The organism is Actinokineospora sp. PR83, from assembly GCF_021056305.1.
Classification (GTDB): Bacteria; Actinomycetota; Actinomycetes; order Mycobacteriales; family Pseudonocardiaceae; genus Actinokineospora; species Actinokineospora spheciospongiae.
The window spans coordinates 1-40,633 of record NZ_JAJCXD010000022.1; the positions used below are offsets into that span (position 1 = coordinate 1).

A 40,633-nucleotide genomic window follows, 5' to 3' on the forward strand; every position below is an offset into this window, starting at 1 on the left:
TGCAGGTGGAGGGGGTATTTGAGGGGGATTCGGGGATGGGTGGGGGGCGGAGTGGTCTGTGGGAGTGGGTTTTTGTTGAGTGAGGGGTGGAAGTGATCGGGATTGGGTGGGGGTGGGGGTTGTTGGCGGGGGGAACGGAAATCGGCGGGGGGACTTGTACGCTCCGTCACAACATTTTCTGTCTGGAATGGACGATTGTGCTCAGGGTGGGTGGTGGGGTCGACCTGGGGTGGGGTGGGTGATCAGGTCAAGCGTGCATCACGGGGTTTGCTACGGATTGTGTAGTTGAGGGTGGTTGCAGTTAGTGGGAGCGCTTTCCCTGGGGCTCTTCGTTAACCGTCTGTGTAACGGCGTGGTGCAGGGGAACGAAAGAGGGATCGCGGCCATGTCCGATCCCTTCGGGGGCGGCGGTGGGCCCGAACCACGGAAATCACACCAGGCGGGGGACCGGGGACCTCTCGCCCGCCCTGTCCTGCCCGATCGCCCGAACCGGGGGATGCACAATGCGTGACCAAGTTGGGTACTCGCGCCGCCGAGCGGCACTGCGGCCCACGCCCAGCGGGGGCTGGCGTGCCCGCGGGCCGCGCGTTGGGCTGCCCGCGGGCGAGCCGTCGTTCCCCCCGGTCGCCGGGTGGGAGCCGAAGTACCGCGCGGGCGTCATCGCCGGTGACCTGGTGGCGGTCGTGCTCGGCGTGCTGGGGGTCGGCGGGTACGTGCAGCACCGCGCCTACCCGGACGGCCCGCTGGTGGGCCTGGTCGGGCTGACCACCTTCGCCGTGCTGCTCGCCGCGCTGATGGTCAACCGGGCGTGGAACAGCGCCGCGCTGGGGCAGGGGGCCGAGGAGTTCCGCAGGCTCGGCCGGGCGTTCGTCGCCGCCGCCGTGGTGCTCGCGCTCGGCGGGCTGCTGTTCGACATCGCCCGGCTGCGGCCGTGGGTGTTCGTGGTGGTGCCCGCGACCGCGCTGCTGCTGTTCCCGATCCGCTACGCCCAGCGCCAGCTCCTGCACCGGCGCAGGCGCGAGGGCCGCTGCCTGCTGCCGGTGATGGCCGCGGGCAGCCTCGACACCGTGCAGGACCTGATCTCCCGCACCCGCGGCTCGGCCCACCTGGGCTGGCGCGTGGACGCGGTCTGCACCGCCGACGGCCTCGGCGACGGCCTGCCCGACGTCGACGGCGTCCCGGTCATCGGCCGCCTGAGCGACCTGGCCACGCACGCCCGCCGCGGCGGCTACCGCATCGTCGCCGTCACCCCCGACCAGTACTGGACCCCGCAGCGGTTGCAGCAGCTCGCCTGGCGGCTGGAGGGCAGCGGCGCGGAGATGGTCGTCGCCCCGGTGCTGATGGAGGTCGCCGGGCCGCGGCTGCACGTGGACGCGGTGCTCGGGATGCCGCTGCTGCGGGTCAGCGCGCCCTCGTTCACCGGGGTCCGCCGGGTGGTCAAGGACGCCATGGACAAGGTCGGCTCGGCCGTGCTGCTGGCGCTGCTGGCGCCGGTGATGCTGTTCGTGGCCGCCGCCATCGCGATCGACAGCCGGGGGCCGGTGTTCTACAAGCAGCGCCGGGTCGGCAAGGACGGCCGCGAGTTCACCATCGTCAAGTTCCGCACCATGGTCACCGGCGCGCACCGGATGGTCACCCAGCTCGCCGAGCAGAACGAGGGCAACGGCGTGCTGTTCAAGATGCGCAAGGACCCGAGGGTGACCAGGGTCGGGGCGGTCCTGCGCCGCTACTCCATCGACGAGCTGCCGCAGTTGTTCAACGTGCTCGCCGGTCCGATGTCGCTGGTCGGCCCGCGCCCGCCGCTGCCGGAGGAGACCGCCCGCTACGCCCCCGACGTGCGCCGCAGGCTGCTGGTGAAGCCGGGCCTGACCGGGTTGTGGCAGGTCAGCGGGCGCTCCGACCTCCCGTGGGAGGAGGCGGTCCGGCTCGACCTGCGCTACGTCGAGGACTGGTCGCTCGCCCTCGACGCGGTGATCCTCTGGAAGACCTTCCGGGCCGTGTTCAGCGGCGCCGGTGCCTACTAGCGATTCCTCATCCGAAGTGGAGTGTCACGTGCAGACCATCGGGCTGGCCGTCATCGGCGCCGGGTACTGGGGACCGAACCTGGTGCGCAACGCCCAGGCCACCCCCGGGCTGCGCCTGCGGTACCTGTGCGACCTCGACGCCGACCGGGCCCGCCGGGTGCTCGGCGAGTACTCGACCGTGCGGGTCTCCGACTCCCTCGACGAGGTGCTCGCCGACCCGGAGGTGCACGCGGTCGCCATTGCCACGCCCGCCAAGACGCACCTGCCGGTGGCCATGGCCGCCCTGGAGGCGGGCAAGCACGTCCTGGTGGAGAAGCCGCTCGCGGCCACCCACGCCGAGGGCGCCGCGCTGGTCCGGGCCGCCGAGGAGCGCGGGCTGACCCTGATGCTCGACCACACCTACTGCTACACCCCGGCCGTGGCGCACCTGCGCGAGCTGGTGCACAGCGGCGGGATCGGCTCGGTGCAGTACCTGGACTCGGTGCGGATCAACCTGGGCCTGGTCCAGCCGGACGTGGACGTGCTCTGGGACCTGGCCCCGCACGACCTGTCGATCTTCCTGTCGATCCTGCCCGAGGGGGTGCGACCGCTGGCGGTGGCCGCGCACGGCTCGGACCCGATCGGCGCGGGCCGCGCCTGCGTGGCGCACCTGACCATCGAGCTGACCGGCGGCGCCATGGCGCACGTGCACGTGAACTGGCTGTCGCCGACGAAGATCCGCACCATGGTCGTCGGCGGCTCGCAGCGCACGGTGGTCTGGGACGACCTCAACCCCAGCCAGCGGCTGTCGATCTACGACCGGGGCGTGGACCGCGCCGGGGCAGCCGAACTGGGCGAGGAGAAGCGCGAGCAGACGATCGTGTCCTACCGCACCGGTGACATGGTCGCCCCCGCGCTGCCGGAGAAGGAGGCGCTGCGCGCGGTGATGGCCGAGTTCCACGCCGCCATCACCGAGGGCCGCCCGCCGCTGACCGACGGCCGCTCCGGCCTGCGCGTGCTCGCCATCCTGGAGGCCGCCTCCGCCAGCCTCGCCCAGGGCGGGGTGTTCCTGCCCGTCCTCGGCGCCGACTCCGAGGCCGAGACCCCCGAGGGCGCGCTGCTGTGACCACGGGTGGGGCGGTCGGCACCGGGGGCGCGGGGGACACCCGGGCCCGCCCGGCCACCGCGCCGACCCCGGCGGGCGAACCGACCGTGCGCATCGCCCCGGCGGCCGAGGCGACCGAGCGGTTCGCCCCGATCGTCGTGCAGACCGCGGCGCCCGCGCTCCGGCTGTCGTTCGTGGACGGCGTGCGGGCGTTCGCCGCGGTGTTCGTCGTCGCGCACCACATCTGGCTCACCACCTACCCCGGTTACCCGCGCGACACCGGCCCGGCCTGGGCGTCGTGGCTGGTCTACGGCCACCTCGCGGTGGCGGTGTTCATCGTGGTCAGCGGCTTCTCGCTGGCCATCGCCCCGGCTCGGCGCGACTACCGGCTCGGCGGGGTCGGCCGGTTCCTGCGCAGGCGGGCCTGGCGCATCCTGCCCCCGTACTGGGCGGCGCTGGCGCTGTCGGCGGCGGTGTTCGGCCTGATCACCCCGGCGCTGACCGGCGACCTGGTGTCGGTCAAGGGGATCGTGGTGCACGCGCTGCTCCTGCAGGACGTGGTCGACGCCCCCCGGCCCAACGGCGCGTTCTGGTCGATCGCGATCGAGTGGCAGATCTACTTCCTGTTCCCGCTGGTGCTGCTGGTCCGCAGGCGGCTGCCGGGCTGGGCGCTCGCCGCGCTCGGGCTCGCCGTGGTCGTCGCGGCGCAGGTCGTGTCCGAGCGGGTGCCCGCGCTCGACGGCATCCAGAACCTGACTCCGCAGTTCTTCGCGCTGTTCGTGTTCGGCGTGGTGGCCGCGGAGGTGGTCCGGTCCGGGCTGCGCGCGCGGGCGCTGGTCGGGGCGGCGGCCCTGCTGTGCCTCGCCGGGTTCGTCGTGCTCGCGTTCACCGCGGGCCCGGTCTGGGTGGACGCGCACTACTTCTGGGTCGACCTCGCCGTGGGCGCCGGGACCGCGCTGGCCCTGGCCGTGCTGGCGGGCGGCGGGTGGCGGCCGGTCGCCGCCGCGTTCGCCGGTCGCGTCCCCCGGTTCCTCGGCCACTTCTCCTACAGCGTCTACCTGATCCACCTGCCGCTGCTGTGGCTGGTGTACCACTTCGGGGTGGAACCGGCCGTCGACTCGGCGGACGCCAGGTTCGCCCTGCTGCTGGTGGTCGGCATCCCCGTGGTGCTCGCCGCGTCCTACCTGTTCCACCGCGCCTTCGAGCGCCCGTTCATCGAGCACCGGTCGCTGGCCGAGCTGCGCGGTCGCTCGGCCCGGTAAATCACAGCAGTACCCGAGCAACACCCGAATTCGCACGAGAGGGAACCACCATGGCGGACAACCACGTCCCGTCGGCACACGCCCAACCGATCGCGGGCCAGCGCGTGCTGGTCACCGGCGGCGCCGGGACCATCGGTTCGTCGGTGGTCGACCAGCTCATCGCCGCCGACGCCGCCGAGGTCGTCGTGGTCGACAACCTGGTGCGGGGCCGGATGGCCAACCTGGCCGACGCGCAGGCCGCCGCGGGCGACCGGCTGCGGTTCGTCGAGGGCGACATCAACGACCCGAAGCTGATGGGCGAGCTGAGCACGGGTGTGGACCTGGTGTTCCACCTCGCCGCCATCCGCATCACCCAGTGCGCCGAGGAGCCCCGGCTGGCGCTGGAGGTCCTCGTCGACGGCACCTTCACCGTGCTGGAGGCCGCCGCGGCCGCCGGGGTGAAGAAGGTCATCGCCTCGTCCTCGGCCTCGATCTACGGCCTCGCCGAGCAGTTCCCCACCACCGAGCGCCACCACCCGTACAACAACGACACCTTCTACGGCGCCGCGAAGGCGTTCAACGAGGGGATGCTGCGCAGCTTCAAGGCGATGTACGACCTCGACTACGTGGCGCTGCGCTACTTCAACGTCTACGGCCCGCGCATGGACGTGCACGGCCTCTACACCGAGGTCCTCATCCGCTGGATGGAGCGGATCGTCGACGGCAAGGCCCCGCTGATCTTCGGCGACGGCGCGCAGACCATGGACTTCGTGCACGTGCACGACATCGCCAGGGCGAACATCCTCGCCGCCCGCGCCGACGTCACCGACGCGGTCTACAACATCGCCAGCAACTCCGAGACCAGCCTGCTCGGGCTGGCCAGGGGGCTGCTCGCGGCGATGGACTCCGACCTCGGGGTGGAGCACGGCCCGGAGCGCAAGGTCAACGGCGTCACCCGGCGGCTGGCCGACATCAGCGCCGCCGCGCACGACCTGGGCTGGAAGCCCGAGATCGGCATGGACACCGGCCTGCGCGACCTCGTGGCGTGGTGGCGCGCCGAATCCGGGAAGTGACCGCGCCGCCCTCGACTTTCACCCTGGGTGCCCGTCCGGCCGCCCAGGGTTCCGGCGGAAGGTGACGTACAGCGCGAGATCGTGTTTTGTGCTGTCCCCCTGTAACGAAGGGTTTTCCCAGCTCGATCCCGTCTACACAGGAGTGACGAGGCGATCTTGCGGGGGCTGATCGCAGTGTGCGCACGCCTTCGTGACTTGCTGCCTCACCCACGGTGACAAGTGCGGACAAACTGTGGGATTCGGGACCGCGCGGGAGCGCGGCCCGGTGTTCGGGAGGAGTGGCTGATGCGCGCAGTGCACGCCATCGGCACGGTGGTTCGGCGTTCGGTGTCCAGGGTGACGGTGGTGGCGCTCGCCGCGGGGGTGGCGGCGGTACCCGCGGTGGTGTTCGCGCCACCGGCCGCCGCCGCGGCCTGCACCGCCCCGGTCGTCAACCGGGTCGCCTGCGAGAACACCGAGGTGGGCGACCCGAACTGGCAGGTCGCGGGCATCGACGACTCGATCGCCGGGTTCACCACCGACATCAGCACCAACGTCGGCGGCACCGTCAACTTCAAGGTCAAGACGGACGCGGCCAGTTACAAGATCGACATCTACCGGCTCGGCCACTACGGCGGCGCGGGCGCGCGGAAGATGGGCACGGTCAACCGGCTCAACCCGCAGACCCAGCCCGACTGCAAGGTCGACGCCCCGACCCAGATGGTCGACTGCGGCAACTGGGCGGTCTCGCTGACCTGGACCGTGCCCACCTACGCGGTCTCCGGGCTGTACTACGCGGTGCTGCACCGCGACGACACCAACGGGGAGAACGAGATCCCGTTCGTCGTCCGCGACGACAGCAGCACCGCCAAGATCGCCTTCCAGACCTCGGACGCGACCTGGCACGCCTACAACCGCTACGGCGGCAACAGCCTCTACACCGGCACCGGTCCCGGCGACGGCGGCTCGTCCTACGGGGTGAGCTACAACCGCCCGATCACCGGCGGCGGCGAGGAGAACTACATCTTCAACGCCGAGTACCCGATGCTGAAGTTCATGGAGGCCAACGGGTACGACATGACGTACACGACCAACGTGGACTCGGCCAGGCGCGGCAACCTGATCAAGAACCACAAGGTGTTCATGGCCGTCGGGCACGACGAGTACTGGTCGGTCGAGCAGCGCGACAACGTCGAGGCCGCCCGCGACGCCGGGGTGCACATGGCGTTCCTCACCGGCAACGAGGTCTTCTGGAAGCACCGCTGGGCGCCGAGCATCGACTCCTCGGCCACCCCGTGGCGCAACATGATCATCTACAAGGAGACCAAGGCCAACGCCAAGATCGACCCGAGCCCGGAGTGGACCGGCACCTGGCGCGACCCCCGGTTCAGCCCGCCGTCGAACGGCGGCAGGCCGGAGAACTCGCTGCTCGGGCAGATCTTCACCGTCAACGGCCGCCGCGACGACTCGCTGACCGTGCCCGCCGCGTACGGCAAGATGCGGCTCTGGCGCAACACCCCGCTGGCCACCGCCACCGACAGCTACACCTTCCAGCCCGGCACCCTCGGCTACGAGTGGGACACGGTGGAGGAGAACGGCTTCCAGCCCGCGGGCGTCGCCCAGCTCTCCCGAACCACGGTCACCATGCAGGGCGACTACGTCCTCCAGAACCACGGCGACCTCTACCGCTCGGGCACCAAGACGCACGCGCTGACGCTGTACCGGGCCGCCAGCGGCGCCCTGGTCTTCGGCGCGGGCACCGTGCAGTGGGCCTGGGGCGTGGAGGACGAGCACGCCTTCCGCACCGACATGCCGACCTCCGACGTGCGGATCAAGCAGGCCACGGTCAACGTCCTGGCCGACATGGGCGTGCAGGCCGCGACCCTGCAACCGGGCCTGACCGCCACCACCGCCAGCACCGACACCGCCGCCCCGGTGGTGGCGGTGAACGCCACCCCGAACCCCACGGTGGCCACCCCGTACACCTTCTCCGGCACGGTGAACGACGCCGCGGGCAAGGTCGCGGGCGTCGAGGTCTCGGTCGACGGCAGCACCTGGCACGCGGCCACCTGGACCGCGGGCACCACCACCTGGAACTACACCTTCACCCCGCCGTCCTCGGGCGCGAAGACGCTGCGGGTCCGCGCGGTGGACGACTCGGCGAACCTGTCCGCGGTCCTGTCGCGGGCGATCACCGTCAACACCCGCACCTGCCCGTGCTCGATCTGGAACGCCACCGACGCGCCGACCAACCCGGCGGCCAACGACCTCAGCGCGGTCGAGCTGGGCACCAAGTTCACCGCCCAGACCGACGGCTACGTCCGCGGCGTGAAGTTCTACAAGGGCACCGGCAACACCGGCACGCACACCGGCACGCTGTGGACCGCCTCCGGCCAGAAGCTGGCGACCGGCACCTTCACCGCGGAGACCGCGACCGGGTGGCAGACGCTGGCGTTCCCGGTGGCCGTGCCGATCACCGCGGGCACCACCTACGTGGCCTCCTACCACACCGACACCGGCCGCTACGCCGCCGACCAGGACTACTTCGCCACCTCGGCGAAGGGCCTGGAACCGCTGTCGGCCAAGCAGAGCGTCGTCGGCGACCCCAACGGCGTGTTCCGGGTCGGGGCGTCCGGCTTCCCGTCCGACAGCTACCGGGCCACCAACTACTGGGTCGACGTCGTGTTCGCCCTCGACCCCGGCCCGGACACCCGGGCGCCGGAGGTGGCGAGCACCTCGCCCACCAACGGCCAGGGCAGCGTCACCCTCACCGCCCCGATCACCGTGGTCTGGGACGAACCGGTCACCGCCTCCTCGGCGCTGGTCTCGGTCAACGGCCCCAACGGCGGCATCTCCGGCACCACGGCACTGGCCGCGGACAAGCGCACGGTGACGTTCACCCCGGACAACCCGTGGGCGGGCGGCACCACCTACTACGTGTCCACCCGCGCCTACGACCTGGCGGGCAACGCGCCGCAGAACCACGAGTTCCAGTTCAAGACCGGCGTGCCCCGGGCGGCCACCTGCCCGTGCTCGGTGTGGGACGACTTCGCGGTGCCCGCGGTCAACGCGGTGAACGACGTGTCCGCGATCGAACTGGGCACCAAGGTCCGGTTCGACGTGCGCGGCCAGGTCCTCGGCGTGAAGTTCTACAAGGGCGACGGCAACACCGGCACCCACACCGGCTCGCTGTGGTCGGCCGACGGCACCCGCCTGGCCACCGGCACCTTCACCGGGGAGACCGCGAACGGCTGGCAGACGCTGACCTTCGCCCAGCCGGTCAACGTCCTGGCGAACACGACCTACGTGGTCTCGTACTACGCCCCGGTCGGCCGCTACTCGGCGACCGGCGAGTACTTCAAGACCAGCGCCGACTACAAGTCCCTGCACGCGGTGAAGGACGGCGCCTACGGCAGCAACGGCCTCTACCGCTACGGCGCGGGCGGCGGCTTCCCCACCGGCTCCTACAACGCGACGAACTACTGGGTCGACGTGGTGTGGACCGCGGGCGCCAACGGCGACACCACCCCGCCGACGATCGTCTCCCGCACCCCGGCGGCGGGCGCGGGTGACGTGCCGCTGAACACCACCGTGTCGGTGACGTTCTCCGAGCCGGTCGACCCGGACTCCGCGCAGTTCTCCATGACCGACCCGGGCTGGGCCAAGGTCGGCGGTGCGCTGACCCTGTCGGCGGACCAGAAGACGGTGACCTTCACCCCGAAGGCCCGGCTGGTGCCGGGGGCGCCGTACCTGGTGAGCATCCGCATCGCCGACGCGAACGGCGTGATCATGCCCGGCGCCTCGCTGTGGAACCTGTGGCCGGTCGCCACCCAGACCTGCCCGTGCTCGCTGTTCAGCGAGGCCATGGTCCCCGCGGTCGAGTCGTCGAACGACGGGGGCGCCTACGAGCTGGGCGTCCGGTTCGTGCCCGCCACGACCGGCTGGGTCAAGGGCGTCAAGTTCTACAAGGGGGCGCTCAACACCGGCACGCACACCGGTTCGCTGTGGAGCGCCACCGGTCAGCAGCTCGCCACCGGGACCTTCACCGGGGAGACGGCGTCCGGCTGGCAGACGCTCGTGTTCGACACCCCGGTGCAGGTGACCGCGGGGCAGACCTACGTCGGCTCGTACACCACGGCGGTGGGCCGCTACGCCGCCGACGCGGGGTACTTCCAGCGCACCAGCGTGTCCAGCCCGCCGCTGTCGGCCGGGTCGAACCCGAACGGCGTGTACCGCAGCGGGTCCGGCTTCCCCGGCGACTCCTACGGCGGCGCGAACTACTGGGTCGACGTGGTGTTCGACCAGAACCCGTGACCACCGTTGGCTGACCGGAGGACGACCATGCGCGAGCCGACGACCGCACCCGGCGACCGGCGGCTCGTCGTGGTCGCCTCCGGGGTCACCTTCGACGGGGTGCGGGGCACCGAGCGGCACCTCGCCGAGCGGCTGACCCGGTACGCCGACGTGCTCTGGGTCGACCCGCCCGTCTCCCCGGCCACCCCGCGGCGCTACCGCGGGGTCGCGCCGGGCGGGCGGTCCTGGCGGGCCGACCTGCGCGAGGTCGCCCCCGGCCTGCACCGGCTCACCCCGGTCGTGCTGCCCGGCCTGACCAGGCCGGGCATCCGGCTGACCACCTGGCCGCTGGTCCGGGCGCAGGTCCGGTCCGCGCTGCGGGGGCTGGGCCGCACCCCGGCCGCGGTCGTCGCCTGCTCCTTCGACGACGTCCTCGGCCACTGGGGCGACGACGTCGTGGACGTCCTCTACGGCACCGACGACTGGGTGGCTGGCGCGGCGCTGATGCGCCAGGACACCGCGAAGCTGGAGGCCGACGAGCGGCGCGCGCTGGCCGCCGCCGACGTCGTGTTCACCGTCAGCCCCCAGCTCGCCGCCCGCTGGCTGCGCTTCGGCGCGGGCTCGACCGACCTGCCCAACGGCTGCGACCCGGACGCCTACGCGGGCATCCCGGACCTGGCGCCCAACCCGCTGCCCGAGGGCTTCCCCGCCACGGTCGCCGGGGTGGTCGGGCAGCTCTCCGCCCGGATCGACATCACCCTGCTGGAGGCGGTCGCCGACACCGGGGTCGGGCTGCTGCTGGTCGGCCCGCGCGACCCGGCGTGGGAACCGGAGCGGGCGCCCGCGCTGCTGGCCCGGCCGAACGTGCACGCGGTCGGCGCGGTCGCGTTCGAGGAGCTGCCCGGCTGGCTGGCCGCCATGCACGTCGGGCTGTGCCCGTACGCCGACACCGCGTTCAACCGGGCGTCGTTCCCGCTCAAGACGCTGGAGTACCTGGCGGCGGACCTGCCGGTGGTGGCCTCCGAGCTGCCCGCGCACCGCAGGCTCCAGGACGAGGGCGCCGACCTGCTGGTGGCGCGCGACGCCGAGGAGTTCGTCGCCGGGGTCGCCGCCGCCACCCGGCCCGGCCGGGCCCCCGGCGCGCGGCGCGAGGTGGCCCTGCGGCACTCGTGGGCCGAGCGGGCGCGGGTGTTCGCCGAGCGGCTGGGGTGGTCCACAGTGGCGGGTGGCGGAAGTCCCGCCGCCGGGGGTGCAACGTTCGGTGCGGCTTCCCCGATGGATGCAGGGGGTGACGGCGAATGCGAACCGCGCGCCACCCCGCAACCCTCCAGGAGGACCCGGTGATCCCAGTCATGCGCCCGCTGCTCGGTGCGGAGGAGGCCGACGCGGTCGCCGCCGTCGTCCGCTCCGGCTGGGTGGCCCAGGGACCCCGGGTGGCCGAGTTCGAGCAGCGGTTCGCCGAGCGGGTCGGCGCCGCCGACGCGGTCGCGGTGTCCTCCTGCACCACCGGCCTGCACCTGGCCCTGCACGTGCTCGGCGTCGGACCGGGCGACGAGGTCGTGGTGCCGTCGTTCTCCTTCATCGCCACCGCGAACGCCGTGCGCTACTGCGGCGCCACCCCGGTGTTCGCCGACGTCGACCCGCTGACCGGCAACCTCACCGGGCAGACCGTCGCCGCCGTGCTCACCCCGGCCACCCGCGCGGTCCTCGCCGTGCACCAGGGCGGGGTCCCGGCCGACGTCGCCGGGCTGCGCGCGGTGGTCGGCGACCTGCCGATCGTCGAGGACGCCGCCTGCGCCGCCGGGTCCACCCTGGACGGCGCCCCGGTCGGCGCGGGCGTGCACCTGGCCGCCTGGTCGTTCCACCCGCGCAAGTTGATCACCACCGGTGAGGGCGGCATGGTCACCACCGACGACCCGGAGCTGGGCGCGCGGCTGCGCAGGCTGCGCGAGCACGGTATGAGCATGTCCGCAGCGCAGCGGCACGCCGCGGGCGGCGCGGTCGTCGAGAGCTACCTGGAGACCGGCTTCAACTACCGGATGACCGACATCCAGGCCGCCATGGGCCTGGTGCAGCTCGGCAGGCTGGACGCCATCGTGGCCCGCAGGCGCGAGATCGCCGCCCGCTACCACGAGCTGCTGGCCGGGCTGCCCGGCCTGCGCGCGGTCACCGACCCGGCGCACGGCACCACCAACTACCAGTCGTTCTGGGTGCTGCTGGCCGACGACATGCCCGACCGCAACGGCGTGCTGGCCGCGCTGTCGGCCGCGGGCGTGTCCGCGCGGCGCGGGATCATGGCCTCGCACCTGGAGCCCGCCTACGCCGGGCACCCGGCGGCGCCGATGCCGGTCACCGAGCACCTGACCGCCCGCTCGCTGATCCTGCCGGTGCACCACGACCTGACCGGGGACGAGCAGCGGCACGTGGTGGACTCCCTCGCCGCGGCCGTCGGTCGAGTGGTGGAACCGGCGTGACCGCCCGCCCGCTGCTGCTCCTCGGCGGCGGTGGCCTGGCCCGCGAGGTGCTGGCCGCGGTGCGCGCGCTGCCGGGGGACTTCACGCCGATCGGCGTGCTCGACGACGACCCCGACCGGCACGGCGCCGACCTCGACGGCCTGACCGTGCTCGGCGGCGCGGAGCTGGTGGCCGAGCACCCGGACGCCCTGGTCGTCGCGTGCGTCGCCTCGGTGCACCGGCCGGGTGCCCGGGCGGCGCTGGTCGAGCGGGTCGGGCTGCCGGACGAGCGCTGGGCCACCGTCGTGCACCCGATGGCGTCGGTCGCCCCGGGCACCGCCCTCGGTGTCGGCACCGTGCTGCTGGCCGGTGCCGTGATCACCGCCCCGGTCCCGGTCGGGCGGCACGTGGTGGCCATGCCGCACGTGCTCATCACCCACGACTGCGCCATCGGCGACTTCGCCACCCTCGCCGGTCGCGCCTCGCTCGGCGGCGGGGTCACCGTGGGCCGCGACGCCTACCTCGGGCAGGGCGCGCTGGTCCGCGAGGGCCGCGCGATCGGCGAGCGGGCCGTGGTCGGCATGGGCTCGGTCGTCCTCGACAGCGTCCCCGGTGGACAGACCTGGGTGGGCAACCCGGCACGGAGGCTGCGCTAGCCATGCGGATCATCGTCTACCCGCACGCCATGGAACTGGGCGGCTCCCAGATCAACGCCGTGCAGCTCGCCACCGAGGTCCGCGACGCCGGGCACGAGGTCGTCGTGTTCTCCGCCCCCGGGGTCGTGGTGGACCGCGTGCACGCCGCCGGGCTGCCGCACGTGGAGATCCCGCTGGAGCGCGGCAGGCCCTCGGCCCGGGTCATCCGGCGGCTGCGCGCGCTCTCGGCCAGCGGCGCCGTCGACGTGGTGCACGGCTTCGAGTGGCCGCCCGCCGTCGAGGCCATCGCCGCGGCGGCCGGTCCGGGCGGGGCGCCGCACGCCACCGTCGCCACGGTCATGTCCATGTCGGTCGTGCCGTTCTTCCCCAGGACCGTGCCGCTGATGGTCGGCACCGAGCAGATCGCCGCCGCCGCCCGCGCCGCCGGGCACACCAGGGTCACCCTGCTGGAACCCCCGGTCGACACCGCCCAGGACCACCCCGGCGCGGTCGACGCCTCCGGCTTCCGCGCCGACCTGGGCCTTGACCCGGAGCTGCCGCTGGTCGCGATCGTCAGCAGGCTCGCCCCGGACCTCAAGCTGGAGAGCCTGCTGGCCTCCTGCGCCGCGGTCGCCGAGCTGAGCCTGAGCGGAACCCGGGTGCAACTGGTCATCGCGGGCGACGGGCCCGCCAGGGAGCAGGTCGCCGAGGCGGCGGCGCGGGCGAACGCGCGCGCGGGCCGCCGGGTCGTCGTGCTCGCCGGTGAGCTGGCCGACCCGCGCCCGGCCTACGCCGCGGCGGACGTCGTGGTCGGCATGGGCAGCTCCGCGCTGCGCGGCATGGCCTTCGGCAAGCCGCTGGTGGTCGTCGGCGAGGACGGCTTCAGCGAGCTGTTCGAGGAGTCCACCGTGGACCGGTTCCTCTGGGACGGCTTCTTCGGCCTCGGCCCGGGCAGCCGGGGTGCGGGCGTCCCCGCCCTCACCGAGGCCATCCGGGTGCTCGCCGAGTCCCCGGAGACCCGGGCCCGCCTGGGCGAGTACGGCCGCGGCCTGGTCGACACCAGGTTCAGCCTGCGCCGCGCCGCGGGCATCGTCCTGGACGAGTACGCCCACGCCATCGCCCACCGACCCGCCCTGGACGCCCGCCTCGCCGACGCGGCCCAGGCGTCGGCGGGCATCTTCCGCTACAAGGTCAACCGCAAGGTCTCCCGCTGGCGCGGCAGGCTCCAGGTCGACGACGCCAACGCCAAGTCCGAGATGGCCAAGCTCAGCGCCCACGCCAGCACCGCCGCGGCACCGCCGACCACCGTGCCACCGGTCGCCGCGCCGACGACCGCCGCGCAGACTGTCCCGGTGCCCACGCCCCCGACCGCCGCCCCCACGTCCGCGGCGACCGCACCGCAGGAAAGGACCGCACCATGACCGCCATCCCCCTGGTCGACCTGGCCGCGCAGCACGCGCAGGTCGCCGACGAGGTGGCCGAGGGCTGGGCCGAGGTCCTGGCCAAGACCGCCTTCATCGGCGGCGCCCCGGTCGGCGCCTTCGAGGCCGAGTTCGCCGCCTACTGCGGGGTCGCGCACTGCGTCGGCGTCGGCAACGGCACCGACGCCATCGAGTTGGCGCTGCGCGCCCTCGGCGTCGGCCCCGGCGACGAGTGCGTGCTGCCCGCCAACACCTTCATCGCCACCGCCGAGGCGGTCGCCCGCGCGGGCGCCACCCCGGTCCTGGTCGACTGCACCGACGACACCCTGCTGATCGACGTCGACCAGCTGGAATCCGTCGTCGGGCCGCGCACCAGGGCGATCCTGCCGGTGCACCTGTACGGGCAGACCGCGCCGGTCGAGCGCATCCGCCCGATCGCCGACGCGGTGGGCGCGGCCGTCGTGGAGGACGCCGCGCAGTCGCAGGGCGCCCGCCGCCACGGCCGGGCCGCCGGGTCCCTCGGCGACATCGCCGCCACCAGCTTCTACCCCGGCAAGAACCTCGGCGCCTACGGCGACGCGGGCGGTGTCGTGACCGACGACGCCGACCTCGCCCAGCGGGTGCGGCTGCTGCGCGAGCACGGTTCGCCGCGCAAGTACGAGCACCCGGAACTCGGCTTCAACAGCCGGATGGACACCCTCCAGGCGGTTGTCCTCTCGGCGAAGCTGCGCAGGCTGGAGGGCTGGAACACCGCCCGCCGCGCCGCCGCCGCCCGCTACGACGACCTGCTCGCCGCGCTGCCGTCGGTGGGCCGCCCGGTCGTGCTCGACGGCAACGAGCCGGTGTGGCACCTCTACGTCGTCCGGGTCGCCGACCGCGACCGCGTGCTGGCGGGCCTCAACGCCGCGGGCATCGGCGCGGGCATCCACTACCCGGTCCCGGTCCACCGCACCGGCGCGTTCTCCGCGCTGGGCACCGGTTCGTTCCCGGTCGCGGAGAAGACCGCGGGGGAGCTGCTGTCGCTGCCGCTGTTCGCCGAGATCACCCCGGCGCAGCAGGAGCGGGTCGTCGAGGTGCTCTCCGGGCTCGTGCCGTGACCCCGTACGTGCACCCGAGGGGCCTCTGCGAGAGCGAGGACGTCGGCGACGGCACCCGCGTGTGGGCGTTCGCGCACGTGCTGCCCGGGGCCAAGGTCGGCCGCGACTGCAACATCTGCGACGGCGCGTTCGTCGAGACCGGTGCCGTGCTCGGCGACCGGGTCACGGTGAAGAACGGCACCCTGGTCTTCACCGGGGTCACCTGCGAGGACGAGGTGTTCCTCGGCCCGAACGTGCTGTTCACCAACGACCTGCGCCCCCGCGCGCACCTGCGCAAGGGGCCCGAGGAGCTGTACACCACCCTGGTGCGCCGCGGTGCGAGCCTGGGCGCGGGGGCGGTGGTGGTGTGCGGGACCGAGATCGGCGAGTACGCCTTCGCCGCCGCGGGGGCGGTCGTCACCGCGAACGTGCCCGCGCACGCCTTCGTCGCCGGGAACCCGGCCCGGCTCAAGGCGTGGGTCTGCGTCTGCGGCGAGCGCCTGCCCGCGGACCTGCGCTGCACCGAGTGCGGCACCCAGCACGTCCAGGACGGCCCCGGCCTGCGCGCGACCTGACGCTTGTTGGTCCACAGTGGCCCGTTCCCCTCCGGGACGGGCCACTGTCCTGTTCAGACGATCAGAACCCGGGCTTCCTGAGCAGGTTCCGCAGCGGCCACACGACCGCCGCGTAGGCCAGGAGACCGAGCAGGCCCGCCACCAGCAGCTCCACGAACGTCTGGTCCAGCAGCACCCGCACGCCGAGGACCACCGCGCACAGCAGCGCGCACCCCAGCACCGGCCGCACCACCAGGGCCAGGACCCGGCGCAGCGACACCCCCGTGCGGCGCACCGCGATGCCGTACGCGGGCACGATCAGCACCACCGCAACGATCGCGTGCGCGGCGGCCACCCCGCGGATCCCGTCGGCCAGCGCGCCGATCGGCAGCGCCACCACCAGCCCACCGGTCCAGATGCCCTGGATCCACAGCGTGCGCCCCGGCAGGCCCAGCGCCACCAGGTAGTCGTAGGCCAATTCCCCCACCACCCTGGCCATCCCCAGGACCGCCAGGAACTGCAACGCCTCTGCCGCGCCCACCCACTGCTCGCCGTAGAGCGTGCGGATGATCGGCAGCGCCAGCAGTCCCAGCAGCGCCGAGACCGGCAGCGCGGTCAGCGCCAGAAGCTGCGCGAACCGGCCCAGCGCCCGTTCGCGCTCCCGCGGGTCGTGCTGGACCTGCGCGAACGCCGCCAGCGACACCCGGCGCACCACCGTGGAGAACATGTTCACCGGCCAGCTCGCCAGGTTGAACGCTTGGAGGTACAGGCCCAGCGCGACCGCGCCGAGCAGGTGGCCCGCCACGATGTAGTCGACGTTCAGCATGGCGAACACCAGCAGCGACGCCCCCGCCAGCGGCAGCCCGAACTTGATCAGCTCCCGGGCCTGCGACCGGTCCCACCCCGGCCGGGGCCACAGCGACACCAGCCGGAACAGCAGCAGCGCCGACAGGGCGTTGCCCACGATCCGGCCCCAGGCCAGGCTCGCCGGACCGAAGTCGGCCAGCGCCAGCACCACGGTCAGCCCGGTCGACAGGCCCAGGTTCGACAGGTCCACCACCAGCCGCACGCCCTGCCGGAACTCCCGGTTCACGAACTGCGCCGCCGCCGCCGTCGCCCCGTCGATCAGCACCGACGCGCACAGCAGCCGCACCACCCCGGCCGCCTCCGGGGCGCCCAGCGCGGCGCTGAACGCGGGGGCGCCGAACCAGCACACCGCGTACAGCACGGCACTGCTGACCAGGGAGATCGTGGTGACGGTCGGGGCGATGTCGCGCGGGTCGCCCGGCCAGCGGACCAGCGCCAGGCTCACCCCCAGCTCGTTGACCGCCAGGACCGCGCTGAGCGCCACCAGCGCCACCGCGAACGCGCCGAAGTCCTCCGGGGCCAGGATGCGGGCCAGCAGCACGCCGGTCAGCAGGGTGCCCAGCTTGCCGGTCACGGTGTTGAGGAAGCTCAGCCCCAGGGCCTTGCGCACCTTGCCCTCGGCCGGGGGCGCCGCGGTGGGCTCGGTGGACTGGTCGGGTGTGGTCACCGGGACTCCGGACGGGGTGGCCGCGGCTGCCTGCGCGCGGGTGGTGTGGGCGGGGCGCCCGGGTGACCGGTTGCCCCCGGGGTGTGCGTGCACGAGGATTTCGGGTAAGAAGGCCGGCGGTGATCGGCTGCGGTCGGGAAAAGGTGACCGGAAATGGGCGCGTGTCGTGTGCGACCACCCGGAACGAATGAGGAGTTATCAGGATGAGATCTGTTCGAGATAGGCGCCTCCGGTCCAGACCCGGGGCGTTCGCCGCGGCCGTGACCACCGCCGTGCTGCTCGGCGGCTGCGGTGAGGCCGAGAGCGCGGACGGCGGCCCGTCGCCCACCCTCGGACCGACCACCTCGGCGAGCGCCACCCCCACCGGGACCCTGCTGCCTCCCACCACCGCCCCGCCGGTCAGCACCACCGCCGCCGCCGCCCCGCCCGCGGTGACCACCACGGCCGCCAAGCCGAAGCCCGTCGCGCCGCCCCCGCAGGCCGCCCCGCCGCCCCCGCCCAGCGCCCAGCCCGGCCCGCACAACACCGGCTACCAGCACACCGGCGTGAAGCTCACCCCCATGAACTGCGAGAAGGGCGAACTGGTCATCGACAAGCCGGGCACCGTGATCGACGGCAAGTCGATCCCCTGCTCGGTGCGGGTCGCCGCCGACAACGTGCGCATCACCCGCTCGCTGATCAAGACCACCGCCCCGTACGGCATCTACAAGCTCGACCAGTACGCCAACCTCCAGGTGATCGACACCGAGATCGCGGGCAGCGGCAAGGGCTGCGGCTACGGCATCGGCTTCAACCGGGTGCACACCATCCGGGCCAACATCCACGGCTGCAACGACGGCGTGCACACCGAGCAGGGCAGCACCCTGGAGTACTCCTGGATCCACGACCTGGAGTACACCGGCCTCGACAGCGACGAACCGCACAACGACGGCGTGCAGTCCACCGGCAGCTCCAACATCACCATCCGCGGCAACACCATCTCCAACCCCCGCCACCAGACCTCGTGCATCCTCATCGGCGGCGAGGGCGGTGCCCCGTCGAACGTCCTCATCGAGGGCAACTGGCTCGACGGCGGCAACTACACCATCTACCTCGACCCGAACGGCTCCAACCGGACCATCCGCAACAACGTGTTCGGCAAGTCGTTCGTCTACGGCCCGGCCAACGTCGCCGGGCAGTTGGACTGGGCGGGCAACACCTTCGCCGACGGCGGTGAGGTCAAGCGCTGACCCGCCGGTCACCGGGGCTCCCGGGCCTGGTCACGAGCCGTGGCCACGCCCCGGGCCGCCCAGGCGGCCAGCGCCTTGGCGGAGAACCGCAGCGTCGGCCCGGAGATCCCGCCCGAGGTCGCCCGGTTGATCCGCATCAGCGCCCCGGCGGCGCCGATCAGGATGAACATCAACCCGCTGGCGATCTTGAAGGCGAAGGTGTCGTAGGTGACGCTGGAGACCCCGAGCATGGCGATGCAGGCCAGGATCGTCTGCGCCAGGTCGCGCACGTGCGGGTCGCGGGTGGCCCGCCGGGCCGCCCCGGCCGCCCACATGCCCAGCAGGAACACCGCGATCAGCGCCGCCAGCCCGATCAGCCCGTTCTCCACGATCGTGCCCAGGTACTGGTTGTCCAGCGGCCCGTACCTGGTGGGCAGGTAGGTGCCGAAGCCCTTGCCCAGCCACAGGTTGTCGGCGATGGTCTGGCTGGTGGAGTCGTAGTCGTCGGTGCGGCCCTGGATGCTGGGGTCGTTGGAGATGTTGCTGAACAGGCTCAGCAGCGTCCCCACCAGACCGGGCACGAAGAACCGCAGCACCACCAGGAACCCGGTGGCCGCCACCACGGTCTGCACGGCGCGGCGCACCGGCCAGGTGGGGATCAGGAAGATCGCCGCCACCAGCATCCCCAGGATCGCCGACCGCGACAGCGACACCACCGCGCCCATCGCCAGCAGCAGCAGGCAGATCCACCAGTTGCGCGCCTTGAGCCCGGCCGCCTGCGTGCGGAACGCGTAGTGCGCGGCGAACGGCACCGCGAACCCGCACACCACCCCGAACTCGATCGGGTGCCCTGCGGTGCCCGACGGCCTGCGGAAGATCGACCGCTCCAGCACCGACTCCCCGGAGCCCACCTCGCGCAGCCCCGGCACGGTCATGTACTTGACCAGGTCGAACCCGAGGAAGAACTGCAACAGGCCGATGAACGCCATGATCGCGCAGGTGACCACGACGAGCTTGAGCACCCGGTCCAGCCGGTCCAGGGTGCGGATGCCGTCGCACACCAGCAGCCCCACCACCAGCAGGCCCAGGATCGTGATGAAGCTCAGGTCGGCCGACTTCAGCTCGTCGGCGGGCAGGTACTTCCACGTCGCGTAGCCGTAGGTGGCGACCTGGGAGGCGGCGAAGACGAAGATCCCGGTGCGCGCCGGGTTGGGGCCCTTGGCCATGCCCAGGTTGTCCACCATCTGCGCGCACAGCCAGCACAGGCCCAGGCCCAGCCCGAGCAGCAGCGACGGCCGCACGTCCAGCGGCAGCCCGCCGATCACCAGCCGGGCGGGCACCAGGACCAGGAAGCACAGGTAGACGCCGACCAGGGTGGCCGCGTCGGCCCGCTGCCGGGTGCGCCTGCCCTCGTCGGCCAGGTCGTACAGCGCCATGTCCGGTCCGCGCGGATCAGCTCGGCCGGTGCGGCGGGCGCTGCACCGGGGCGATCCGCCGGGTGGCCTGCGGGTCGCCGTTCGGCGGCTGCACGGGCCGCGCGCCGCCGGTCGGCAGCACCCCGTTCGCCTTCCCCTTGCCGTCGGTGCCGTTGACCTGGGTGCCGTTGGCCGGCACGCCGTTGGGCTTGGCGGGGCCGTCGGGCTTGGCGGAACCGTTGACAGCGCCGCCGTTGACGGCCGCGCTGTTGACACCGGCACCGTTGATGCCCGCGCCGTTGGACGGCTGGGCGCCCTGCTGCGGCTTGCGCTCGGCCCGGGGTGCCGCGGAGCCGCTGAGCAGCTCCTCCGGCTCGGCGACCTCGGCCTTGCGGCCGTTCCCCGACTTGCCCGCCCTGTCACCGCCGCGCTTGCGCCGCGAGTGCGACTCCAGCAGGTAGACCGAGGTGAGGGCGGCGGCGAAGCCCAGCGCGAACGCGGCGCCCGCGGCCCGCACCTTGCCGCCGATCTTGGGTTCGGCCGGGGTCGGGGCGACCACGTTCTCCATGTTGATGAAGGTGGAGTCCGGCGCACCCAGGTTGGTCTGCCGCTTCGACAGCTCCTCGCGCACCCGGTCGAAGGCCAGCGACACGGTGCGCTGCGACTCGTCCGGCGAGGCACCGGTCGCCACGACCATGATGAACGGACCGTCGAGCGAACCGTCGCCCGCCTCGTACTTGGCGGTGGCGCCCTGCGCGGTGAGCTGCTCGACGATCTTGGGGTCGTTCAGCGTCTGCACCAGGAGCTGCGAGGTGATCTGCAGGCTGCCGTCGAAGGCGAGCAGCGGGTTCACCACGCCGGGCGGCTTGGTGGGGTCGTTGGTGACCGTCGCGCCCGAGGTGGGCACGGTCAGGATCACCAGGCCCTTCGACTCGTACTCGGTGGGCACCGTGCCGTACACCGCACCCGCGATGCCCAGCGTCGCACCGAACACGGCCAGCGCCACCGGCCAGCGGCGGAGCAGGACCCCTACGGTCCTCCAGAAGTCCATCTCATGTTCCCCGATCCAAGGCCTCCGGCGAGCGGAGCCGGCACGCCCCTCCGGATCTATCGTCGCATCGGGGGCGGAATTGTTACTGGCCGTGTAGTCGAGGCGGCTATGGTGACCGCGTGCGACTTGGCTTCACCTGCGCGTGGGACCCCCAGCCGGAACCGACGTGGTCCTACACCCCGTGGAACCTCCGGAGCGCCCTCCGCGACGTCCCCGACCTCGACTGTGTCGACGCCGGGGTGCGCTTCCCCGACCCGGTCCGCCTCGGCCTCAAGGCGCTCAACGCCCGCCGCGTCGACGGCACCTGGGTGTCGATGTGGAAGCACTCCAGGCTCGCCCGCCGCTACCTCGACACCGCCGTCCGCCACGACGTCGCCGCCTCCGGCGCCGAAGTGGTCCTCCAGGTGCAGGACCTCGCCGTGGTCGACCGCCCGTACCTGGTACTGCAGGACCTCAGCTACGACGTCCTCTTCGAACACCGCGACGAACGCGGGCGCCTGACCCACTTCCCGTCCCTCGACGAGGCCGACCTGGTGCGGCTGCGCGACCGCCAGCGCGGCGTCTACGCCGAAGCCGCCGGGGTGCTCGCGATGAGCCGCTGGTTCGCCGACCACCTGGTCCGGGTGTCCGGGGTGGACCCGGCGAAGGTCCACGTGGTCAACCCGGGCGCCTCGGCGACCTGGGCGGGCGCGGGGGTTGCCGACGAGGTCCTGCGGCGCAGGCGGGAGGGTCCGCGCACCCGGTTGTTGCTGGTGGGCAAGGACTTCGCCACCAAGGCGGGCCCCCAGGTCGTCGCCGCCCTGGCCCTGCTGCGCGCCGAGGTCGACCCGGACTTCACGCTGACAGTGGTCGGCCCCCGGGAGTGGCCCATGGTGGGCGAACCGCCACCGGGGGTGACGTTCCTGGGCAGGCTGCCGGTCGAACGGCTGGCCGAGGTGTACGACGAGCACGACCTGTTCGTCATGCCGTCGAAGTTCGAGGGCTTCGGCATCGCACTGGTCGAGGCGCTGTCCCGGGGCCTGCCGTGCGTGGCCCGCAACGCCTTCGCCATGCCCGAGATCGTCGTCACCGGGCGTAACGGCGACCTGGTCGACTCCGATGATCCGGCTGAGCTGGCCGGTGCCATCACGCGCCTGCGCGCCGACGACGCGATCTTCGACCGCGTGGCCAGGGAGATGGCCGAAGTGCGCGCCCACCACTCGTGGGCGCGGGCGGCGGCTCAGGTGGCGGACATCGCCCGAGGTGTGACGAGGAGCTGACCGGGGCCCGGTCGGCGCGGTGAGGAGTCGACGATGTACCTGGCGTCGGCGCGCACCACCCCCGACACCGGCACCGGCCCGTCGCGGCCCGGTCGCGTCCCCGGCACGGTCGTCGCCCTGGGCGCGGTCAGCCTCCTGACGGACGTGTCGGCGGAGATGGTCTCGGCCTTCCTCCCGCTGTACCTGATCTACACCCTGCAACTCGGGTACGTCCAATTCGGACTCCTGGACGGTTTGTACACCGGCGCCACCACCATCCTGCGCCTGGTCGGCGGCTACCTCGCCGACCGGCTGGGACAGTACAAAGTGGTCGCCTTCGCCGGCTACGCCATGTCGACGGCCAGCAAACTGGTCTTCCCCCTCGCGGGCGGCTCCGGCCTCGCGATCGGCGGCGTCCTCGCCTTCGACCGAGCGGGCAAGGGCCTGCGCACCGCCCCCCGCGACGCCCTGATCTCCCTGGCCACCCCCGCCGAGAGCCTGGGCCGCGCGTTCGGCCTGCACCGGGCGATGGACACCGTGGGGGCGCTGTTCGGCCCGCTGCTGACCTTCCTGCTGCTGGCCTCGCTGGGCGCCGACTCGGGCCCGATCTTCGTCACCAGCTTCTGCTTCGGCCTCATCGCCCTGATCGTCCTGGCAGCCTTCGTCCCCGCCGACCCCCGCCGCCTGCCCCCCGCCCCGCCCCGCGCCGCCGCTCAGGCCGCCCCGCGCGACCCCGCCGCCCCACCCCGCGCCGCCGCTCAAGCCAATCCGCCCCGCCCCGCCACCCAGCGCCCCGCGATCCGCCTCCGCTCGGCCTTCGGCCTGCTGCGCGACCGCCGCTTCCTGCGCGTGGCAGGCGCGGCCACCGTGCTGGGCCTGGCCACCATCAGCGACGCGTTCGTCTACGTGGTGGCGCAGAAGACCCTGGACGTGCCGGTCACGGTGCTGCCGCTGCTGCCGCTGGGCACGGCCCTGGTGTTCCTGCTCGGCGCGTACCCGGTGGGCCGGATCGCCGACCGGGTCGGCCGGTGGCCGGTATTCGTCGCCGGGCACGTGCTGCTGCTGGGGGTGTACGCGGCGCTGCTGCTGCCGTGGGGCGGCTACGGGGTGCTGGTCGCCGCCCTGGCCGTCCACGGCCTGTTCTACGCGGCGACGGACGGTGTGCTGATGGCCTACGCCGGGGCGGTCGTCCCGGAGCACCTGCGCGCGGGCGGCATGGCGGTCGTGCAGACCGGCCAGGCGCTGGCCAGGCTCCTGTCGTCGGTCGGCTTCGGCATCCTGCTGTCCGTGGTCACCATGCCCACCGCCACGATGATCGCGGCGGCCCTGCTGGTGGCGGCCCTGGTCGCGGCGGTCCTCCTGGTCGGCCGCTCCGGCGGCGACCAGACCACCATCAACACCCCTGATGCCGAGAAGAAGAACGAGGTCCAGCCATGACGAACAGGCGCCGCGCCCTGCTGGCAGTAGCGGCCATAGTCCTGGTCGTCCTGGGCGGCGGCACCTACCTGGCGGTCAAATTCGCCGGAACCACCCCCGCAGGCACCCCCACCTCCGCAGCCCCCACCGGCGGCCTCCTCTTCGTCGACATGTCCAGCGGCCTCCACCAGGTCAACCAACTGACGAAGGTCGAAGACCCGACAGCGGGCCGCAACCCCACCGACCTCCGCTGCGAACGCGTCTACCGCTCAGCGGCCCGCACCGTCTGCCTCCGCCTGGCGGGCATCGGCCCCTCCTACGAGGCAGCGGTCCTCGACGCCACCGGCAAGGTCACCCACACCACCCCGCTGGCGGGAATCCCCAGCCGAGCCCGCATCTCCCACACCGGCGAGGTGGTGAGCTGGACCACCTTCGTCACCGGCGACTCCTACTCGGTCCCCGGCGGCTTCTCCACCCGCACCGGTGTGATGGACCTCCGCACCGGCGAGGTCATCGACTCCCTGGAAACCTTCACCGCCACCCTCGAAGGCACCGAAGTAACCGCCGCCGACCGAAACTATTGGGGCGTAACAGTCGCCGACGACAGCAGAACCTTCTACGCCACCCTCGCCACAGCAGGCCGCACCTGGCTGGTCAAGGGCGACCTCCAAACCCGCACCGCCCACGACGTGATCCAGAACGCCGAGTGCCCCTCCCTCTCCCCAGACGGCACCCGAGTCGCCTTCAAGAAACGCCAAGGCCGTCTGGGCGCCTGGGTCCTCAACGTCCTGGACCTCGCCACCGGCAAAACCACCGAAATCCCAGGCACCCAAGGCCTCGACGACCAACCCACCTGGCTCGACAACAACAACATCGCCTACGGCGCAGCCCTCCGAAACGCCAAGGTCCCCTCCATCTACGAGGTCCCCGCCGACGGCAGCAAGCCCCCGACCCTCCTCATCCAGGACGCCCAATCCCCCTCCCCCATCACCTGACCCGGCGATCAGCCGCCGAAGTGAATGAAAACCGCCACCTCGCCCGCCAAACCCGCAGGTCAGGAAGTGTCTTCCCCGCGCGAGCGGGGCTGTTCCCATCGCCCCCAACTCCGACCGCAAGGCCCTCACGTCTTCCCCGCGCGAGCGGGGCTGTTCCCGCGCACCGCATGTCGGCGCGCACCGCCTGCTTGTCTTCCCCGCGCGAGCGGGGCTGTTCCGACCTCGCCCGCGCCGCTCACGACATGCACCCGGTCTTCCCCGCGCGAGCGGGGCTGTTCCGGGCGTGCTCGACTTCCGGGCCGCCGGGTGACCGTTTTCCCTGCGCGAGCGGGGCTGTTCCGCCATCGGCCGCGAAAGTGGCGAAGTTCGCCGCCACTGCCCTCTTCGCAGGCGGTGGTGGGTATGCGCGCCCAATTTATGCATAAAGTAAATATTCGCAGTTCAAAGCGAATGCGGATTGTTGCACTCGGTGGTAGGAGGCATCAGGGGGTGGATCTTGGAAACGAACCGGCGAGTGTGCGCCAGGTGCACGACCCGCTTGGCCGGGGACAACCGCTCCACCCTCTGCGGCCCCTGCGCCCGCCAGGTCATCCGCCCCGGTGCGGCCCCCGAACTCCCCGATGAGTTCTGGCGCCGCCCGGCGATGCGCGAGGCACTCCGGTCCAGGCACTTCGGGCAGGTGCTGTACGCGTACCGGCTTGAACACCGGCCTGCGCTGACGCAATCCAAGGTGGGGCGGTGGTTGGATCTTTCCCAAGGTCAGATCAGCAGGCTGGAGGCGTCGCACCAGCCTGTCCGAGACCTGCGGAAGCTTGAGTACTGGGCGCGCGCCCTCCGCATCCCGGAACCTTGCCTGTGGTTCCAGTTCGGTCCCGCTGATGAGGCGACCGTCCGCGCTCCCAGGATCGACGGCATGACGCCGTGGGATGAATTCGTCCGCAGGCTGAACCGCTCCGAAGTCGGCACCTCAACCCTCGAACAGCTCAGATCGAACAGGCGCATACGCCGAACTGCGCTCCTAGAACCCGGGCGGAATGCTCCTGAGCCGCCAAGAATCCCTGCAGGAAGTGTCCCGCCTACTTTCGGAACCAGGCGCCCTTCACCGCTTTCCCCGCCCCCACCGCTTCCCCCAACGACACCGGTGCCAGTCCTCGCTCCGCCAACCCACCCAGCACCGCCCGAGCCAACCCCTCCCGGGAAAACCCCGGCGCAGCCCCGTCATCCACCCCCACGTCCAACCCGGCGTGCCCGTCGTGCATCAGGATCACGTCCCCCGCAGAAGCCCCCACCAGCGTCCGCTCCGCCACCTCCTCCACCGGATCGTCCTGCCAGTCGTACCCGGTCCGGTTCCACACCACGGATTCCAGCCCGCACCGCCGAATCGCCGCCCACGTGGCAGGTTGCTGCGCCCCGTACGGCGGCCGGAACCACCGCACCGGTGCCCCCAGCAGTTGCTCCAGCCGCTCCTTGCCCTCCCGGGTCCGCCGCAGCACGTCCCCGGCGGGCAACGTTGTCAGTCGCACGTGGTCGATCCCGTGCAGCGCCACCTCGTGGCCGGCATCCACGATCTCTCCCAGCAGCGAAAGATTCCGCTCCGCCCGCGCCACCAGCACGAAGAACGTCGCCGTCGCTCCGGCGTCGGACAGTGCTGACAGCACGCCCGGGGTGTCCTCGGGGGCCGGTCCGTCGTCGTAGGTGAGCACGACCTGGGGGGTCGGGGTGGTCACCGTGCGGATGGAGCCGACGGGGGAGGTCAGCGGGAGGATGAGGCGGCGAGCGGTCTGGCCCAGCATGGCGGTCATCCTGCCAGGTGTAACGGTGTGCGAACGGCTCCCGATGCCGAACACGGAGACCGGACCGCCACCAGTGGGCCGGCGCGACCGAGCGGACGGCTGTGGCAGGGAACAGGGGCGGCCCCGAGCTGTCGATCGTGATGGTGTCCTACAACGCCGCCGCCCACCTGGAACGGACGCTCGCCGCGTTGACCGGGCCCGCGAAGCCCGCTGCCGCCCACGAGGTGATCCTCGTCGACAACGGTTCCGCCGATGGTGCGGCCGACGTTGCCGAGCGGTTCCTGGGGGCAAAAGCCGTCACCCGCCTCGGCCGGAACTCCGGTTTCGGGTACGCCGTCAACCGGGGCGCCGAGCGGAGCACCGGTGACCACGTCCTGCTGCTCAACCCGGACGCCGAGCCGAAGCAGGGGGCGATCGACGCGCTGCTGGCGCACCTGCGGGCCAACCCGGGCCACGGCGTCGTGGGTGGGCGCTACCTGGCCGAGGACGGCACCGTCGACCCGCGCAGTTGCTTCGGCCGCATCACCCTCTGGAGCCTCACCTGCGGGGCGCTCGGGTTGTCGGTGGTGGCGCGGGGTTCGCGGGTGTTCGACCCGGAGGCGCTGGGGCACTGGGGGCGGGACAGCGCCCGGCACGTCGACGTGATCAGCGGCGGGTTCCTGCTGGTCTCCCGCGAACTCTGGGACAGGTTGGGCGGGTTCGACGAGCTCTTCCTGATCTACGGCGAGGACCAGGACCTGTGCCTGCGCGCGGCCCGGTTGGGGCTCCGCCCGTCGATGACGCCGACCGCCGAGGTGGTGCACGCGATCGGCGCTTCCTCTTCGACCAGGGCGGGGCGGGACGTGCTCGTGCTGTGTGGCCGCGCCACCGTCGTGCGGCGGCACTACACCGGGCTCGCGCGCCGCTACGGCCTCGGGGCGATGGCGTTCGGCGTGCTGCTGCGGTCGGTCGCGGAGCGGGTGCTGCGCAGGCCGGGGCGGTGGACCGAGGTGTGGCGCAGGCGCGGTGAGTGGGTGCGCGGGTGGCAGCCGGGCGCGGTGCTGCCGGGGGAGCGGGTCGCGGCGTGAGCGCGGTCAGCGTGGTCATCCCGGCGCACAACGAGGCCGGGGTCCTGGGGCGCACCCTGCACGCCCTGCTCTCCGGCGCCGAGCCGGGGGAGTTGGACGTGGTGGTGGTGGCCAACGCGTGCACGGACGGGACCGCCGACGTGGCGCGGGCGTTCGGGGTGCGGGTGATCGACACCGAGGTGCCGGGCAAGGTCCCGGCGCTGCTGCTCGGCGACCGGTCCTGCGGCACCTTCCCCCGCCTCTACCTCGACGCGGACGTGGAGTTGTCCGCCGCGTCGGTGCGCGAGCTGGTCGGGTGCCTGGAGGCGGGTGCGCTCGCCTGCGCCCCGGTCCCCGAGTACGACCTGACCGGCGCCTCCGCCCTGGTGACCCGCTTCCACCGGGTGCTGGAGCACCTGATGGCGGCCCGGCGCGGTTTGGCGGGCACCGGCGCCTACATGCTCGCCGAGGCGGGTCACGCGCGGATCTTCCCGATGCCCCCGGTGATCGCCGACGACGGTTACGTGCACCGCTCCTTCAGCGCCGCCGAGGCCGCGGTGGCCCCGGGCGCGCGGTCGCTGGTGCGCCCGCCGCGCAGCACCGTGGCCACGATCCGGCGCCGGGCCAGGGTGCGCCGGGGCAACGCCGAGCTGGACCGCCTGGGCCACCGGGCGACCGGGGCGCCGGTGTCCCTCGGTGAGCTCCGCGGCGCCGTGCGGTCCGGTGAGGTCGGTCTCCTCGACGCTGGGTGCTACCTGGCCGTGCTGGTGGCCGAGCGGGTGCTGTTGACCTGGCGGCGGCTGCGCGGCACGCAGGCGTCGTGGTCCGCCGACACCACCAGCCGCGCGGCCGAATCCGGCCGTTAGGTAACCCGACCGACACCTCGGGCGATTACCGGGAGTCGGTACTTCCAGAGAATGAGGTCCCCGTGAGGCGTCAGAGGGCCCCGCACGTCCTGATCATCGTGCAGAACCTGCCCGTCCCGCTCGACCGGCGGGTGTGGTTGGAGTGCCAAGCCCTCAAGGCCGCCGGGTACGAGGTGTCGGTCATCTGCCCCAAGGGCCCCGGTGACCCGGCGTACGCCGAACTCGACGGCGTGCACCTGTACAAGTACGCCCCGCCGCGGCAGGCCGAGGGGGCCCTGGGGTTCGCCTGGGAGTTCGCCTACTGCTGGGTGCGCACCGCGTGGCTGAGCCTGAAGGTGCGCCGCCGCGCCCGCTTCGACGTCATCCAGGCGTGCAACCCGCCGGACACGTACTGGGCGCTGGCGCTGCCGTGGAAGGCCGCGGGCGTGCGGTTCGTCTTCGACCACCACGACCTCAACCCGGAGGTGTACCGCTCCCGCTTCGGCGAGCCGACCGGGTTCGTCGGCAAGCTGCAACTGGCGGTGCTGGAGTGGTTGGAGCGCCGGACCTTCCGCACCGCGGACCGGGTGATCTCGACCAACACGTCCTACCAGGACATCGCCGTGCGCCGCGGTGGCGTGCCGCGCGGGCACACCACGGTCGTGCGCTCGGGCCCGGACACCACGAAGATGCGCCCCGTCCACACCGACGACACCGTGCGGCGCGGTGGTGAACACCTGGTGGCGTACCTGGGGATCATGGGTCCGCAGGACGGTGTGGACGGCGTGCTGGAGGCGGCGAACCGGATCGTGCACGAGCACGGCCGCACCGACTTCCGCTTCGTGCTGCTGGGCTTCGGCGACTGCCTGGAGGACCTCAAGCGGCAGTCGACCGAACTCGGCCTCGACGACTACGTGGAGTTCACCGGCCGCGTCGGCCCGGAGCAGATCACCCGGTACCTGTCCGCGGCCTCGATCGGCCTTTCGCCGGACCCGCTGAGCCCGCTCAACGACGTGTCGACGATGAACAAGACCATGGAGTACATGGCCTACGCGCTGCCCGTGGTCGCCTACCGGCTCACCGAGACGGTCGTGTCCGGCGGTGACTGCGCGGTCTACGTCGAGCCCGGCGACAGCGCGGGCCTGGCCGACGCGGTGGTGGCGCTGGCCGACGACCCGGCCCGCCGGGGCGAGCTGGGCGCGGCGGGCAGGCGCCGGGCCGAGCAGGTGCTGGACTGGCGCCCGCAGGCCGAGGCCTACGTCTCCGTCTACGACGGCCTGACCGGTTTCGAGTCGGCCGGGCCGTTCCCGGACGGCCCGCCCGCCGCCGGGGGCTCGACCGACCAGTGGGGCAACCCGCTGGTGGACCTGACCGACGACGGGGCGTTGCGTGCTTTCGCCTCGGCTCGCATGATGGCGCCGGGGGCGGAGCCCGCGCCGAGCGCGAGCTGAGAGCAGAGGAGGGGAATCGGTGTTCGTACGACGCATCGCCGTGGTCGGCACGGGGTACGTGGGGTTGACGACCGGGGCGTGCCTGGCTTCGCTCGGCCACGACGTGGTCTGCGCCGACGTGGACGCGGCCAAGGTCGAGCGGTTGCAGCGCGGTGAGATCGACATCCTGGAGCCGGGCCTGGCCGAGCTGGTCGCCGAGGGGATGGCCGCCGGTCGGCTGACGTTCGTGCTGGGCGCCACCTCGGCGATGCGGCACACCGCCGAGGGCCCGGAGGTCATGTTCCTCTGCGTGCCGACGCCGATGGGCGTGGGCGGGGTGGCGGACCTGAGCATCGTCGAGGCCGTGGTGGAGGAGGTGCGCGAGCTGCTGCCGCCGGGCTGCGTGGTGGTCAACAAGTCCACCGTGCCGGTCGGCACCGCCGAGCGCACCGCGGAACTCCTCGGCCGCGACGACGTGGCCGTGGTGTCCAACCCGGAGTTCCTCCGCGAAGGCAGCGCGGTCTACGACTTCCTCAACCCGGACCGCATCGTGGTCGGCGGTTCCCAGCAGGACGCCGCCGAGCGCGTGGCCGCCCTCTACGCCCGCCTGGGCGCCCCGACCGTGCTCACCGACGCGCCGTCGGCGGAGCTGGTGAAGTACGCGGCGAACTGCTTCCTGGCGATGAAGCTGTCCTACGTCAACGCCGTCGCCGAGCTGTGCGACCGCCTCGGCGCCGACATCACCGACGTCACCGAGGGCATGGGCTACGACAAGCGCATCGGCCAGGCGTTCCTGCAACCCGGCCCCGGCTGGGGCGGTTCCTGCCTGCCCAAGGACACCTCGGCGATGCTGCAACTGGCCGACGCCGCCGACTTCGAGTTCCGCCTCATCCGGGCCACCATCGACACCAACACCCGCCAGCGGCAGCGGATGGTGGAGAAGGTCCGGCTGGCGGTCACCGGCAAGCGCGGCGGTTCCCTGTCGCACAAGCGGATCGCCCTGTTCGGCCTGACGTTCAAGGCGGGCACCGACGACCTGCGCGACTCACCGGCCCTCGCGGTGGCCGCGCTGCTGCGCCAGGCGGGCGCGGACCTGGTCGGCTACGACCCGGCCCTGAGCCAGGACAATCCCCACCCGGACCTGACCGGCATCACCGTCGTGGACGACCCGTACCTGGCGGCGAAGGACGCGGAGGCGGTGGTCGTGCTGACCGAGTGGCCGGAGTTCCGCTCGCTGGACTGGTCCCGCCTGGCGGAGTTGGTCAGCAGGCCCACCGTGATCGACACCCGCAACCTGCTGGACCCGGCCGTGGCCCGCCGCGGCGGTTTCGAGTGGATCGGCATCGGCAAGAGCTGAGCCCCGCGCCCCGGCCCGGCGGACCCGCCGGGCCGGGGCCTGCCCACCGGGCAGGCCTCCCACCCCAACAACCGCTGGTCTGGCGGCCCGTCACGCCGAACCCCACCCTGCGCAGCCGGCGACCACCCCGAAAACCGCCGGCCCGGCTACGGAAATGCCCGGGTGGGTGGATTTGCTTGGGTGGGGGAAGCGATCATGTGCAAGCCTGCTTGGGCTGTGGGGCATCTTTTCGCCCCACTCGGTCACACTGGGCGCATGATCGCTGTAGGGGCCCCGCCCGAGCGGATCCACCCACCCGGGCAAGCCCCGAAAATCCCGGGCTTGTAAACCACGGCACGGCCGAGCAGATCCATCCGCCCGGGCACCCACAACAAAATCCCGAACCCTAAACAGGATCAGTGAAGTCCACACAAGCCAACGCCTGGTCGTCGTGCACCTTCCGCCGAGGCCAGCGCACACCGTCCGGGTCGCCGCGCTCAGCGGCGCGGACAGCGTCCAGCAGGGCCTGCGGCCCGTGCTCGTCCACCAGCGCACGCGCGGCAGGCCAGTCGAACAGGTCGTAGCGGTCGACCCCGCACGCCACCCCGTCCGTCGCGATCAGCGCCGCCCGCACCCGGTCTCGCCGCCACGTCCGGTGCACCGCCTGCGCCGCCGCAGACGGCAGCGCCTCGGCGACCCAGAACCCGCCGTCCTGGTTGCGCAACCGGTCCACCGACGCCGTGGTCGAACGCGCCTCCCGGGGCAGGTCGGCCAGCCGGGTGTCCTCGACGACCTCGTACCCGTCGTCGGTGAACACCACCACCGGGGTGTCGGCCAGCACCAGGGCTTCGACCTCGTCGTCGGTCCAGCGCACCACGGCCACCGTGCTCGACGGGCTGTTGCCCGGGGTGTAGCCGTTGCCGCGCGCGACCGCCCGGATCGCCCCGGCCAGGTGCTTGACCAGTGACAGCTCCGGCGCCGCGGTCAGCCGGGCGACGAGCTGCGCGCCCAGTTCGATCGCGTACGCGCCCCCGGACGGCAGGTCGTCGCGGGTGGCGGTGGCGCCGTCGAGCACGACCACGGCGTCCGGCAGGACCATGACGACGTCCTCGGTCGGGCGTTCCCGCCCGTCGAGTCCGACCCCGGCTGCCTCGGCGACGGTGATCTGCGGCATGTGCGCATCCTGCCTCCGTCAACTTGGGTTGACATACCCGCCCTCGTCAACATAAGTTGACACCCATGGCGGAAGCAACACAACTGGCAGGCGCCGCGGGCGACCGCGACCCCCGCGTGGGGCTGCGCGCCGTCGCGGCGCTGCGCAAGCTCCTCGAACAGCTTGAGGCGGTCCAGGTGCGCAGCGCTCGGGCGGACGGGTGGTCGTGGCAGGAGATCGCGGCCGAGCTGGGTGTCAGCAAGCAGGCCGTGCACAAGAAACACGGGAGGAACTGACGATGTTCGAACGCTTCAGCAAGGCCGCGCGCAACGCCGTGCGCGACGGCGTGCAGATCGCCGAGCGCGACCGCGCGGCGCGGGTCGAGGCCGAGCACCTGCTGCTCGGCATCCTCGCCCAAGACCGGACCCCGGGCACCGGCATCCTCGCCCGCCACGCGGTCACCACCGCGGCGGCCCGCGAGGCCATCGACGCCGCCCGCCGCCGCGGTGGGCTGTCCACAGCGGACGCCGAAGCCCTCACCGGCCTGGGCATCGACGTGGACGCGGTGGTCGCCGCCGTGGAGCACAGCCACGGCGCGGGTGCCCTGGCCGCGGCGGGCAGGCGCGGGCGCCCCTTCGGGTGGCGCGTCCCGCTGTCCCCCGAGTGCAAGCGCGTCCTCCAGCGCTGCCTGGTCGAGGTCGTCGAACGCGGCGAGAACACCATCGGCGACGAGCACCTGCTCCTGGCCATCCTCCGCACCGGCGGCACCGCCGCCGACGTCCTCACCGGCTTCGGCGTCACCTACGAGGTCGTCCGGGACTCCCTGACCAGGGCCTGACCTACGGCGTGACGGCCAGGAACACGAACGCGCTGAACAGGACCAGGTGGACGGTCCCCTGCAGCAGCGTGGCCCGCCCGGTCACCAGGGTCATCATGCTCACCACCACGGTGAGCACCAGCAGCACCAGTTCCTTCGCGCCCAGCCCGAGCAGCAGCGGCCCGGTCAGGAAGATCGAGGCCACCGCGATTGCCGGGATGGTCAGCCCGATGCTGGCCAGCGCCGAGCCCAGGGCCAGGTTCAGGCTCACCTGCAACCGGTCGCGCAGCGCGGCGCGCACCGCCGCCACCGTCTCCGGGGCCAGCACCAGCATGGCGATGACCACGCCGACGAACGACACCGGCGCACCGAGGGACTCGACGGCCGATTCCAGCGTCGGGGACACGGTCTTCGCCAGGCCCACCACCGCCACCAGGCACAGCAGCAGCAGGCCCAGGCTGGTGAACGTGGTGCGGTTGGTGGGGGCGTCGGCGTGGTCGTCGTCGGAGGTGCTGCCCTTGGGCAGGAAGTAGTCGCGGTGGCGGACGGTCTGCACGAACACGAACACCCCGTAGAGGACCAGCGACGCGACGCCCGCGAAGGCGAGCTGGGCGCCGGAGAACGTGGGCCCGGGGGTGGAGGTGGTGAAGGTCGGCAGCACCAGGCTCAACGTCACCAGGGCGACGATCACCGCGAGTGCGCCGCCCGAGGCGTGGGCGCGGAACTCCTGCACCCGGTGCCGCAGCGAGCCGACCAGCAGCGCCAGGCCGACGATCCCGTTGCAGGTGATCATGATCGCGGCGAACACCGTGTCCCTGGCCAGGGACGCGGCCTTCTCCCCGCCCGAGGTCATCAGGGTGACGATGAGCGCCACCTCGATGACCGTCACCGCCAGGGCGAGGATCAGCGTGCCGAACGGTTCACCGACGCGGTGCGCCACGACCTCGGCGTGGTGCACCGCGGCGGTGACGGCGCCGCCGAGGCCGAGGCAGACCAGGACCAACAGGACGGCGCCGAGGGAGCGCCCCCAGGTGACGGCCAGCACCACCGCCGCGGCGGGTGGGACGGCCAGGCTCCAGCGGGGCAGGGCGGGGGTGGTCGTCGTGTCGTTCACACCGTCGACAGTAATGTCGGTTTTACGCCCCGGCGCGCGGTCGCCAGGAGACCAGCGGCAGGAACGCCTGCGCGAGCGGGCCGATGGCGAGCGCGTAGAGCGCGGTGCCGAGGCCGACGGTCCCGCCGAGCAGCCAGCCGGTGGCGAGCACGGTCAGCTCGATTCCCGTTCGGACCCAACGGATCGAGACGCCGGTGCGCGTGGACAGCCCGGTCATCAGCCCGTCGCGCGGCCCCGGTCCGAGCCGGGCGCCGATGTAGGCGGCGGTGGCGAAGCCGTTCAGCAGCACGCCGCCGATCAGGAAAGCGAGCCTCGTCACCATCGCCGACGGGGTGGGCAGCAGCGCGAGCGCGGCGTCGACCGAGAGGGAGATCACCACCACGTTGGCCACGGTGCCCACGCCGAGCCGCTGCCGCAGCGGGATCCAGCACAGCAGCACGCCGACGCTGGTGATCGCGGTGATGGTGCCGAAGCTGAGCCCGGTCCGCTCGTGCAGCGCCTCGTGCAGCACGTCCCACGGCGCGAGCCCGAGCGCGGCCTCGATCTGCATGGCCATGCTGGTGCCGTAGAGCACCAGGCCGAGGAACAACTGCGGGAGCCTGCGCCCGGGGCTGACCCCGACCGCCACCGATCTCACGTCCAGAGCTGACATGCCCCCATCGTGGCCGGGCATTGGCCTTCTCATCCACGGCCAATCATGCACAATTGGCCTTGTGGACGCGCCTACCGGCCGGATGTCGGCCCGCCGACTGGTCCTCCTGCTCGGCCAGTGGCGGGCCGCGGGCAGCAGGCAGGGCTCCACCGGGCTCGCCGCGGGCATCCGCAGGCTGGTGCTGGAGGGCGAGCTGCCCCCGGGCACCACGCTGCCCGCCGAGCGCGAGCTGGCCGCGGCGCTCGGCGTCAGCCGCACCCTGGTCGCCGCCGCGTGGGAGCAGTTGCGCGGCGACGGCTTCCTGCGCAGCAGGCGCGGCTCGGGCACCTGGACGGCGCAGCCGAACACCCCGGCCGCGCCCACCGCCTTCACCGAGCAGCCCCTCGACCTCGCCCGCGCCGCCCCGGCCGCGCTGCCCGAGATCCTCGCGGCCTTCGACCGGGTGCGCGACCGCTTCGCCGTCGAACTGGGCGGCCACGGCTACCACGAGGTGGGCCACCCGCTGCTGCGCGCCCGCCTCGCCGAGCGGTTCACCGCCCGCGGCCTGCCCACCGACCCCGAACAGGTCCTGGTGACCAACGGCAGCCACCACGCGCTGGCACTGGCCCTGCGCACCCTCACCGGCCCCGGCGACCGCGTCCTGCTCGAGCAGCCGACCTACCCCAACGCCATCGACGCCATCCGGGCCGCGCACGCCGTCCCGGTCCCGGTGCCGATGCCCGAGGCGGGTTGGGACCTCGCGGGCCTGGCGGCCACCATCCGCCAGGCCGCACCCCGGCTGGCCTACCTGGTCGTCGACTTCCACAACCCGACCGGGCGCAGGCTCGACGCGCCGGGCCGCGAGCGGCTGGCCGCCGTCCTGCGCCGCACCCACACCCCGACCGTCGTCGACGAGGCCCTGGTGGAGCTGGACCTCGACGGCGACCCGGCGGACGGCCCGCCGCCGATGGCGGTGTTCGCGCCGAACCAGGTGATCACCGTCGGGTCGGCCAGCAAGTCGCACTGGGGCGGGCTGCGGCTGGGCTGGGTCCGCGCCCCGGCCGAGGTCGTGCACCGGCTGGTCGCCGCCCGGTACGCCTTCGACCTGGGCTCCCCGGTCTTCGAGCAGCTCGTGCTGGCCGAGCTGTACGCCGACCCGGAGCCGCTGCTGGCCGCGCGCCGGGCGCAGATCCGCACCCAGCGCGGGGCCCTGGTCGACGCGCTGCGGGAGCACTGCCCGAGCTGGGAGTTCGAGGTGCCCGCGGGCGGGCAGAGCCTGTGGTGCGCGCTCCCCGCGCCGATCAGCACCCGGATCGCGGTCGGGGCCCAGCGGGTGGGGGTGCGGGTGGCGCCGGGGTCGCGGTTCGGTGCCCACGGCGGGCTGGAGCGGTGGCTGCGGCTGCCCTACACGCTGGCGCCCCCGGCGCTGGTCGAAGCCGTGCGCAGGCTCGCGGTGGTGGCCGGGGAGGTCGGCGGGGAGACCGCGCCGGGAGCGGGAGCCGGACTCATCCCGGTGGCGTGACTGGCCCCGGAGGGGGTCCAACCGCTACAAAGTAGTGCGCTGGATGGCGTAGTCGCGTGGACCTTTCGGTTGCGACTCCGCCATCCAGCGCACTCGGCCCTGGTCGTACGCCCAGGTCAGTCGGCACAGCCCCTCGTTGTGCCGATCGGGCGGGCGACCGAGGGTGGGACCCCGGCGCCGCGGGGGCATCGCGGCGCCGGGGCCAGTCCCCGAGTCGGCCGGGCGCGGTCGGCCGATCGGGACGTCTGGTTCCTCGGGGGGATCTCCAGGACCGCCGGGTGTCTCGGGCGATACCTGGGGGAGCGGCCGACCCGAACGGTCGGCGGCAGCGGACAGACCGGTCCCGCGGGACCCGGGTGTCAGTCGGGTGTCGAGGCGGGCAGCCCGGCCACCCGGCCCGGCTGCGCGAACACCCGGTCGTCGACGGTGACGGCGAAGGTCGGCGGCGCGGCGCCGGTGCGCGTGGACAGCACGCCCTGCGGGGCGCCACCGCGGGCCTGACCGCTCAGGTCGTGACCCGAGGGGGTGGCGGCGGGCGCGGCCGGGGCGCTGGGGGAGAACGGCTGCTGGGGCGCCTGACCGGACCCGGTCAGCGCGGTGGCCTCGACCGGCTCGGCCTGGGCGGGCGCCGTGGCCGCGGCGGGCACCCGGTCGGACCTGCGGTCGACCCGGACGTGCGCCTGGTCGTGCCTGCGCGGGGACTCAGCGGCAGCGGCGGTGACGGCGGCGGGGGCCTGCGGGAGGGTGGCCGGGGCCGGGGCCGGGGTGGTGACGGGGGTGGGCGCGGTCGGGACCTGCGGCGCGGGTGCCTCCGGGACCGGGAGCGCGAACGGCGGGGTGAACGGCGGCACGACCGGCGGCGAGAAGGTCGGCGGTGGCGGGAGGGTCGGCGGTGGCGGTAAGGAAGGGAGGACGACCGGGGCGGGCGGGGAGAAGTCCAGCACCGGCGCGACCAGTTGGTTCGCGGTCTCGGTGACCGTGTGGACGACCCCCGTCACGGTGCTGAGCGTGGTGTTGAGCACCGTCGTGACCTGGTCGAGCGTGCCGTCCAGCAGGCCGAACAGCGCGGCGGAGCCGTCGTACTGGTCGCTCGGGGACTGTTCGGGGGCGGGGGGCTCGTAGGCGGTCTGCGCGGACGCGGAAACGGCCAGCGCGAGCCAGCCGATGAGCGCCAACGCCCCGGTCACGACCAGGCGCAGCAGGGTGCGGGAGGGAGCTCGGGAACCGCTCACCGCCGTCACCACCATCCGCAACTCGTCGCCCGACGTCGAACCGGCCCCGCCCGATCGGTGCGACCTGGCCACTATCCAGCACCGGTCCTCCCTTTTGCACCTTAGTGGCGTGTGTTCCACCCGGAAAGACGGTGAACGCCCCGCCTCGGTGGGCCGAATGGAGACGATGATCACCGACAGTGGAGATCACCGGTCCGGGTGACGTCGTGGCGCCTTCCGTGCGGGGGGACCGCGGTGGCGGCAGGGTGTCCGTTGTGTACTCACAGCACCCGGACGCCCTCCCCGAGCTGGCCGAACGGCTCAGCGGCCTCACGGTGCACGACCCGGGCGGACCCGCCCAGTGCCTCGTCCGAACCGGTCAGCTCCTCGTTCCGAGGGCGCGGGTGGAAGATGCCGCTCGCATTTTGCGGAAGTGGGTCGACACCGTCGAAACCGACGGTCCGGGCCTGATCCGGTTGCGCCCGCCGGTCGCCGCCGACTGCGTGCGGATAGCCGCCGACGTGGCCGAGCGGGTTCCGGTCGCGGCCAACCACGTCCACCTCGTCGGCACCCCGGTCCTGCACGGCACCGGTGCCGTCCCCACCCCGGCCGACCCACCCCCGCCACCGCCGCGGGAGACCTGGGCGCCACCGGTCACGGTCACCCTGTTCGACACCGGCCTCGACCCGCACCCCTGGTTCGCCGACCGCCCCTGGTTCGACCCCACCACCACCGAACTCCTCGACGGGGACGCCGACGGCCACGCCGACCGCCAGGCGGGCCACGGCACCTTCGTCGCGGGCGTCCTCCTGCGCCACGCCCCCGGGGTCACCATCCGAGCCCACCGGGTCCTCACCCCCCGGGGCCTGACCGACGACCGAACCCTCGCCACCGCCCTCCACCACGAGTCGACGCGCCCCCACCCCCACGTCATCGTCCTCACCGCGGGCTGCCACACCGCCGACGACCGCTGCCCCCCGGTCCTCGCGGACGAGCTGACCCGCTTCCCCACCACCACGATCGTCGCCGCGGCGGGCAACACCGGAACCACCCGCCCGTTCTGGCCCGCCGCACTCCCCGGCGTGGTCGCGGTCGGCGCCTCGGCGCTCGACGGCTCGCCCGCCCCCTTCACCAACCGCGGCCCCTGGGTCGACCGCCACGCCCCCGGCGTGGACGTCCTCAGCAGCCACGTCCGCCTCGTCGGGGGAACCCGCACCTTCGGCGCGGCCCGCTGGAGCGGCACCTCCTTCGCCGCCCCCCGGGTCGCCGCCGAGATCGCCCGCCTCACGCCCCCACCACCCCCAGCGGCCCGGGCCCGCGCCCACCCCGGTCCCTGACCGCGATCGGACTCCCCACCACCGCCCTGGCCCCCAACCGGAGGAAGGCCAGCGGAAACCCGTAGGGGTGCCCCACCTCGCACGCCGCCAGCACCACCCGCCCAGGCCCCCGCCGAAGCCCACCGAGGTGGTGCGGGTGCAACGTCCCGTCCCCCAGGTCGATCCCGGGCGCCCCGGCCCGGTGGTGCCCGTGCGCGGCGACGTGCACCCACCCCGCCCGCCCGATGGCCTCCCGAGCGGCGTCGACGGTGGGCTCGACGAGCAGTGTGCCGCCGTGGGCGCGGTGCAGCGCGGTCACCTCGGGAACGGCGTGGGCGAGCCCCGGACCGGCGATCCACAGGTACGGCCCGGTGGGCTCGGGAGCGGCCTTGGCGCGGCGGTGGGCGGCCACCGAGGGGGCGACGGTGGTGGCACCCGGCAGCAGCCCCCACGGCAACCCCGCCAGGGCGGGCGTGGGAACGACCACGGTGCGCCGGCCGGCGGGCAGCCCCAACAACCGAGCGAACTCGACGGCGGCCCGACTGGCGGGGGACAACCCGACGTCCGGCACGCCCGAGACGGGGAGGCCGGTAGGGGGCAAACCGGTGGCGGACAGGCCGAGGGTGGGCAGGGCGGAGGCGAAAAGGCCATGGTCGGGCAGGCCGGTGGGGAACAGCCCGGCGGTTTGGTTGGGGGTGGGCTGGCCGGGGATGGCCTGGTCGGCGGTGGGCAGGCCGGGGGCGGGCTGGCAGGCGGGGAACAGCCCGGCGCCCAGCAAGCCGGGAGCGGACAGCTCGGCGGGGGCCTCCCCGCTCGCGGAGTGTTCGGCGAGGACGGCGTGCCGGTGGAAGGCTCGGGCGGCTTCGGTGATGCGAGCGGTGTCACCGACCTCCCGCAGACCTGCCGTGGACAGCGCGAGCAGGGTGCCGCCCCGGTCGATGAGGACCACCAGCGCGGGGTCGTCGAGCGGCGCGGGCTCGGCGTCGTCACCGGTGTGCAGGGCCAGCAACCGTTCGTTGCGCACGTGCAGGTCCCGCGCCGTGCTCGCCCCGGTGAGAGCGGACCTGGCCCGTTCCAGGCGGGCAGGCGCGTCGACCCGAACCGCCCGCCGGGCCAGTTCGCCTGCCCGGGCACCCAGTTCGGGCAGCCGGTGGTCCCGGAACAGCGCGGCGGCCCTGGTGGCCGTCCGAGCGGCCGTCTCCCGGTCCCCGCTGCCCAAGGCGTGCTCGGCCCGAGCCAGCAACGCCTCCGCGAACGCGGGCGCCCGCCCCGCGGCGGCCAACAACACCTCCGCCCTGGCCAGAGTGGCATCAGCGGTGCGCACCAACCCCAGGGCCAACTCCGACCGGGCACGATCGACCAACACCTCCGGCCACCGCCCCTCATCAACCCCGGAGGCCGCGTAGTGCTCCACGGCCCGCGCGTGCTCCCCCGCCTCGGCGGCGAGAAACCCCCGGTTGTGCACGCAGGTGGCGGCCCGCTCCACCTCCCCGATCCCGGCGTAGACCTCCCCGGCCTCCGCCAACGCCCGATCCGCCTCGGCGAACCGCCCCAGGTGCCCCGCCGCCACCCCCAACCCCACCAACGCGTTCGCCCGCCACCGCGGCTCCCCCGCCAGCCCCGCCACAGCCACCGCCAACACACCGACCGCCTCCGCGTACCGCCCCGCCGCACACCGGATCAACCCCCCGAGGCAGTCGGCCCGCACCACCCCACCCGCCCCCAACCC

General features: G+C 73.2%; 32 protein-coding genes and 1 CRISPR repeat array. Of the genes, 23 read left to right on the forward strand and 9 right to left on the reverse strand.

All coding sequences use genetic code 11. The annotated features are described in order from the left end of the window. Positions 1-503: 503 nt before the first annotated feature. The 11 genes from L6E12_RS07175 (at position 504) to L6E12_RS07225 (ending at position 15,854) form a co-directional block, all read left to right on the forward strand. Positions 504-2,024 carry a sugar transferase gene (locus L6E12_RS07175; RefSeq protein WP_236227088.1) on the forward strand — a complete coding sequence of 507 codons (1,521 nt, stop codon included), beginning with the start codon at positions 504-506 and terminating at the stop codon, positions 2,022-2,024. A gap of 28 nt (positions 2,025-2,052) precedes the next feature. Next, on the forward strand, positions 2,053-3,129 hold the full coding sequence (locus tag L6E12_RS07180) for a Gfo/Idh/MocA family protein (RefSeq protein ID WP_236227089.1): 1,077 nt from the start codon (positions 2,053-2,055) through the stop codon (positions 3,127-3,129). Beyond that, positions 3,126-4,370, forward strand: coding sequence for an acyltransferase (locus L6E12_RS07185; protein WP_236227090.1), 1,245 nt, complete (start codon positions 3,126-3,128; stop codon positions 4,368-4,370). Before L6E12_RS07180 ends, L6E12_RS07185 begins: the two co-directional genes overlap by 4 nt. Before the next feature lie 50 nt (positions 4,371-4,420). Then, positions 4,421-5,422, forward strand: coding sequence for an SDR family NAD(P)-dependent oxidoreductase (locus tag L6E12_RS07190; protein WP_236227091.1), 1,002 nt, complete (start codon positions 4,421-4,423; stop codon positions 5,420-5,422). Between the two features lie 285 nt (positions 5,423-5,707). Further along, positions 5,708-9,715 carry a DUF4082 domain-containing protein gene (locus L6E12_RS07195; protein WP_236227092.1) on the forward strand — a complete coding sequence of 1,336 codons (4,008 nt, stop codon included), beginning with the start codon at positions 5,708-5,710 and terminating at the stop codon, positions 9,713-9,715. A gap of 27 nt (positions 9,716-9,742) precedes the next feature. Next, positions 9,743-11,038, forward strand: coding sequence for a glycosyltransferase (locus L6E12_RS07200; protein ID WP_236227093.1), 1,296 nt, complete (start codon positions 9,743-9,745; stop codon positions 11,036-11,038). Continuing rightward, positions 11,035-12,168 (forward strand): DegT/DnrJ/EryC1/StrS aminotransferase family protein, encoded by a 1,134-nt coding sequence (locus L6E12_RS07205; RefSeq protein ID WP_236227094.1) that lies wholly within the window; start codon positions 11,035-11,037, stop codon positions 12,166-12,168. Before L6E12_RS07200 ends, L6E12_RS07205 begins: the two co-directional genes overlap by 4 nt. Next, complete coding sequence (locus L6E12_RS07210) at positions 12,165-12,803, forward strand: NeuD/PglB/VioB family sugar acetyltransferase (protein WP_236227095.1); 639 nt, start codon at positions 12,165-12,167, stop codon at positions 12,801-12,803. Before L6E12_RS07205 ends, L6E12_RS07210 begins: the two co-directional genes overlap by 4 nt. Before the next feature lie 2 nt (positions 12,804-12,805). Further along, positions 12,806-14,203 (forward strand): glycosyltransferase family 4 protein, encoded by a 1,398-nt coding sequence (locus L6E12_RS07215; RefSeq protein WP_236227096.1) that lies wholly within the window; start codon positions 12,806-12,808, stop codon positions 14,201-14,203. Next, positions 14,200-15,300, forward strand: a complete 1,101-nt coding sequence (locus tag L6E12_RS07220) for a DegT/DnrJ/EryC1/StrS aminotransferase family protein (RefSeq protein ID WP_236227097.1) — start codon at positions 14,200-14,202, stop codon at positions 15,298-15,300. The genes L6E12_RS07215 and L6E12_RS07220 overlap by 4 nt, the downstream gene beginning before the upstream one ends. Beyond that, on the forward strand, positions 15,297-15,854 hold the full coding sequence (locus L6E12_RS07225) for an acyltransferase (RefSeq protein WP_236227098.1): 558 nt from the start codon (positions 15,297-15,299) through the stop codon (positions 15,852-15,854). Before L6E12_RS07220 ends, L6E12_RS07225 begins: the two co-directional genes overlap by 4 nt. A gap of 61 nt (positions 15,855-15,915) precedes the next feature. Here L6E12_RS07225 and L6E12_RS07230 read toward each other — a convergent pair whose 3' ends face one another. Then, the gene (locus tag L6E12_RS07230) at positions 15,916-17,367 is read right to left on the reverse strand and encodes a lipopolysaccharide biosynthesis protein (RefSeq protein WP_236227099.1); all 1,452 of its coding nucleotides are present in this window, start codon (positions 17,365-17,367) and stop codon (positions 15,916-15,918) included. Between the two features lie 203 nt (positions 17,368-17,570). On the opposite strand from L6E12_RS07230, the gene L6E12_RS07235 reads away from it, so the two are divergent. After that, positions 17,571-18,596 (forward strand): right-handed parallel beta-helix repeat-containing protein, encoded by a 1,026-nt coding sequence (locus tag L6E12_RS07235; protein ID WP_236227100.1) that lies wholly within the window; start codon positions 17,571-17,573, stop codon positions 18,594-18,596. Between the two features lie 8 nt (positions 18,597-18,604). Here L6E12_RS07235 and L6E12_RS07240 read toward each other — a convergent pair whose 3' ends face one another. Beyond that, complete coding sequence (locus tag L6E12_RS07240; RefSeq protein ID WP_236227101.1) at positions 18,605-20,011, reverse strand: O-antigen ligase; 1,407 nt, start codon at positions 20,009-20,011, stop codon at positions 18,605-18,607. A 16-nt stretch (positions 20,012-20,027) separates the two neighbouring features. After that, positions 20,028-21,041, reverse strand: a complete 1,014-nt coding sequence (locus L6E12_RS07245; RefSeq protein WP_236227102.1) for a hypothetical protein — start codon at positions 21,039-21,041, stop codon at positions 20,028-20,030. A gap of 119 nt (positions 21,042-21,160) precedes the next feature. Here L6E12_RS07245 and L6E12_RS35320 point away from each other — a divergent pair, with 119 nt between their 5' ends. From L6E12_RS35320 to L6E12_RS07260, 3 genes are read left to right on the forward strand one after another with little or no spacing between them, the layout of a single operon-like run. Continuing rightward, the gene (locus L6E12_RS35320) at positions 21,161-22,300 is read left to right on the forward strand and encodes a glycosyltransferase family 4 protein (protein WP_236227103.1); all 1,140 of its coding nucleotides are present in this window, start codon (positions 21,161-21,163) and stop codon (positions 22,298-22,300) included. A gap of 33 nt (positions 22,301-22,333) precedes the next feature. After that, positions 22,334-23,716: an MFS transporter gene (locus tag L6E12_RS07255; RefSeq protein ID WP_236227104.1), complete on the forward strand. Its 1,383-nt coding sequence runs from the start codon at positions 22,334-22,336 to the stop codon at positions 23,714-23,716. After that, the gene (locus L6E12_RS07260) at positions 23,713-24,690 is read left to right on the forward strand and encodes a hypothetical protein (protein WP_236227105.1); all 978 of its coding nucleotides are present in this window, start codon (positions 23,713-23,715) and stop codon (positions 24,688-24,690) included. The genes L6E12_RS07255 and L6E12_RS07260 overlap by 4 nt, the downstream gene beginning before the upstream one ends. A 68-nt stretch (positions 24,691-24,758) precedes the next feature. Beyond that, a CRISPR array of direct repeats spans positions 24,759-25,030; the repeat unit is 28 nt; unit sequence GTCTTCCCCGCGCGAGCGGGGCTGTTCC. Positions 25,031-25,766: 736 nt separating this feature from the next. Here L6E12_RS07260 and L6E12_RS07265 read toward each other — a convergent pair. Beyond that, entirely contained in the window at positions 25,767-26,492 is a 726-nt protein-coding gene (locus L6E12_RS07265) for a polysaccharide deacetylase family protein (RefSeq protein WP_236227106.1), read from the reverse strand. Positions 26,493-26,584: 92 nt separating this feature from the next. On the opposite strand from L6E12_RS07265, the gene L6E12_RS07270 reads away from it, so the two are divergent. The 4 genes from L6E12_RS07270 (at position 26,585) to L6E12_RS07285 (ending at position 31,161) form a co-directional block, all read left to right on the forward strand. Then, positions 26,585-27,550 (forward strand): glycosyltransferase family 2 protein, encoded by a 966-nt coding sequence (locus tag L6E12_RS07270; protein WP_236227107.1) that lies wholly within the window; start codon positions 26,585-26,587, stop codon positions 27,548-27,550. After that, positions 27,547-28,395 carry a glycosyltransferase family 2 protein gene (locus L6E12_RS07275; RefSeq protein WP_236227108.1) on the forward strand — a complete coding sequence of 283 codons (849 nt, stop codon included), beginning with the start codon at positions 27,547-27,549 and terminating at the stop codon, positions 28,393-28,395. The genes L6E12_RS07270 and L6E12_RS07275 overlap by 4 nt, the downstream gene beginning before the upstream one ends. A 62-nt stretch (positions 28,396-28,457) precedes the next feature. Continuing rightward, positions 28,458-29,825 (forward strand): glycosyltransferase family 4 protein, encoded by a 1,368-nt coding sequence (locus L6E12_RS07280; RefSeq protein WP_236227109.1) that lies wholly within the window; start codon positions 28,458-28,460, stop codon positions 29,823-29,825. Positions 29,826-29,844: 19 nt separating this feature from the next. Further along, positions 29,845-31,161 (forward strand): UDP-glucose/GDP-mannose dehydrogenase family protein, encoded by a 1,317-nt coding sequence (locus tag L6E12_RS07285; protein WP_236227110.1) that lies wholly within the window; start codon positions 29,845-29,847, stop codon positions 31,159-31,161. A gap of 385 nt (positions 31,162-31,546) precedes the next feature. Here L6E12_RS07285 and L6E12_RS07290 read toward each other — a convergent pair whose 3' ends face one another. Continuing rightward, entirely contained in the window at positions 31,547-32,314 is a 768-nt protein-coding gene (locus tag L6E12_RS07290) for a protein phosphatase 2C domain-containing protein (RefSeq protein WP_236227111.1), read from the reverse strand. Positions 32,315-32,379: 65 nt separating this feature from the next. Here L6E12_RS07290 and L6E12_RS07295 point away from each other — a divergent pair, with 65 nt between their 5' ends. Beyond that, a complete protein-coding gene (locus L6E12_RS07295; RefSeq protein WP_110079386.1) occupies positions 32,380-32,589 on the forward strand; it encodes a helix-turn-helix domain-containing protein in 210 nt (69 codons plus the stop codon). A 2-nt stretch (positions 32,590-32,591) separates the two neighbouring features. Then, positions 32,592-33,131: a Clp protease N-terminal domain-containing protein gene (locus tag L6E12_RS07300; protein ID WP_236227112.1), complete on the forward strand. Its 540-nt coding sequence runs from the start codon at positions 32,592-32,594 to the stop codon at positions 33,129-33,131. Position 33,132: 1 nt separating this feature from the next. Here L6E12_RS07300 and L6E12_RS07305 read toward each other — a convergent pair whose 3' ends face one another. Beyond that, a complete protein-coding gene (locus L6E12_RS07305; protein ID WP_374201844.1) occupies positions 33,133-34,224 on the reverse strand; it encodes a calcium:proton antiporter in 1,092 nt (363 codons plus the stop codon). 22 nt (positions 34,225-34,246) lie between these two features. Next, positions 34,247-34,876 (reverse strand): YitT family protein, encoded by a 630-nt coding sequence (locus tag L6E12_RS07310; protein ID WP_236227113.1) that lies wholly within the window; start codon positions 34,874-34,876, stop codon positions 34,247-34,249. An 82-nt stretch (positions 34,877-34,958) separates the two neighbouring features. Here L6E12_RS07310 and L6E12_RS07315 point away from each other — a divergent pair, with 82 nt between their 5' ends. Then, positions 34,959-36,377 (forward strand): PLP-dependent aminotransferase family protein, encoded by a 1,419-nt coding sequence (locus L6E12_RS07315; RefSeq protein ID WP_236227117.1) that lies wholly within the window; start codon positions 34,959-34,961, stop codon positions 36,375-36,377. A 359-nt stretch (positions 36,378-36,736) separates the two neighbouring features. Here the strand turns inward: L6E12_RS07315 and L6E12_RS07320 are convergent, their stop codons facing one another. Then, entirely contained in the window at positions 36,737-37,609 is an 873-nt protein-coding gene (locus L6E12_RS07320) for a hypothetical protein (protein WP_236227114.1), read from the reverse strand. A 254-nt stretch (positions 37,610-37,863) separates the two neighbouring features. Between L6E12_RS07320 and L6E12_RS07325 the strand changes: the two genes are divergently transcribed. Beyond that, the gene (locus tag L6E12_RS07325; RefSeq protein WP_236227115.1) at positions 37,864-38,925 is read left to right on the forward strand and encodes a S8/S53 family peptidase; all 1,062 of its coding nucleotides are present in this window, start codon (positions 37,864-37,866) and stop codon (positions 38,923-38,925) included. Here the strand turns inward: L6E12_RS07325 and L6E12_RS34695 are convergent. After that, positions 38,873-40,633, reverse strand: a 1,761-nt coding sequence (locus tag L6E12_RS34695) for a CHAT domain-containing protein (RefSeq protein WP_255683089.1), incomplete at its 5' end; no start/stop codon positions are given. The genes L6E12_RS07325 and L6E12_RS34695 overlap by 53 nt on opposite strands.

Coding starts and splice junctions, on each gene's coding strand:
- L6E12_RS07200 (WP_236227093.1), top strand. CDS start 9,743: ATGCGCGAGCCGACGACCGCACCCGGCGACCGGCGGCTCGTCGTGGTC.
- L6E12_RS07175 (WP_236227088.1), top strand. CDS start 504: ATGCGTGACCAAGTTGGGTACTCGCGCCGCCGAGCGGCACTGCGGCCC.
- L6E12_RS07260 (WP_236227105.1), top strand. CDS start 23,713: ATGACGAACAGGCGCCGCGCCCTGCTGGCAGTAGCGGCCATAGTCCTG.
- L6E12_RS07190 (WP_236227091.1), top strand. CDS start 4,421: ATGGCGGACAACCACGTCCCGTCGGCACACGCCCAACCGATCGCGGGC.
- L6E12_RS07235 (WP_236227100.1), top strand. CDS start 17,571: ATGAGATCTGTTCGAGATAGGCGCCTCCGGTCCAGACCCGGGGCGTTC.
- L6E12_RS07315 (WP_236227117.1), top strand. CDS start 34,959: ATGTCGGCCCGCCGACTGGTCCTCCTGCTCGGCCAGTGGCGGGCCGCG.
- L6E12_RS07240 (WP_236227101.1), bottom strand. CDS start 20,011: ATGGCGCTGTACGACCTGGCCGACGAGGGCAGGCGCACCCGGCAGCGG.
- L6E12_RS07215 (WP_236227096.1), top strand. CDS start 12,806: ATGCGGATCATCGTCTACCCGCACGCCATGGAACTGGGCGGCTCCCAG.
- L6E12_RS07245 (WP_236227102.1), bottom strand. CDS start 21,041: ATGGACTTCTGGAGGACCGTAGGGGTCCTGCTCCGCCGCTGGCCGGTG.
- L6E12_RS07195 (WP_236227092.1), top strand. CDS start 5,708: ATGCGCGCAGTGCACGCCATCGGCACGGTGGTTCGGCGTTCGGTGTCC.
- L6E12_RS07290 (WP_236227111.1), bottom strand. CDS start 32,314: ATGCCGCAGATCACCGTCGCCGAGGCAGCCGGGGTCGGACTCGACGGG.
- L6E12_RS07310 (WP_236227113.1), bottom strand. CDS start 34,876: ATGTCAGCTCTGGACGTGAGATCGGTGGCGGTCGGGGTCAGCCCCGGG.
- L6E12_RS07295 (WP_110079386.1), top strand. CDS start 32,380: ATGGCGGAAGCAACACAACTGGCAGGCGCCGCGGGCGACCGCGACCCC.
- L6E12_RS07300 (WP_236227112.1), top strand. CDS start 32,592: ATGTTCGAACGCTTCAGCAAGGCCGCGCGCAACGCCGTGCGCGACGGC.
- L6E12_RS07255 (WP_236227104.1), top strand. CDS start 22,334: ATGTACCTGGCGTCGGCGCGCACCACCCCCGACACCGGCACCGGCCCG.
- L6E12_RS07265 (WP_236227106.1), bottom strand. CDS start 26,492: ATGACCGCCATGCTGGGCCAGACCGCTCGCCGCCTCATCCTCCCGCTG.
- L6E12_RS07220 (WP_236227097.1), top strand. CDS start 14,200: ATGACCGCCATCCCCCTGGTCGACCTGGCCGCGCAGCACGCGCAGGTC.